The 57,671-nt window shown below is 33.9% G+C and carries 50 protein-coding genes and 4 pseudogenes (2 of these 54 running past the window's edge); 41 read left to right on the top strand and 13 right to left on the bottom strand.

Translation table 11 applies throughout. The annotated features are described in order from the left end of the window. The 5 genes from AAGD99_RS07510 to AAGD99_RS07530 all read right to left on the bottom strand — a co-directional run. Nucleotides 1-478: the 5' end (the start) of a YhcG family protein gene (locus AAGD99_RS07510; RefSeq protein ID WP_253308962.1), read on the bottom strand. Its footprint begins 626 nt before the window's first position; the window shows 478 of its 1,104 coding nt (coding positions 1-478); its start codon is at nt 476-478; its stop codon lies beyond the left edge, outside the window. After that, the gene (locus tag AAGD99_RS07515; protein ID WP_253308963.1) at nt 462-716 is read right to left on the bottom strand and encodes a PAAR domain-containing protein; all 255 of its coding nucleotides are present in this window, start codon (nt 714-716) and stop codon (nt 462-464) included. The genes AAGD99_RS07510 and AAGD99_RS07515 overlap by 17 nt, the downstream gene beginning before the upstream one ends. An 8-nt stretch (nt 717-724) precedes the next feature. Then, nucleotides 725-1,189, bottom strand: a complete 465-nt coding sequence (locus AAGD99_RS07520) for a phage baseplate assembly protein V (protein ID WP_341823013.1) — start codon at nt 1,187-1,189, stop codon at nt 725-727. Then, on the bottom strand, nt 1,176-1,649 hold the full coding sequence (locus AAGD99_RS07525) for a hypothetical protein (protein ID WP_341823226.1): 474 nt from the start codon (nt 1,647-1,649) through the stop codon (nt 1,176-1,178). Before AAGD99_RS07525 ends, AAGD99_RS07520 begins: the two co-directional genes overlap by 14 nt. Before the next feature lie 21 nt (nt 1,650-1,670). Further along, nucleotides 1,671-2,685 (bottom strand): IS630 family transposase gene (locus tag AAGD99_RS07530; protein ID WP_341822214.1). Its coding sequence is split into 2 segments (ribosomal slippage): nt 1,671-2,219 and nt 2,221-2,685, totalling 1,014 coding nucleotides; the frame shifts between segments, so codons are not numbered across the junction. Nucleotides 2,686-2,755: 70 nt separating this feature from the next. Here AAGD99_RS07530 and AAGD99_RS07535 point away from each other — a divergent pair. The 17 genes and pseudogenes from AAGD99_RS07535 to AAGD99_RS07615 form a co-directional block, all read left to right on the top strand. Beyond that, nucleotides 2,756-2,953 (top strand): hypothetical protein, encoded by a 198-nt coding sequence (locus AAGD99_RS07535; protein WP_341823034.1) that lies wholly within the window; start codon nt 2,756-2,758, stop codon nt 2,951-2,953. Further along, the gene (locus AAGD99_RS07540; protein ID WP_341823035.1) at nt 2,950-4,206 is read left to right on the top strand and encodes a hypothetical protein; all 1,257 of its coding nucleotides are present in this window, start codon (nt 2,950-2,952) and stop codon (nt 4,204-4,206) included. The genes AAGD99_RS07535 and AAGD99_RS07540 overlap by 4 nt, the downstream gene beginning before the upstream one ends. Nucleotides 4,207-4,336: 130 nt before the next feature. Next, on the top strand, nt 4,337-4,501 hold the full coding sequence (locus AAGD99_RS07545) for a hypothetical protein (RefSeq protein ID WP_196218410.1): 165 nt from the start codon (nt 4,337-4,339) through the stop codon (nt 4,499-4,501). 10 nt (nt 4,502-4,511) lie between these two features. Then, on the top strand, nt 4,512-5,072 hold the full coding sequence (locus AAGD99_RS07550) for a hypothetical protein (protein ID WP_019236467.1): 561 nt from the start codon (nt 4,512-4,514) through the stop codon (nt 5,070-5,072). After that, a complete protein-coding gene (locus AAGD99_RS07555) occupies nt 5,065-6,252 on the top strand; it encodes a phage tail sheath subtilisin-like domain-containing protein (RefSeq protein WP_341823036.1) in 1,188 nt (395 codons plus the stop codon). The genes AAGD99_RS07550 and AAGD99_RS07555 overlap by 8 nt, the downstream gene beginning before the upstream one ends. An 11-nt stretch (nt 6,253-6,263) precedes the next feature. Further along, nucleotides 6,264-6,770 carry a phage major tail tube protein gene (locus AAGD99_RS07560; protein WP_253303050.1) on the top strand — a complete coding sequence of 169 codons (507 nt, stop codon included), beginning with the start codon at nt 6,264-6,266 and terminating at the stop codon, nt 6,768-6,770. A 61-nt stretch (nt 6,771-6,831) separates the two neighbouring features. Next, the gene (locus tag AAGD99_RS07565) at nt 6,832-7,032 is read left to right on the top strand and encodes a hypothetical protein (protein WP_007303020.1); all 201 of its coding nucleotides are present in this window, start codon (nt 6,832-6,834) and stop codon (nt 7,030-7,032) included. Continuing rightward, entirely contained in the window at nt 7,016-7,297 is a 282-nt protein-coding gene (locus tag AAGD99_RS07570) for a type II toxin-antitoxin system RelE family toxin (RefSeq protein ID WP_010082215.1), read from the top strand. The genes AAGD99_RS07565 and AAGD99_RS07570 overlap by 17 nt, the downstream gene beginning before the upstream one ends. An 83-nt stretch (nt 7,298-7,380) precedes the next feature. Continuing rightward, the gene (locus AAGD99_RS07575; protein WP_010405430.1) at nt 7,381-7,638 is read left to right on the top strand and encodes a phage tail assembly protein; all 258 of its coding nucleotides are present in this window, start codon (nt 7,381-7,383) and stop codon (nt 7,636-7,638) included. A 109-nt stretch (nt 7,639-7,747) separates the two neighbouring features. Further along, nucleotides 7,748-10,021, top strand: a complete 2,274-nt coding sequence (locus AAGD99_RS07580) for a phage tail tape measure protein (protein WP_317050282.1) — start codon at nt 7,748-7,750, stop codon at nt 10,019-10,021. After that, nucleotides 10,021-10,368 (top strand): phage tail protein, encoded by a 348-nt coding sequence (locus AAGD99_RS07585; protein ID WP_022626303.1) that lies wholly within the window; start codon nt 10,021-10,023, stop codon nt 10,366-10,368. The genes AAGD99_RS07580 and AAGD99_RS07585 overlap by 1 nt, the downstream gene beginning before the upstream one ends. A gap of 144 nt (nt 10,369-10,512) precedes the next feature. Further along, a complete protein-coding gene (locus AAGD99_RS07590; RefSeq protein WP_341823038.1) occupies nt 10,513-10,692 on the top strand; it encodes a tail protein X in 180 nt (59 codons plus the stop codon). After that, the gene (locus tag AAGD99_RS07595; RefSeq protein ID WP_341823039.1) at nt 10,693-11,637 is read left to right on the top strand and encodes a phage tail protein; all 945 of its coding nucleotides are present in this window, start codon (nt 10,693-10,695) and stop codon (nt 11,635-11,637) included. Nucleotides 11,638-11,689: 52 nt separating this feature from the next. Next, a complete protein-coding gene (locus AAGD99_RS07600; protein ID WP_264686996.1) occupies nt 11,690-12,223 on the top strand; it encodes an ankyrin repeat domain-containing protein in 534 nt (177 codons plus the stop codon). A 67-nt stretch (nt 12,224-12,290) separates the two neighbouring features. After that, entirely contained in the window at nt 12,291-12,512 is a 222-nt protein-coding gene (locus AAGD99_RS07605) for a hypothetical protein (protein ID WP_015589022.1), read from the top strand. A gap of 8 nt (nt 12,513-12,520) precedes the next feature. Continuing rightward, on the top strand, nt 12,521-13,435 hold the full coding sequence (locus AAGD99_RS07610) for a patatin-like phospholipase family protein (protein WP_341823040.1): 915 nt from the start codon (nt 12,521-12,523) through the stop codon (nt 13,433-13,435). 136 nt (nt 13,436-13,571) lie between these two features. Next, nucleotides 13,572-14,274 (top strand): annotated as a pseudogene (locus AAGD99_RS07615) (transposase); the annotation flags it as partial. A gap of 228 nt (nt 14,275-14,502) precedes the next feature. On the opposite strand, the gene AAGD99_RS07620 reads toward AAGD99_RS07615, so the two are convergent. After that, nucleotides 14,503-15,525: an IS110 family transposase gene (locus AAGD99_RS07620; protein WP_341823012.1), complete on the bottom strand. Its 1,023-nt coding sequence runs from the start codon at nt 15,523-15,525 to the stop codon at nt 14,503-14,505. Nucleotides 15,526-15,748: 223 nt separating this feature from the next. On the opposite strand from AAGD99_RS07620, the pseudogene AAGD99_RS07625 reads away from it, so the two are divergent. After that, nucleotides 15,749-16,294, top strand: a pseudogene (locus AAGD99_RS07625) (transposase); the annotation flags it as partial. Between the two features lie 73 nt (nt 16,295-16,367). Here the strand turns inward: AAGD99_RS07625 and AAGD99_RS07630 are convergent. The 4 genes and pseudogenes from AAGD99_RS07630 to mutL all read right to left on the bottom strand — a co-directional run bounded on the left by AAGD99_RS07630 (nt 16,368) and on the right by mutL (nt 20,753). Beyond that, nucleotides 16,368-17,354: a helix-turn-helix domain-containing protein gene (locus tag AAGD99_RS07630; protein ID WP_264339508.1), complete on the bottom strand. Its 987-nt coding sequence runs from the start codon at nt 17,352-17,354 to the stop codon at nt 16,368-16,370. 144 nt (nt 17,355-17,498) lie between these two features. Beyond that, nucleotides 17,499-17,777, bottom strand: a pseudogene (locus AAGD99_RS07635) (DNA repair protein RadC); the annotation flags it as partial. 169 nt (nt 17,778-17,946) lie between these two features. Beyond that, entirely contained in the window at nt 17,947-18,885 is a 939-nt protein-coding gene (locus AAGD99_RS07640) for a helix-turn-helix domain-containing protein (RefSeq protein ID WP_341823041.1), read from the bottom strand. Between the two features lie 68 nt (nt 18,886-18,953). Beyond that, nucleotides 18,954-20,753: a DNA mismatch repair endonuclease MutL gene (gene mutL, locus AAGD99_RS07645; RefSeq protein ID WP_341823043.1), complete on the bottom strand. Its 1,800-nt coding sequence runs from the start codon at nt 20,751-20,753 to the stop codon at nt 18,954-18,956. Nucleotides 20,754-21,142: 389 nt separating this feature from the next. On the opposite strand from mutL, the gene AAGD99_RS07650 reads away from it, so the two are divergent. The 10 genes from AAGD99_RS07650 to AAGD99_RS07695 all read left to right on the top strand — a co-directional run bounded on the left by AAGD99_RS07650 (nt 21,143) and on the right by AAGD99_RS07695 (nt 35,756). Continuing rightward, nucleotides 21,143-23,743: an ankyrin repeat domain-containing protein gene (locus tag AAGD99_RS07650; protein ID WP_341823045.1), complete on the top strand. Its 2,601-nt coding sequence runs from the start codon at nt 21,143-21,145 to the stop codon at nt 23,741-23,743. Nucleotides 23,744-23,864: 121 nt separating this feature from the next. Next, on the top strand, nt 23,865-24,614 hold the full coding sequence (locus AAGD99_RS07655) for an NTP transferase domain-containing protein (protein ID WP_265027770.1): 750 nt from the start codon (nt 23,865-23,867) through the stop codon (nt 24,612-24,614). Between the two features lie 124 nt (nt 24,615-24,738). Then, nucleotides 24,739-25,692 carry an NAD-dependent epimerase/dehydratase family protein gene (locus AAGD99_RS07660; protein ID WP_211908264.1) on the top strand — a complete coding sequence of 318 codons (954 nt, stop codon included), beginning with the start codon at nt 24,739-24,741 and terminating at the stop codon, nt 25,690-25,692. Further along, on the top strand, nt 25,649-27,976 hold the full coding sequence (locus tag AAGD99_RS07665) for a glycosyltransferase (RefSeq protein WP_341823047.1): 2,328 nt from the start codon (nt 25,649-25,651) through the stop codon (nt 27,974-27,976). The genes AAGD99_RS07660 and AAGD99_RS07665 overlap by 44 nt, the downstream gene beginning before the upstream one ends. Continuing rightward, on the top strand, nt 27,937-29,613 hold the full coding sequence (locus AAGD99_RS07670; protein WP_341823049.1) for a WG repeat-containing protein: 1,677 nt from the start codon (nt 27,937-27,939) through the stop codon (nt 29,611-29,613). Before AAGD99_RS07665 ends, AAGD99_RS07670 begins: the two co-directional genes overlap by 40 nt. 4 nt (nt 29,614-29,617) lie before the next feature. After that, on the top strand, nt 29,618-30,607 hold the full coding sequence (locus AAGD99_RS07675) for a phytanoyl-CoA dioxygenase family protein (RefSeq protein WP_155969548.1): 990 nt from the start codon (nt 29,618-29,620) through the stop codon (nt 30,605-30,607). Then, a complete protein-coding gene (locus AAGD99_RS07680) occupies nt 30,608-32,383 on the top strand; it encodes an ABC transporter ATP-binding protein (protein ID WP_253303154.1) in 1,776 nt (591 codons plus the stop codon). 1 nt (nt 32,384) lies between these two features. After that, on the top strand, nt 32,385-33,434 hold the full coding sequence (locus AAGD99_RS07685) for a GntG family PLP-dependent aldolase (RefSeq protein WP_341823051.1): 1,050 nt from the start codon (nt 32,385-32,387) through the stop codon (nt 33,432-33,434). Next, on the top strand, nt 33,431-34,483 hold the full coding sequence (locus AAGD99_RS07690; protein ID WP_006280070.1) for a threonine aldolase family protein: 1,053 nt from the start codon (nt 33,431-33,433) through the stop codon (nt 34,481-34,483). The genes AAGD99_RS07685 and AAGD99_RS07690 overlap by 4 nt, the downstream gene beginning before the upstream one ends. Nucleotides 34,484-34,610: 127 nt before the next feature. Next, nucleotides 34,611-35,756 carry an MFS transporter gene (locus tag AAGD99_RS07695; RefSeq protein ID WP_010405355.1) on the top strand — a complete coding sequence of 382 codons (1,146 nt, stop codon included), beginning with the start codon at nt 34,611-34,613 and terminating at the stop codon, nt 35,754-35,756. A gap of 17 nt (nt 35,757-35,773) precedes the next feature. Here AAGD99_RS07695 and AAGD99_RS07700 read toward each other — a convergent pair whose 3' ends face one another. Together AAGD99_RS07700 and AAGD99_RS07705 are read right to left on the bottom strand one after the other, a co-directional pair. Continuing rightward, nucleotides 35,774-37,081, bottom strand: coding sequence for a UDP-glucose dehydrogenase family protein (locus AAGD99_RS07700; protein WP_182183391.1), 1,308 nt, complete (start codon nt 37,079-37,081; stop codon nt 35,774-35,776). 47 nt (nt 37,082-37,128) lie between these two features. After that, nucleotides 37,129-38,028: a DMT family transporter gene (locus tag AAGD99_RS07705; RefSeq protein ID WP_141457073.1), complete on the bottom strand. Its 900-nt coding sequence runs from the start codon at nt 38,026-38,028 to the stop codon at nt 37,129-37,131. Nucleotides 38,029-38,436: 408 nt separating this feature from the next. Here AAGD99_RS07705 and AAGD99_RS07710 point away from each other — a divergent pair, with 408 nt between their 5' ends. The 5 genes from AAGD99_RS07710 to AAGD99_RS07730 all read left to right on the top strand — a co-directional run bounded on the left by AAGD99_RS07710 (nt 38,437) and on the right by AAGD99_RS07730 (nt 45,383). Then, nucleotides 38,437-39,909, top strand: a complete 1,473-nt coding sequence (locus AAGD99_RS07710; RefSeq protein ID WP_182183394.1) for a hypothetical protein — start codon at nt 38,437-38,439, stop codon at nt 39,907-39,909. Between the two features lie 8 nt (nt 39,910-39,917). Next, a complete protein-coding gene (locus tag AAGD99_RS07715) occupies nt 39,918-42,008 on the top strand; it encodes a hypothetical protein (RefSeq protein ID WP_341823055.1) in 2,091 nt (696 codons plus the stop codon). Between the two features lie 1,290 nt (nt 42,009-43,298). Next, nucleotides 43,299-44,531: a hypothetical protein gene (locus AAGD99_RS07720; protein WP_341823057.1), complete on the top strand. Its 1,233-nt coding sequence runs from the start codon at nt 43,299-43,301 to the stop codon at nt 44,529-44,531. 157 nt (nt 44,532-44,688) lie between these two features. Further along, on the top strand, nt 44,689-44,913 hold the full coding sequence (locus AAGD99_RS07725; RefSeq protein WP_341823059.1) for a hypothetical protein: 225 nt from the start codon (nt 44,689-44,691) through the stop codon (nt 44,911-44,913). Nucleotides 44,914-45,074: 161 nt separating this feature from the next. Continuing rightward, complete coding sequence (locus AAGD99_RS07730) at nt 45,075-45,383, top strand: ankyrin repeat domain-containing protein (RefSeq protein ID WP_341823061.1); 309 nt, start codon at nt 45,075-45,077, stop codon at nt 45,381-45,383. Here AAGD99_RS07730 and AAGD99_RS07735 read toward each other — a convergent pair. Further along, a pseudogene (locus AAGD99_RS07735) lies at nt 45,370-46,033 on the bottom strand (IS630 family transposase); the annotation flags it as partial. The gene AAGD99_RS07730 and the pseudogene AAGD99_RS07735 sit on opposite strands and share 14 nt — an antisense overlap. Nucleotides 46,034-46,099: 66 nt before the next feature. Here AAGD99_RS07735 and AAGD99_RS07740 point away from each other — a divergent pair. The 8 genes from AAGD99_RS07740 to AAGD99_RS07775 form a co-directional block, all read left to right on the top strand. Beyond that, nucleotides 46,100-46,537: a helix-turn-helix domain-containing protein gene (locus AAGD99_RS07740; protein ID WP_341823062.1), complete on the top strand. Its 438-nt coding sequence runs from the start codon at nt 46,100-46,102 to the stop codon at nt 46,535-46,537. A 53-nt stretch (nt 46,538-46,590) separates the two neighbouring features. Then, nucleotides 46,591-47,605, top strand: a protein-coding gene (locus tag AAGD99_RS07745) for an IS630 family transposase (protein WP_341822214.1) whose coding sequence is annotated in 2 segments (ribosomal slippage) — nt 46,591-47,055 and nt 47,057-47,605 — 1,014 coding nt in all. Because the reading frame shifts where the segments join, the coding sequence is not laid out codon by codon here. Beyond that, nucleotides 47,602-48,381 carry a hypothetical protein gene (locus AAGD99_RS07750; RefSeq protein ID WP_341823063.1) on the top strand — a complete coding sequence of 260 codons (780 nt, stop codon included), beginning with the start codon at nt 47,602-47,604 and terminating at the stop codon, nt 48,379-48,381. Before AAGD99_RS07745 ends, AAGD99_RS07750 begins: the two co-directional genes overlap by 4 nt. A 203-nt stretch (nt 48,382-48,584) precedes the next feature. Beyond that, complete coding sequence (locus tag AAGD99_RS07755; RefSeq protein ID WP_341823064.1) at nt 48,585-50,720, top strand: ankyrin repeat domain-containing protein; 2,136 nt, start codon at nt 48,585-48,587, stop codon at nt 50,718-50,720. 102 nt (nt 50,721-50,822) lie between these two features. Continuing rightward, the gene (locus AAGD99_RS07760) at nt 50,823-52,076 is read left to right on the top strand and encodes an ankyrin repeat domain-containing protein (RefSeq protein ID WP_341823065.1); all 1,254 of its coding nucleotides are present in this window, start codon (nt 50,823-50,825) and stop codon (nt 52,074-52,076) included. Between the two features lie 536 nt (nt 52,077-52,612). Next, a complete protein-coding gene (locus AAGD99_RS07765) occupies nt 52,613-54,193 on the top strand; it encodes an ankyrin repeat domain-containing protein (protein WP_341823066.1) in 1,581 nt (526 codons plus the stop codon). Between the two features lie 61 nt (nt 54,194-54,254). Next, a complete protein-coding gene (locus AAGD99_RS07770; RefSeq protein ID WP_341823067.1) occupies nt 54,255-56,639 on the top strand; it encodes an ankyrin repeat domain-containing protein in 2,385 nt (794 codons plus the stop codon). Nucleotides 56,640-56,783: 144 nt separating this feature from the next. Further along, nucleotides 56,784-57,671, top strand: the start of a protein-coding gene (locus AAGD99_RS07775) for an ankyrin repeat domain-containing protein (protein WP_341823068.1). Its footprint extends 1,113 nt past the window's final position; the window shows 888 of its 2,001 coding nt (coding positions 1-888); the start codon lies at nt 56,784-56,786; its stop codon lies off the right edge, out of view.

The following is a 57,671-nucleotide window of genomic DNA, read 5'->3' on the forward strand; positions in this document are numbered from 1 at the left end:
CGATTCTACTACGTAGTGCTCTAACACTCCATCTTTCAATACGACACATTTCTATATAATAATTACGCTTCAGCTCATCAGAAATTGCAATAATTTCTACAAAATGTGACCAACTCAATTGTTGTGACAGTGTCGCGACAATTTCTTGATCGGGAAAGAATTTGGAAAATTGCACCATCCGAAACAATGAAGCTCTATCAAATCCACGTCCATATTTCATCTGAAGTTCTTTTGCAAGTTGGGAGATGATTTGCTTCCCATAATCTGCACGTTTGTGCTTTAGGATATCTTGATCAATTCTGGAGCCAATTTCCCAGTTTAACAATACTAGAGTAGAATTGAATTGAACAGAAAGATGATTCTTTGCTCTATCTATTAAATTACTAACGTCTCCTAATAGGCTAGTAGTTATATCCATGTTCATAATTTTACTTTTGGTAAGTATAGCACATGGTTTATTTTTATTCTGAAAAAACATTACTACTTCCACTTATTACTTTAAACCCACAAGATACTGAATCCCCAACTCTTCCTATACCATGACCATTTGCAAACACTGTTTTTGACCCTTGTGCCATTACCTTACCTTCTGTAAAACTATCTCCTTGCCGACAAACTGGTCTTCCGTTTACAAATATATCTCTGCTTCCACTTATACAAAAATGCGGCAACGCTTCCCCGCAGTGATCTCCTAGGCATATAACTGATTTATTCATTCCTTTTCCTAATTTAGATTTATTCTTTGTGCCTTAAGTTTTATTCCATCCTTTGTCATCTCTACGCTTGATCCTTCTACTTTCAACGTTATTTTATCTACTACATCAATCTCAAGATGATGATTCTCCTTGTCGTACGATAATTTTGTTCCATCTTGAAATTTTACACTACTTACTTCTTTTTTACTTTCCGGAGGAGGATACTTTTCCTGATATATTGCCGGTAACACCACCCCTAATGACAACTCTCCATATGGCGATAATACCATCACCTGCTCATCAATATCTGGGGAAAACCAACTTCTATCTTCTCCCGCTCTTGTTGTTATCCACGGTAACCAATCGGTCAAAAATTCTCCTACTTTTACCCGCACTCTTGCCTTTTCATAGTCTATCTCTTTAACTAGACCTATACGAATAATGTTCGCTAGCCTTCTATTTAGCTCTGCAATGGCAAAATTATGGTCTAACATGTACTTCACCTATCTCTATAATATGCGGCGTAACTCCGCCTGAAAATATTGACTTGCCTACATGGATTTCATGCACCCATTCAACCATCCACACTAGATATGCATCTAATTCTGGCCTAAAATCATCTCCTCCTGCTGATATAAATTCACCTGCTGAAACATTTTCCACGTCCCAAGTATTCTTATTCACTACTCTCGCAACTTCCGCTGCCAGTGACCTTACCACTACCTGAGAATCCTCAACTGTTCCATCAACTACTACTCTTGCCTCAAATCTTGCCCTCAACGCTAATTCCTCAGTCCCCGGATCTTTTCCTGGCTCTAAACTCACAAGCTCTACAAACACCGCTGGCGCTATTATTTCCCGACGTACCGCTCTATACATTTCGCACGTTTGTATTGCTGGGATTTCTTCCCTGAGCTTATTACAGATTGCCTGATGTAAATTTCCCCAGAACATTATTTCATATAATACCAAATCTCATAAATAAGTAGGCAAATAACTCACAGAACAAATGGTTTTGATCGAACTTTCCGTAATATTACGAATGAATGCACATACAGTATCCTCCAATAAACTAACAGAGTCATATATTCTATTTTTAATGAGATTGTCTTTCAAATATTGCCATAAACGCTCTACTGGATTTAACTCTGGTGAATATGGAGGTAAATAGATTAAGGTAATATTTTGTGGTATTTTTAAACCTTTGGATCTATGCCATCCTGCACAATCCACAACAAGAAATGCCTCCCTTGTTCCTAAATATTGTGACATCTGCTCAAGGAATATATTCATACAATCAGTATTGACGTTTGGTACGAATAAGCTAGAACTCTCTCCATTTCTAGGATTAACTGCACTATAGAGATAAAAGTTTTGCCTACCTAATTTTACCTTAACCTGTGTCCTAATGCCTTTTTTAAACCACCCGTGTCCAATCTTTGAATGTGTGCCAAACCGCGACTCATCGAAGAAAAATAGCTCTTTTTCGGGATACGTGACAATAGTTTCATTAAGATTTTTTTTTAAACTCTTCTTGTTTATTTTTATCCTGTTTATTGTGCACAGGCCTTGGAGTAATATACGAAAAACCTAACTTTTGCATCAGTCTATGTGCTGTAGACTTACTTACCTCAATAGAAAACATTTTCTCAATTATGATTTTTAATTTCTTAGCCGTTAGGTTGGCTCCTTCTTCTGCTATGACATTTTTAATTTCTTCTTGCTGCTTGTAGCTCAACTTCGGCTTTACTCCACGTCCTGGTTGTATTTTAAACGCATTGACTCCTCCTTCCTTAAATCTTGTAATCCACTTCATCAATGTAGTTCTAGTAATTCGGTATATTTGAGCAACTTTTGTTATTCCATATTCTTTTGCAGATATTATTGCCTGTAATCTTCTTCCTATCTCTCCTCTTATGCCGTGCTTCTTTAATTCCAGGTTACACTTATTATATAATTCTTCTCCTATTGCTTTACTTTTTCCTGCCATAACTCCCCACTAATTCTTAAATTATTCTATTTTAGAAATTTTTCTTTATTCATCTATTTATTTTTAGGAATTGGTATCAGATGATAAAACAAGTAGAGGATACTCTTTGCCTCATCCAGAAAACATTGCTGTGCAAGATGTTGTTCGTATCCGTACCACAATTAAGAAAATAGATGAAGATATTACCGAAAGAGAAGATGAGCATAATCAACTTAAGAGTAATTTTGAGCGGTTTAATTTTGAGACTTTTTTAAATTTTTGGAAATGAAAGAAGCAATATACCAAAGGATAAAGGATTTAGCAGCAAACAGCACACCTGATCAACTGGCATATCTTGCAAAATCGCTGGAATTGATAGCAGATAAAAAAGCTATTGCTGACATTGTGCAGATGACTGAGGTAAAAGAGATAATTGATGCACTACAAAAGAGGCTTAAGGATTTAGCAGCAAACAGTACACCAGATCAATTAGCATATCTTGCTAAAGCATTGGAATCAATAGTCGACAAAAGTGCAGTTTCTGAAATTGTACAGATGACTGATGGTAAGCTAAAAGAACTTCTTGATAGTGCAAAAAAACACTTAACTGATCTGGATAATAAAAAAGCTAGTTCTTTAGCAGTGATCTCTGAATCAGAGAAGCAGTTATTAAAGAGAATTGATGAAAAAGGAACAACAAATTTATCGCTACTTGATACGAGAAAGAATGCCAATATTGCAGCAATAAATAGCATTAGTAATAGTCATAAAGATGGTCTTAAAGGTTTAGTAGAAGATTTTCGTGCTGTTAATAATGTACCATCTGGCTCATCAATTATTGGGGAAATAGAAACTCGTGATAACCAATTAAAAACATCCCTGATAAATGAGGTAAAAACTCGGGATGAACAGTTAAAAGTGTCTCTTATAAATGAAATAAGAAAGCGCAACATGGTTGAACCAGGGTCATTACCTTTCTTATTTGGTGTACTTGGCAGAAAAAATAATTATTTTGGACACGGAACTTTTACGACAGAGCTTGGAAAGTGGAGTAGTGATATAACAAAAACTGACTATATGTTACAACTACTAGCAGGTAGCCATACGTACAATACAGATTACGTTAGTTTTTATCGGCCAAGACAACTAAGTTTTATAGAGGGAAGTAAAGGAACATTTATTTACGGAGAGTTATGCACAAAAAGTTTTTCGGGTAGTTATGATGAGATATACTATTACCCGTATGCTGCACTTGGAGTAGTATTTGTAAAAAATACAACCAATGTGAACATAAATAAGACAATGGAATTTGTTGGATCATCGTATTCGAGTACGGAGTATGGGGGAGCAGGATTATTTGTGGGAACTCCTGATAACACTAATTCTAATAAATCAAGTATTTCAAAAATAGTATGGAAAAATGTTTACCAATACACGAGTTCTGATAGCAAGTTAGCCGGATCTGGTAATGTGGAGATTCCAGCAGGAAAAACAGTTGCAATATTACTTTATACCAAACTTCGTTATTGGGAAGACAAATAGAATATACGATAAATTCACTTAAACCTCCAGTTATAGGCGGAAAGCACTCTTTTTCATTTGTCTCATTATTATTGAGAATTGGTATTACACATCATCTTATCTGTATTCCAGAACACAAGTTAGTCAAGGTATGCTTGCATCAAATTATGTACACAACTATGGTCAATTTATTCAGTGGGGGATTTATAACATACGTAGCAATTTTCTCACCACAGGGCTTGAGGTAGATGTGGAAAGGACGCTCAGGGGTTGGCAATGTCCAGGGTTAGAACGAACTGATCAAATATGGCAATGAGGAGGAATTTGTGACTATTTATATACGTTTTGAAAACCACAAGCAGATTGAAACAACAACACTTGAAAACAAGCCAACTGGAAATGATTGGTATGAAGCACCAAAGAATTTTGACTGGCAAAAAAGTTATTGTTTAACAGAAGGAGAGAAAATTGTTGAAAGGAATAAGGAAGATATTGAGCTGGAATTATTGGAAAATGCGAAACTTTCTGCACTTGATAGTGTGCGTTTTTATTTTAATAACTATACTAACGAATACGCTGGAAATTCTCACCAAAAAGCTAAATCGTATCAAATACAAGAAAAAGCCGCAAAAAGCATTCTAGCAGCACCAGAGTCTATAAGTAAAAAGGATACAGAAATTATAGAACCATTAGCAAAAGTCCGTGGTATTACAGTTATTGAAATGGCAAGAATAATTGAAGAAAAAGCAAAAAAAGCAGTAAAAGAAATAATTAAATGTGAAGAGTTGGAAGACATTACCAAGAAGAAAATTGCAGAAGCCAAAAGTAAAAATGAGCTAGAGAACTTACTAAACGATTTTAAACAAAAGATACAAAGAAATGGCTGAAGAATTTTTACACGGAGTAAATGTTATTGAGGTAACCTCAGGAGCAAAGACAGTACGTACAGCTAAATCATCAGTGATAGGTGTAATTGGTACTGCACCTGAAGCTGACGAGCAAAAGTTTCCGCTAAATAAACCAGTGTTAATTGCAGGAAGCTTAAAAGAAGCAGCAAGACTTGGAAAGAGTGGCAGTTTACCTTCTGCAACAAACGGAATATTTTCCCAGATTGGTGCAACAGTAGTAGTTATTCGAGTTAAAGAAAGTGAAAACAGCGATTCAAAGCTCAAAGAAAGTGAAACTATCCAAAATATAATTGGCGGTGTTGATAAAGAGACTGGAGAGTATCAAGGGATAGAGGCATTCCTCAGTAGTGAAAGCATAGTTCATATTGCTCCAAGAATATTAATTGCACCTCAGTTTACTCATCAGTTACCTGAAATAGATGGAGTAAATCCAGTAGTGAGTGCTTTAATTTCCATAGCAGAAAAATTAAGAGCAATTATTGTTGCAGATGGACCAAATACTAATGATGAAGAAGCAATAAAATGGAGAAAAAGTGTAGGCAGCTCAAGAGTGTACGTAGTTGACCCTTGGGTTAAGGTATTTATTGAAGGAAAAGAAGGAACCTTGCCAGCAAGCCCATTTGTAGCTGGTTTAATAGCAAAAGTAGATAGCGAACAAGGATTTTGGCACTCACCTTCAAATAAAGAGATAAATGGTATTGTTGGAACAAGCAGGCCTATTGATTTTACGCTCGGTAATACAAATTGTAGAGCAAACCATTTAAATGAAAATGAAGTAACAACGATAATTCATCAAAATGGCTATAGGCTTTGGGGAAATAGAACATGTTCAAACGATTCGAAATGGGCTTTTCTATCAGTAAGGCGCACTGCAGATTTAATTAACGATAGTTTACTTCGAGCTCATCTCTGGGCAGTTGATCGCAATATCACAAAAACTTATATAGATGATGTGATTGAGGGGGTGAATTCTTACCTTGCAAGTTTAAAAGCGCAAGGAGCAATTATCAGTGGAAAATGTTATGCAACACCCGAACTCAATACACCGGCAAATATTGCAAGCGGAAAAGTGTATTTTGATTTTGAGTTTACACCGCCATATCCAGCTGAGCAAATAATATTCAGATCCCATCTTGTAAATAATAGTGTAATAAGTTAGGAGAAAGCGAAGTGTTACCCAAAATACTGAGAAATTTTAACGTATTTGTAGATGGTCGTGGTTATGCAGGAAAAATAGATGAAATTACGCTACCAAAGCTTACCATAAAAACAGAAGAGTACCGTGCTGGTGGTATGGATATTCCAATAAATATTGACATGGGCATGGAAAAGCTTGAAGCAGATTTCACTTTTGCTGAATACGATACAGAGCTCTTTCGGCTATTTGGGTTGATAAATGGAAATTCGGTATCTTTGACGCTCAGAGGTGGAATGCAAGGTAGTGGAAGTAATGATATTGGAGCAGTAATAATCAATTTAAGAGGCATTTTTAAAGAATTTGATTTTGGTAACTGGAAACCTGCTGAGAAAGCAACGCTGAAATGTACTGTAGCTGCCCATTACTATAAACTTACTATAGGCGGTAATGAGCTGATAGAAATCGATGCTGAAAATATGATTAGAAAGATAAATGGTGTTGATCAAATGGCCTTGCTACAAACGATTCTAGGGATCTAATATGGTTGACAAAATTACATAAAAATGTTAAAATATAAGAAGTTGTAGGTATATAGTTAATATGGATTCTAAAGCTCATACAAATTCCATAGAGCAGCTAACTGGTTTACTTGTTAGTGTAGCACAATCTCAAGACAAGTCCGTTTTAAAGTTATTAACTGAATTAATGGAAGAAGAAATTGAAGATATGGAATTATCTAAGATTGCTGACGAACGCTATAAAGAAAAGAGGGTTAAACATCAAGATGCCTTCTGGGATTAAGCCTTACAATATAGACTATTCAGAATCTGTTATAAAGAAAGACATTCCGGCTCTTCCAGCAAAAGTAAAGTTAATGATTAAGAAGGCAATAATGGAGCGTCTAACAGTTGATCCAATTGGACTTGGAAAGCCATTAAAGCATAACTTAAGTGGACAACGTAGTCTACGGGTGAGTACCTATCGTATACTTTATTATATAGATGTACCAGAACATACAGTAGTTATTACTTCAATTGAACACAGAAAAGATTCTTATCAAAGCTAATCCTATTTATAGCACCATACAAAGAAATTAGTTATGTAAAAGCCGATATAGACTTTTATTTAATTAACTTTTTAAGGAGGAACATGCAAGCTATAACACTTAATAACCCAATAACAGTTGATGGAATTTCTGTCTCAGAACTTACTGTTAGACGTCCAAAAGTTAGAGACTATCTTGCAATTGAACGCTTAAATGGTAGTGACCTTAGTAAAGAAGTAACTTTGACTGCCAATTTGACATCAGTTGCAAAAGAAGCAATTGAAGAGTTAGATATTGCTGATTATGTGAAAATTCAAGAGGTATTAAAGGATTTTTTTTCACCGATTATCCAAAAAACTTGAGATTAGAAGTATTAATGTTCAGCTCTGTTGTAGGAGGCGGGGTTGAACAAATACTTGATATGGAGATTAATGAATTTATCTTATGGCATAAAGCAGCGAGGAAGGTACAATGTCAACATTATCTATAAAAATCGGAGCAGTTTTAGATGGCAGTTTCAGTACTGTAATAAAAGGAAGTAGCAGTCAACTTACTCATCTTGGTGAGAATATAAGAAAGCTTGACTCATCTTTAAAATCAGTATCAAAGTTTAAGCAGTTAGGTCATGATGTTTTGACTAGCAAGAGGTCATGGAAAGGCTTTGAAGATCAAGTAAAATCTTTAGCTAAACAAATGAAGGCAATAGAGAAACCGAGCAAAACTTTAAAAGCAGAATTTGACAAGGCCAAAACCTCTGCAATAAAAGCAAAAGAAGCATATTTGAAAAAGAGAGATGCTTTGCATTCATTTAATGAAGAAGTAAGAAAAAGTGGAAGAAATATTAAGTACTTAGTAAGTGACCAACATAAACTTGGCTCTTCTATTGAAGTATTAAAAGGTAAGTATGGTAAGCTTGGATCTGCAATACGTAGTCACCAAAGTTTTTTAGCAAGCAAAGCACATTTTAAGTCACAAATTATAGAGACTATTGGGCTAGGGCTAACGCTTGCAGCTCCAGTTAAAGTTGCAATTGACTTTGAAAGTGCTATGGCTGATGTTACAAAAGTGGTAGATTTTAAAAAAGGAACGGATGAAGCAACTAAATTTGCAAAGAAGTTAAAAGAGATGTCACGTACTATACCATTATCAGCCGCAGAACTGGCACAAATAGCTGCAAGTGGTGGTCAACTTGGTATCAAGAAAGAAGATCTTTTTATGTTTACAGAAACAGTGGCAAAAATGTCTACAGCATTTGATATGTCTGCAGAGCAAGCAGGTGATTCTATAGCTAAACTCTCTAACGTTTATGGAATTGATGTTAGTAAAATGGAATACGTTGGTAATGTAATCAATCACTTATCAGATAACACTGCTGCCAAAGCAAAAGATATGGTTGAAGCTCTAGCAATAGTTGGTGGTACTGCAAAACAATTTGGTCTTGACATCAAGGAAACAAGTAGTTTAGTAAATGCCTTCGTTAGTTTAGGTAAACAACCAGCAAAAGCTGCAACTGCTATAAATGCTCTACTTAGTAAACTTCAGACTGCTGAAGAACAAGGAGGGGATTTTAAAGCAGCATTAGAGCAAATGGGCATAACTGCAGAAGAAATAGTACAAAGAATAAGCGAAAACGGTGAAGAAGCATTACTCTACTTTTTTCAAGCTCTAAAGAAAATGGATAACCAGGAACGTTCTACAATCCTTATGAAACTTTTCGGTCAGGAATATCAAGATGATATTGCATTATTAGCTGGAAGTTTTAACAAATACGAAGATGCTATAAGGTTACTATCTGACACAGAAGAGTACAAGAGCTCGTTGCAGAAAGAATTTCAAAACCGTGTAGACACCACAGCCAGTAAATTACGACTTCTTCGCAACGCAATAGCTGAAGTTGGTATGAACCTGGGTTCAGTGATGCTGCCTACTTTAAAATCTATAGCTGAATTTTTACAAGAAAAAACTAGAAGCATAGCGTTATTTGCAGAAAAATATCCAACTTTAACCAAAGCAATCATGGGTACTGTAGCAGCCTTGATAAGTTTAAAAGTTGTAGCAGTGGGACTAGGATACGGATTTACATTGCTAGGAAGTACGATTTTTAGTCTGAAAGCAAACCTACTTGGAGTATTTTCATTTTTATCAGCTACAGTTTTTCCTGCAGTAGTAACAGGACTAAGAGCAGTAACACTCGCTATAATGAGTAACCCTATAGGACTTTTAATTACTGGACTTGTCACTGGCGCAGCACTTGTTATAACTAACTGGCAAAAGGTAAAAGACTTTTTCTCTAGCTTTTGGAAATCGATAATAAAACCCATAGAAGAAGCTTTTTCATGGATAGGTGAAAGTATATTTGGAAAAGTATTGGGAAATAGCCCACTGAAAGAGTTTGAAAAAAGAAAAACTGAAGTAAAAGCAGTGCACACTCCCCTAAAAAGTAATATTCTCAACAGTGGAAATCCTGTGCTAGGTAACAGTATAATTAAAGAATTTTCAAAGAGAAATAAAAATAGCTTCAGAGTCAAAAGCCTTATTGAGGAGACAGAGAGCGATAAGATATTTGCAAGGAGTAAGTTTGAAAATAAAGAACAAAATAAAACTCAGAACATCACTAATAATTACACTATCAGCATTAAAGCAGAACCTAACCAAGATGTTCGTAGTCTTGCAGATGAAGTAATAAAAAGGATAAGAGAAAAGTCACGTGATGTTTTATTTGATACGGTAGAGACATTTTATTGATGCTATCTCTTGGTCCGTATAAGTTTGCTCCCACAAGTTTAAAGTATAGCAGAGAAAATCGTTGGAGCACGATTGAGTGTATTGAAAATATGCCACTATTACAAAATATCGGTCAAGGTGTAGAAAATATAGATTTAGAAGGAATGATTTATCTGCATAATCTCAACGTGCTAAATCAATTAAAGAGTGTGAAAGAAACTGAAAAACCACATATTTTAGTAGATAGTTTAGGTAATATTTTAGGACAATTCGTAATTACTAGGTTAGAAGAAAAGCAGATGTATTTTTTACCTAATGGACTACCGAGAAAAATTGAATTTAGTTTGAGTTTAAAAAGCTATAGATGACTATATACTATGTGAGTAAAGAAAATGAGATGTTATACCAATTCTCAATAATAATGAGACAAATGAAAAAGAGTGCTTTCCGCCTATAACTGGAGGTTTAAGTGAATTTATCGTATATTCTATTTGTCTTCCCAATAACGAAGTTTGGTATTAGATCTGATTTGCTGGAAACATTACGGATTTACTGATGGAGTAGTGGAATTAGTACTAGCAGAGAACTTGGGTTTGGCAGAATACGGAAGCTTTTTGCCCGCAGGATTAAAGATAAAGCTTCCTACTATTAAGAAAATAGTACAAAAGTCAAAATTAAAGGTCTGGGAATAAATGCAGCCAGATTTTATAATAGATAAATGTGAATCAATTAAAGATAGAGTTATATCATTGCACCTTACAGATGAATCAGGAATAATAGATGATGTAGTTGAAGTGTGTGTTGATTACAGGGATGAAGGCATAGATATTCCGAATGAATTGAACATAGCACTAGGTTATAAGGAAATTGGAATCTTTCCAATGGGTATATATACAGTCAACGAAGTGACTATACAGGGTCCACCTAAGACTCTACTAATCAAAGCTCATGCAACAAATTTAAGAATATCTTTGAAGGCAAAAGTATCAAAAGAATGGCGCCAAATTACCATAGAAAACTTAGTAAAAGAAATAGCCCAAAAACATGGATATGGATACAAAGTCGCTGAGGAATTTAAGAATGTATTGATACCCCATATTAATCAGGCAGATGAAAGTGATATAAGTCTGTTAACAAAGATCGCAACAGAGCGTGAAGCAATGGCAAAATTAGCTGGTGGGTATATATTGTTTATTTCAAAGAATATGGCAAAATCAGCCACAGGAAAAGCTTTAGGAACAACGACTATTAGACCTCAAGATACAATTAACTGGAAAGTGCATTTTACCGTACGTGATAAGTATAATTCAGTAGTGGCAAAATGGCATAGCTATGAAAAGGGTGAAACTATTAAAGAAACAGTTGGTAGCGGCGAGCCAAGTTATATTATGTTAGAAATGTACTCAAATGCAGAATCAGCACTAAGTGCAGCAAATGCTAAGTTAAAACAACTAAAGCGAAATAATGCAGTATTGGATATCACTATACCTGGTAATCCAGAGTTATTTGCAGAAGCTAAACTTAATCTTATAGCTTTTAATCAAGCGGTAGATGGTGAATGGATAGTTAACAGAGCGGAGCATACTTTAAATAGCTCAGGTTACCTTACTATGTTGTCAGCATCTTTGAGTAAGTAATGTTAATAAAAAATGAGTAAATGATCTATTTAATATTAAAAAGATGTTGAATATGGATAAATTGGGTCAAGATACAAAAAACAAGCTGCATTTTTGGTGGCTTATAACAGTAATAGTATGTATTATTGCTACCTATTCCTACATGAAGGCAAGAGCTGCAGATAATTATAAAACGATGTTACGCATTGCTTCTCAAAATTGTAACTTAGAGACTGTAAAATTCTTAGTAGAAAATCTATTAGATATTAATGTGCAGATCCCTAAATTAACAGCACTACATTATGCTGCAGAAGAGGGATGTGCAGAGGTTGTAAAATTCCTAGTAGAAAAAGGAGTTGATATAAATGCTACGAAATATGAAAGATGGACACCTTTACATGCAGCTACATATGAAGGCAAATTGGAGATAATTAGATTTTTATTAGACAAAGGTTCAGACCCTACCATTAGAGACACAGATGGAAAAAATCCAAGAGATGTAGCTGTATTAAGGTCAAGGCACAATAAAGATAAACCTTACAAGGAAATCATAAAGCTACTTGCTAAAGCAGAAGATCAATACGAATCAACAAAAAGTAATCACTAAAGCTGTAAGTTTTCTATAATCTGCATATAAATTTCCAAAACTATCCATAACAAGTTAATATTTTCACATGAAAAAGCAAAAAATCCCAATAGCGGTAATAATAACAATAGTTCTACAGACTGTAGGATTCATATGGTGGTTGGCAAAACTTGACTTACGTGTACACATCCATGATAAATTTATAGAAAAAAACCAAGGACTAATCGAAATAGTCTATCGACTTGAAGAGAGAGTGAAAAACCTCACTGAAGAAGTCAACGAACTTGAAGCTATTCACAAACACAAATAAATTTTACAGTGACAAAGTACATTTTATCTGTAGATGGAGGTGGCATTAGAGGGATAATACCTGCCATTATTCTAGCAGAAATTGAATCTAGGACAAAAAAGCCAATTTCCCAGATTTTTGATTTAATGGCAGGAACCTCAACCGGTGGGATTATTGTTGCTGGACTTTGTAAAAGCAATAAACTTCAATACTCTGCCAATGATTTGGTTGAACTTTACCAAGAGTATGGAGCATATATCTTTCAATCATCATTTTGGAGAAAATCAATTGCTTCTTGGCTGAGTGGTTCTCAGTACTCATATAGAAATATGGAATTTATTCTCAACAAATACTTTGGTGAAAGTACTATGGCCGATGTTGCGAGTAATCTACTACTCACCAGTTATGACATTCACAATAGTTGTGAATTTTTCTTCAAAAGTTGGAAAGAAAAAAACATTAAGTTGAAAGATGCACTCAGAGCTACAACAGCTGCTCCAACGTACTTCACACCAAAACGTCTGAAAATTAGCCAAACAGAGAGAGTATTGATAGATGGTGGAGTGTTTGCAAATAATCCAGCGGCTTGTGCATATGCAAGTAGTAAGAGGTTATTTCCAAATGATGAGATTATACTGCTATCAATAGGCACTGGTGGAACAGATAGAAGTATAAAGTATGCTAACTCAAGGAAATTTGGCAAAATAGGGTGGATCAAGCCACTACTGAATGTGATGTTTGCCTCTGGATTGGATTGCGTTGATTATCAACTAGAACAAGTAATAGACGATAAATATATAAGAATACAATCGCAATTGAAAGTAGCATCGACTGAGATGGACAATATTACACTCAAAAATATCAAATCTCTTCAGCAAGAGGCAAATGCAATGATAGAGGACAACCAGAAATTAATAGATAAACTTTGCGATTTCATATCTTAATTTATACCAAGCAAAATTCAACTGAGCCAAAAAAGTTGGTTAGCAAATTCTGCTGGTTAAATCAGGGAATGTTCAAAAAAGTGTGTCAAACCGAGAAATAAAAATAAAATAGAAACAAAAAATAGAGGTTTGATATATGAGTTACAAAATAGAAAATGGAACGACTGGCCTAGTAGATTACAAAGAGCTGGAAGCAAATATACTGTCATCAATAAGAGAAGGTAAACCATTGATGGGGAGAGATGGAGCATTAACACCATTTGTAAAAAGGCTGCTGGAAGCAAGTCTAGAAGGTGAAATAGAGCATCATTTATCTAATGAAAGAGAAGAAAAGAATCGAAGAAACGGAAAGAATGGCAAAACTTTGAAGACGAGTGCAGGTTCATTTGAACTATTGACACCAAGAGATAGAGAGGGAAGTTTCGAACCACAGATAGTGAAAAAAAGGCAAACAAGCTTACATCCAGAACTTGAAACAAAGGTCTTGAACATGTTTGCAAGCGGTGTGGGATACAGGATCCTATGTGGAAGAAATCTATGACCATAAAATATCTGCAGCAGAGATATCTGGAATTACAGATAAATTACTGCCTATAATCAATGAATGGAGGAGTCGTCCCCTACAATCAGTATACCCGATAGTATTTATGGATGGGATGTTTTTTAAGGTCAAAGAGAATGGACATTGCATAAGTAAATGCATGTACAATATATTAGGAATAGACCAAAATGGCAGAAAAGAAGTACTGGGTTTTTACTTAGCAGAAAGTGAGGGAGCTAACTTCTGGCTAGGCGTATTAAATGACTTAAAAGAGAGAGGAGATACCGTCTTGTTAGTCAACAAAAAAATTATAAAAATTTCCCAAGTTGCATCATAAAATCAAAAAATACTTCCAATTGTGTAACAGTACACAGATTATAGTTAGTGGATATGTTGATAAGTAAATTAGTTTTATACGCACAAAACAGATGAAGTTTACTTATCAACATATCCACTAACCAACAACATTCAATAAATTTGTGTAAGATACCACTTTACATAAGATAGATAGGAAGCATTTTTGATTTTAAAGTACTAAACCTTCAGTCAACCTCTTAGCCCTGTAGTTTTTGATATGGTTAGGATCAAAAGCACTTTTGGATGTCAGAATACCGAAAATGATATGGAGTAGCTTACGCATTGCAGCACCAACGATGGCCATATTATGCTTACCCTTTTCCTTTAATCTTTGGCAAAAGCTCATAATGATAGGATTGTGATTCTTAGCTACTATGGCAGGAAAGAAAAGTGCCTTACGTAATGTTTGTGAACCGGATTTACTTAATCTGGGTTTGGCATATACAGAGGAACCTGACGTCATATTTCGTGGTATAACTCCTGTATATGCTGCCAATTGCCTGGCATCTCTAAAAACCTCTATATCAGAAACTTCAGCTAAAATAGCTATTGCTGATTCTTCTCCTATGCCTGGAATAGTCAATAGAAGTTGAAAATTTTCCAACAATTCTTTGTGTTGATTTAATAGTTCACGTACGGAGTTTTTTATTGTTTCTATTTTTTGAGCTATATTCATTGCAAGGTCTTCCCAAGCATTTGCAACTTCTTTAGGCAGTCTCTCTTTTTTTTCTAAGTGGTTATTTACTAATGTTAACTCATCTTTTAACGCAACTGAGCAACGATAAAGATGTTTTAATTTTTTCATTTCAGGAGAAGGTGGTGTCCAACTAGAAGGTTCCTGTCTTTGGCAATAATCAGCAATAACTTCTGCATCGGTCTGATCATTCTTTTGTCGTATCAGCTTACTCCTTGCATAAGATTTTATGCAATAAGGATTTACAACACTTACAAAATGTCCAGCATTGTGTAGAAATTCAGCCAGTGCTTCGCTATAACAACCAGTAGATTCCATGCAGGTTTTTACTTTTTCTACATTATGTTTGTGTAGAAAATTCAGTAGACTTTGAAACCCATGATCATCGTTCTTAAAGCTTCTTTTTCTAGTTTCACGCTTTCCTTTTTTGCTTATAAATGAGAGAAAAACATCAAAGCGATCTTTTGATATATCTATGCCCAAAAAGTTGTTGATCATATATAACCCCATACGTTACCATTAAAAATGAAAAGTAAGGTTAGTCTTGTGAATACAGAATTAGAACCATTCAGGTCTTTCTACGATACCGTCCAGCCTATACTTTTGAGAAGGGAATTCTTATCTCCTCTACAGATTTTATATCTAAGAAGAAGCACAGAGTTCCTCCCTTCTCCACCTAATGCTTAAGCTTAAAACATTAGATGCTTTTGACAAGATACAAGTAGAAGACATTTTGATAGCTTGTGTTGACGGTCTAAAAAGCTTCCCTACAGCTATAAATAGCGTATTTCCCAATGCTGAGGTACAGTTATGCATTGTGCACCAAATAAGAAATTCACTAAAATACGTATCCAGCAAAGATATAAAAGTTTTTATGAATGATTTGAAAAAAATATACCGTGCTACAAGTAGAGAAATCGCCGAAAATTATTTACTTGAACTGGAGGAAAAATGGGGTGAAAAATATCCTTTAGTCATAAAATCGTGGCAAAACAATTGGGAAAATTTGTCTAGTTATTTTAAGTATTCTGGCCCTGTTAGAAGGCTAATTTATACCACCAATCCAATTGAGGGGTTGCACAGACAAATCAGAAAATTTACTAAAACCAAAGGTTCATTTACCAGTACAAATGCCTTGTACAAATTGGTATATTGTGCTATAAAAAAGATAGAGCAAAAATGGGCTATGGCTTTGCCTAATTGGGCTCTAACTATATCTCAACTTGATATCTTTTTTCCTGATAGGTTAAAAATTGAGTTGAACTAAAAATTCGGTTTGACACACTTTTTTGAACATTCCCTTAAATCATTAACTAACTTTACTTATATCTTAAACACATTCAATTTTCACACTCACCCAACTCATCAGCAGTTAGGCCACTTGCTCGCACAATAATATCAATAGCAACACCTTCCTTAACTAGATCTTTTGCAATCTTGATTTTCTCTGCTTTTTTAACCTTTTCTTTACCAGTTTGCATTCCTTCAGATAAAGATCTGGCTACCGTATCCAGTAATTCTTGATCCTCAATTTTTTCGCATTTACCTATAAACCCAAAAACTGGCTCATTTTCATATTCTGTTAGTCCAAGAGCTTTAATGTTAACTGATAATGTCTTTGCTATCTTATATAATATTTCAATTGGAATGTCTGTATATCCTCGTTCATAGTCGTGTATTTCTTTAGGTGTTGAACCGATTTTATTTGCCAAGTCCTCCTGAGTGTATTCCCGTATTAATCTCTGCTCTTTTATCCTTTTCCCCACTTTGTAGAGTATAGAATCAGTACAAATTTCTTTCTCTATATCATCATATTCATAAGTAGATAAGCGAGTCACTTGGGAAATAATATCAACTGAAACTCCTTCTTTCACTAGATTCTTTGCTACTTCTATTTTCGCTTCTTCTTGGCTAATTTTCTCGCTAATATATACAAACCTTACTAATGGATACAGCTTCTTGCGTAATTCCTGATCCTTAATTTCTCTATGTATTTTTGTTAGATAGACTATTTCTTTATCCTCATCTTCATACCAACTGTTTTCTCTTAGTACTGTTGGTCCTGGAAGTAGATCTATAACATTGACTGACAATGCTCCTGCTATTATATACGATTCTTTGATTGTAATAGCCTTGCACCCTAGTTCAAAGTTATGTATTTCCTTATGTGTTAAACCAATTTTTCTTGCTAATTTTGCCTGAGTATACCCTTGTACTATCCTACAACCTTCTATTTTTTTCCCTAGCTCGTAGCTTACTGAGCCAATATGCTCTGAATTATCATAGATAAATCCTCTAAAAGCTGTTTTTCCTACAGAAGCAAACATATATTCTATCACAAAAAAATCCACTATTGGCTAAGTTTTTATGAAATCACAAAAATTTCTCAATCATATAATTTGATAAGCCTGTCGTTTGCAAGATAATATCAACAGAAATTCCTTCTTTCACTAAATTCCTTGCAACTTCAGTACTCTCTTTGCAGCTTCCTTTAGGCATAAAATTACTGCTACTGTAGAGTCAGTTATCCCTTCTATAGTTTTCAAGTCATCTATTTCCTGGCCTAAAACTCCTCCTATTCCAAAACTATCTATTAGCTTTCTAGCAATAATTCGAGCTTCTTCCCTGTCATGCACTGCACTTAGAAACGTTTCTATTACTTCACGATCAAGTAGTGCTTTACCGTTGCTTTCTAATGCTCTGAATTCTATTTCTTCTCTACGATCTTTACTGTTTTCCTTATTATTCATAAAAATTACCCTTCACTAATAACAAAATGTTTTTATATATTTACTGCTGTTTTTTGTCAGCATTGGCATAAGGCCATAGCTTTTGAGTGAAGTCAAATCAATTTTTCAATCTTTTTTACTTATTTTTTCATCAAAAAGTAAAGATATTAATAGATACTGATTTTTTATTTTAAATTTGTTGAATTTCGTCTAAAGAGATGCCCACTGTTTTTAAAATAATATTGATAGAAATTCCTTCCTTAACTAAATTCTTTGCAATTTTCATCTTTTCTACTCTCTTCACTTTCTCTTTGCAAACTTGTATGCTTTCAAACAGAGATTTTATTAGTACATGACGTAATTCTTGGCTTTTAATCTTTTTGTATTCTTCTATTAACCTTGATAGTTCCACTTCACTATTCTCATTTTCTCTTGTTTCTGGAAGCAGATCTGTAATATTAATTAATAGCATCTTTGCTATTTCATCTAACATTTCAAGTGAAACAGCAGCTCGTCCTTGTTCATATTCATATATTCTTTGATTTATTACGCCCACTTTGCTTGCTAAATCTTCTTGAGTGTATCCTCGTATCAATCTCCATTCTTTTATTCTTTGACCTACTTTATACGGAATAGAAATTTTTTCCTCATCATTATCATATTCATCAATAGATAAACTGGTCGTTTGAGAGATAACATGAGCAGAAACTCCTTCCTTAACTAAACCCTTTGCCACCTCTACTTTTACTGCCTTTCCACTTTCTTCCTCACTAATACGGATGAATTTAGTTAATAAATAAAACGTTTCACGTAATTCTTGGTCCTTAATCTCTTTATGTCTTCTTACTAGATTTAATATCTCTTCTTCCTCATACCTTTCCTCATTTGATACTTCTTGTCCGCAAGCTAGATCTCTAGCAGTTGTTGATAATGCTTCTGCTAATTCATATAACTTCTTAATTGAAATTCTGCGTGTTCCTTTTTCATATTGCAGTATTACCTGATATGTTGTATCGATTTTTTTTGCTAAATCTTTTTGAGTATATCCCTTTGCTAACCTACGATTTCTTACTTCCTGTCCTATTACTTTGTAATCTAAAAAATTAGAGCATTTATTCTCTTTTTTCACATTTTATACTCCATAACCAGAAGAGCTGTTACGTATACTTAATTGGGAACCTTTTTGACAAACTGAACTCATCTCCTTTCAAACAATTTTTCTATATCACTTAGTTTCATTTCTATATAAGTTGGTCTTTCATGACCAGAATATGGAGTTTTCTCAATTTGTCTTAGTATCTCATTCATCTCTTCCAATTTCATTTTTCTTCCTGCTCCATGGCAAGCGATTGTGGCTGATATTTTATTCACCTTATCCTCTATTGGCAACGTATCTTCCATTTCCATTAACTTATCTACTATATCAACTAGCATCTCTTTTATATCTATTGTTCCCAAGATTGCAGGTATTTCTTTTATCGTTACTTTATCTTCTGATTGTATTTCAATACCAAAACCCATTTCGAAAAGCTTATCTTTATACATTTCAACCATCTCCATTCCTGCTTGGTTTTTAATCTCGACTATTTCAGGAAGAAGAAGCTTTTGCCTTTTTATGCTTGATTTTTGTTTTAAGCACTCATAGATCAACCTCTCATGAGCTGCGTGCTGGTCTACTATAATTAATTTGCCTTTAGCCTCAGCAATAATGTAAGTATTGTAGACCTGACAGCGTGCATATCCCAGAGGATAATCCTCTATTAAATCAATTTGCTTCCTTTCTAAAACCATCGTTCCCTTTTGGGGTGGAGATTCTCCATATTTAAACGTTTCTGGTAAGCTTTGCCTTCTTTCATCTGGTGCATTGAATTCTTTCATTAGACGATTTTCTAAAAGACTTGGTCTCTTTTCATAAAACTCTTTTTGATCTTTTTTCTCTTGACTATCAACCTGCTCTTGGCTTTTACTATCATTAAAAATTAGCTCCTCTTCAATACCTTGATCACCCGCTGCAAATCTCGTTGATAGTGTTTTTATTATCCCTCTTCTCACTATTTCATATATTAGCCTTTTATTCTGAAATCTTACTTCCGATTTATTTGGATGCACATTTACATCTACTTGGTCATATGGTACTTCTAAATGCAACACTGCAAAAGGATACCTATTGTTTGGAATAAAATCGTGATACGCATATCTAATTGCACCAACAAGTAGATTGTCTTTTATTGGCCTTCCATTAACAAACGTATAAATCTGAGTTGAGTTGCCACGATTGACATTAGGTTTACAGATGTGTCCCTTAAGTTTGATGCCTTCTTCTTCCTCTTTAACTTCCAGTGAATTGCTTTGAAATTCTTCTTCTATTTCACATAATCTGTTGAACAGCGAAGTTTGCTTAACATATTTTAAGAGCTTTTTATTACCAGAAGTGAGAGTAAACCCAATACTATAATTAATCATCGCTAAGTTATTCACAATATCAACAATACTTTGTGTTTCTGCCCTTTCGGTTTTTAGAAACTTTAGTCTATTTGGTGTAGCAAAAAATAAGTCACGAACTTCAATATATGTACCTTGCAACAAAGAACAAGGGGTAATCTCTCTTATTTTTTCTCCTCCCTCATACCTTATAGACCATGCTTCCTTTGCTCCACTTGCCTTAGACGATAATTTCATTCTGCTTACTGCTGCAATTGAAGGTAAAGCTTCTCCCCTAAACCCAAGGTGCTTGATTTCTATTAACTCACTATCGCTTAATTTTGAAGTGGCATGCCTCATAAATGCTAGTTCTAAGTCGTCCTTTTCTATTCCATTTCCATCATCTGTCACAGTTATAAGGTTACGTCCACCACTTTCTATTTTGATCTCTATTTCTGTACTTCCAGCATCTATTGCATTTTCTACTAATTCCTTTACTACACTCGCTGGCCTTTCTATTACCTCTCCCGCTGCTATACGATTTATAGTTTTTGTGTCTAAAAGAATTATTGCCATATTTTCAACTCTCAGTCTGATCAGTTTAATATCAATTAAAATCAGATTGTCTATTAAATTCTATTCTAAGCCCTTTCATGAAGATCATTAGAATTATGTATAATTATTAATGCTTTTTAAGTGGATTTCCTATTGTTCTTTCTAAGTTCCTTGGTGCACGTAAAGAATGTTGGCTACTGAGAAGAATGAAGACATCATCATCAGCGAAAAAAAAGGGCAAAAACAGAGAAAATTGATGTAGCTACTTAAGGAAGGTGTCTCTCATGATCAAATAAAAAAGTTATAAGCACACAGATTGGATTACAGTATCTTTTTTAAGAAGAAGATTTATCTTGCTTAAAAACTTGTAGATGCTATATTTTACATAAATTCTTCAATGCGAGGCCTTTATGTTTACTAATAGAATATCTAATAATCTGGATCAGCTGCAATTTTTTGTAGAGTTTTTAAATGAAAACTATGAAACTCAGAAACATCTTAGTCTTACGCCGCTACATTTAGCAGCAGGAAATGGTCAGTTGGATTTAGTCAACACTTTATTAGGAGAGGGTTTAGATATTAACTCAGAGATTAAGTACGATGCCTTTACGCCACTGTATTTTTCAATTGCAAAAAATCGCTTAGAGATGGTTAACTTTCTTATTGCTCATGGAGCAGATGTAAACCATAAGACCATTCTAGGCTTTACACCTTTAAGTTTTGCATCCCAGCAAGGATATTTAGATATAGTCAACACCTTGATTGCAAATGGAGCAGATCTTAGTACTAAAACAGATAAACTTAATACACCTTTACACCTAGCAGCAGAGAATGGTCATCTAGATATAGTAAATGTTTTTATTGAAAAGGGATTAGATGTTAATGCTGTAAATAATGATCGAGCAAGACCTTTGCATTCTGCAGTACAAAATGGTAACCTCGAAGTAGTTAAAGCTCTTATTTCACAAGGGTCTAATATTAACGCTGGATCTTCAGGCATAGGTAATCATAAAGTTGATGCAAACATTACACCCTTACATCTGGGAACACAAACTGGTAAGTTAGATATAGTTAAAGTTCTGCTTGAAGCGGGAGCAAACGTTAATGCAAAAACAGATGATAAGATTACACCTCTACATTTAGCGTCTCAAAATGGCTTTTTAGAGTTAGTAGACATTTTACTAAAAGCAAAATCTAATGTTAATGCTAAGGATTATGAGAATCTTACACCTCTACATTTAGCAGCAGAACGTAATCACTTTGGAGTAGTTAAGTCTCTTCTTCTCGTAAGGGGAATTGATGTTAATACTAAGGACCACGATAATTCCACAGCTTTACATATAGGATCTCAGAATGGTCACTTAGAAGTAGTGAAGCTACTAATAGAGAAAAAAGCCAATGTTAATGCTAAAAAAAACGAAGGTTTTACACCTTTGCATCTAGCAATTCAGCAAAGTCATTTCGAGGTGAGTGATTTTTTAATTAAAAATGGAGCAAACATTAACACCGTGGATGATCAGAATTGGACTCCTTTACATAATGCAGCATATAATGGTTTTTCTTTAAAAATAGTAGAGAGCTTAATTGCAAAAGGAGCAAATATAAATGCAAAGATGGATGATGGTAGAAGAGCTCTACATTTGGCAGCAGAACATAATCACTTGGAAATAATGAATTTCTTGATTGCAAATGGAGCAGATATTAATGCTCTAGATAACAGAAGTTGGACTCCTCTACATTGTGCAGCATATGATGGTAGTTTAGAAGTTGCTAAATCTTTGCTTGATAAAGGAGCAGACATTAATGCTAAAACAGTTAAAAGTACTACACCTCTACACTTTGCAGTAGACCATGATCATTTAGAGGTGGTTGAATTGCTCTTAGAAAAGGAAGCAGATATTAATGCTTTAGATCACACAAATTGGACTCCTTTACATTTTGCAGCAGAAAAAGGTTATGATCAGATAGCAACCGTTCTATTGAAACATGGTGCTGATGTAAATGTAAAAGAAAATCAAAATAAAGGCACAGCCCTACATCTTGCAGCTCAATATGGTCATCCTAAGGTAGTTAAAACTCTTATTATAAATGGAGCGGATGTTAATGCAAAAATGGATAAAAATGCTACGCCTTTACACTTAGGGGCACAAATTGGTAATTTAGATATAGTTAGGTCTCTACTTATGAGCGGAGCATACTTTAATGCTAGAGCTGAAGGAGGTAGATATGTTTTACCATTACACTTTGCGGAAAGAAGAGGAAACCCAGAAGTTATAAAATTACTAAAATTGACTGAGAAGTTATTTAAGGCTATAGAAGATAATAATTATTTAGGAATTGAGAGTTCCATTAGAGATGGAGCAATCATTGATTCGAAAAACGTGGATGGAAGAACGCCATTACATTATGCTGTTAATAATGGGCACATAAAAGTTGTAAATATCTTGCTAGCAAATGGAGCTGATGCTACTAAAGTTACTAACAAAGGTAATACACCATTACACACTGCTGCTTCCAAAGGTCATAAAGAAATTATTGAAGCTTTGTTACAACGTGTAAGCCACAATAAATTGAGTGATTTTATTAATGCTAAAACAATAGTTAAAGGCACTACATCGTTGCATGTTGCTACTGAAAATAGCTTTTTCGAAGCTGTAAAATCTTTGTTGAAACATGGTGCAATTTATAACATCAAGAATAAAGAAGGTAAAGCACCACTTGATCTTTCTCGAGACCAAAATATTACTAACCTATTGAAATTAGTAGAAGAGCTGTTTGAGAATGCAAAAAATGGTAATGTTGAAATTATCAGTAAGCTGAAAGCAATAAAACCTGATGAGCGCGTAGCTGTAACAAATGCTCGTAATGATCAAGACAAGTCATTAGTCCAGGTTGCAGTAATCAATAAACACTCAAACCTTGCAAGTAGATTATTAGAAATATTAAAAAGTCCAGATCAGAGTTTACAAGATGTCAGCGTAGAAAATAGAGTAAAGAGTTTAAAGTTATAGCTCTCTTAAATGAAACTCTAATGAGGGTGCCAAGATCTAGAAAATATACAAAAATTACAGTGGGATTTACATCTTACTAATTATGAATTAACTTACTACCTAATCAATTCCTGAGTTATGTATGAGTAACATTTTGATAATATTAGCAGCAGGAAAGAGCAGTAGAATGAATTCTGAATATTCAAAAGCGTTGCACCAAGTGGGAAATCTTACTCTTTTAGAACATATAATTTCTAATGCAAAATTGCTGAGTCTAAAAAGCTTATCAATTGTTGTTAACAACTCCCTTCTAAAAGATTTAGAAAACTTTGATAGCCTAAAAAGTATAATCGATCAATACAATATAAAACTAATAATGCAAGAAGATATTACAGGCACTGGCACTGCAGTTAAAATTGCTCTAGAAAATCTGGAGGAGTTATCTGATCAAGACATAGTTTTAATACAGTATGGAGACACTCCCTTTATATCTAGTGATACAGTTATGAAAATGACTGATTGTTTAAAGTATAATAATTTAGTTCTTCTTGGATTCAATAGTCAAGATGAACAATATGGAAGATTAGTAATTGATAATTACGGAAATGTTCAAAAAATCCTAAAAAATGGAGATAAAATGCTTCTTGCAAACTCTGGAATAATGGTTTCATATGCTAAAGATCTCTTTACCTTAGTAAAAGAAATAAAATTTAATAATTCGACCAATGAATATTGTCTTAATGATATAGTGCCCATTGCAGCAACCAATAACTTGAGTGTAGGTTATGTAGTTTCTGATGAAAGAGAAGCAATGGGAGTAAATAATAAGGAGGATTTGATTAAAGCCGAACACTATTTTCAAGAAAGAAGGCAGCCAACTTTTCTTTCATAACTACATTTTTTTATTCATTAATTTAAGTTGACATTTGTTTTATACTGGTTTTATAATACCCTTTAATTCTTACTTGTAAGATAATTGGTATGACAAATTTTCCTAGTTGTAGTAGAGGGTATACATGGGGATATTAATAACAGGTGCTGCAGGTTTGATAGGGTCAACCTTGGTGAAAAAGTTAGAAAACCAAGGCCATGAAGTAATAAGCTGCGATATTAGGTTTCGCGATAATCCACTCAGTTTTTTTTCAGAAGATATAGTACCACTACTTGCTCAGTGTACAGGAATCATTCATCTGGCTGCAATTTCTAGAGTTATACATGGTGAACTTTATCCTACACTGTGTCAAAAAATTAATGTTGATGGTACAATGCGGTTTTTAGGGTTATGTAAGTCACTTCCAAATAAACCATGGTTTATATATGCAAGTAGTAGGGAAGTCTATGGAGAGCAGAAGGAACTGCCAGTTACAGAATCTGCTAGTATCGATCCAATAAATAATTATGCAAAAGGTAAAGCATTTATTGAGGAACAAATAACAAGTTCAAAAGATTTTAATGTAGCAATATTACGCTTTTCAAATGTATACGGTGGTTTACTAGATCATAACAGTAGAGTAATTCCTGCACTCTGTATTAATGCATTAAGAGGTGATCCAATTAAAATAGAAGGTAAAGAATGTGTTTTTGATTTTACCTATTTGGATGATGTTATAGAGGGTATATGCTTAACTGTTAAATATTTACAAAGCGAAAAATCTTCTCTTCCTGCTATTCATCTTACTACTAATAGCCCATGTACTTTAGAAAACTTAGCAAAAACAATATTAAAAGTCACGAAAAGTGATTCTAGAATTGATTTTTATCCTCCAAGAAATTTTGATGTAACTAAGTTTCATGGTGATTTTACTAGAGCTAAAGAGCTACTTGGTTGGTCTCCAAAACATTCATTAGAAGTAGGATTAAGTAAATTTATAAAAAGTCTACAAAACAATACACAAGAATATCCTAACAATATAGATATGGTAATATATGAAAATATTAAAAGTTATTCATGGTTACCCTCCTTATTATAGTGCTGGTTCAGAGGTTTATAGCCAAACTCTTGCTCATGAACTAGCAAATAACAATGAGGTACAAGTATTTACTAGGTATGAAAATAGCTTTTTACCTGATTTTTATTACACTACAGTCCTAGATAGTAGTGACTCTCGAATCTTACTGCATTTAATTAATATACCCACAGCTAAATATCGTTACAAATTTATCAATGAAGAAGTAGATATACAATTTAAAAGAGTAATAGATAACTTTCAGCCAGATCTTATACATTTTGGTCATCTTAATCATCTATCAATTACTTTACCAGAAATTGCTTTTAAAGAAAATATACCTACAATTTTTACGCTACATGACTTTTGGTTAATGTGTCCAAGAGGAAGGTTTATTCAACGCAATTCTGAAGATTTGTTACGGCTTTGTGATGGACAAAAGGATCAAAAATGTGCAACTCAATGTTACAAAGGATATTTTACAGGAGATGAAGAATTCCTGAATTTAGACATAAATTATTGGGAACAATGGGTTGCAACTAGAATGAAGCACACAAGGAAAATAATAGACTATATAGATTACTTTATTTCCCCATCGAAATTCTTGATGGATAAATTTACTCAGGATTTTTATGTTCCGATAAACAAAATTTCTTATCTTGATTATGGTTTTGATCTCAATCGTCTTAAGAATAGAAATAGAGCACAAGAAAAAGAGTTTATTTTCGGTTATATTGGTACTCATACTCCCGAAAAAGGTGTTAATCTATTATTGAAAGCTTTTTCTCACTTATCATCTAAAGCAAAACTTAGAATTTGGGGAGCAGCAAGAGAAGAAACTAAAGCTTTAAAAGCGATTGCCGATCAGTTTTCACCTGTTATTAAAGAAAGAATAGAGTGGATGGGAAGTTATGATAATAAGAATATAGTTACTGACGTATTTAATAAAGTTGATGCAATAGTCGTTCCTTCAATTTGGGGTGAAAATTCACCATTAGTAATACATGAAGCACAGCAACTTAGAATACCAGTTATAACAGCCGATTATGGTGGTATGGCAGAATATGTAAGAGATGGACTATTATTTAAGCACAGAGATGCAAGTAGTTTGTCAGAAAAAATGCAAGTCCTATCTACAAATCAGGAATTATACAATAAACTTACCCAAAAAGGCTATCCTTATACTGAAAATGGGAATATACCTTCTATGAGTGAGCATATTGAGAAACTTAACAAGATTTACCGTAATGCTATTGAAAAGAAAGGCAAATCAGTAGCTGTGAAACCCGGTCCTTGGAGAATTACTTTTGATACTAATCCAGATTACTGCAATTTTGCTTGTATAATGTGCGAATGTTTTTCACCATACAGCAAAGTTAAAGAAGAAAAGAAAGCTAAAGGAATAAAACCTAAGATACTGTCGATAGAAACTATCAGAAAAGTAATTAAGGAAGCAGCTGGAACACCTTTAAGGGAAATCATTCCTTCTACTATGGGTGAGCCTTTAATGTATAAAAGCTTTGATGAAATAATCAATTTGTGCCATGAGTTCGGTCTTAAGCTTAACCTCACAACCAATGGTTCTTTTCCCATTAAAGGAGCTAGAAAATGGGCTGAACTATTGGTACCAATTTTATCTGATGTTAAGATTTCCTGGAATGGGGCAACTAAAGAAACTCATGAAAGAATCATGAAAGGTTCAAAATGGGAAGTAGTGACAGAAAATTTAAAAACTTTCCTTGAAGTTAGAGATAAATACTTTAGCGATACAGGTGAAAGGTGTACCGTTACTTTACAATTAACATTTTTGGAAAGTAATTTACATGAACTCTATGACATAGTTAAGATGGCCATAAAAAACGGCATAGATAGAGTTAAAGGACATCATCTTTGGGCACATTTTGAGGAAATTAAGGATCTATCTATGAGAAGAGATGAGTTAGCAATTAGTAGATGGAACACGGAGGTGAGAAGGTTATACGAACTTAGAGATAATATTCTATTGCCAAATGGTAAAAAGATAAAATTAGAAAATTTCACAATCCTTTCTCAAGAAGGTATTAAGGATTTGGCTCCAGGTGGTCAATGCCCATTTTTAGGTAAAGAAGCATGGATAAACAATGAAGGAAAGTTTAGTCCTTGCTGTGCTCCAGATGAACTCCGTAAGACATTAGGAAATTTTGGTAATGTTAATGAGGTTAAACTCGAGGAAATATGGCAGAGTAGTGAGTACCTAAGCTTACAAAAGAATTATTTAAATTACAAATTATGCAAAACATGCAACATGAGAAAACCTTTAATCAATTAATCAAAGATAATCTTAAATCTATTAAAATTTCACCGTGTGAGAGTTTTCACGAATTACTAGGAAATCCTTTGTATGAAAATAGGTTTATAAAGGTTGGTAAATTTCATGAGCCCGGTCTTGCACCGGTTTATGATCAGACAGGTGCTTATCATATCAATGTGAGAGGAGAAGCAGTTTATCATCATAGATTTCTAAAAACTTTTGGATTCTACTTCAATAGAGCAGCCGTAGAAGATGATACAGGGTGTTACCATATTGATTCATCTGGATGTAGAGTATACAAACAGTCGTATCAATGGATTGGAAATTATCAGGAAGATGCTTGTGTAGTTAGAAGACATGATAAATGTTTTCATATTAATTTAAATGGCAACAGGATTTATCAGGAGGAATATGATTATGTTGGAGATTTTAAGGATGGTATCGCTGTAGTCTATAAGGATGGCAAAGCTACACATATTAATCATCATGGAAAGTTAGTACATAATAAATGGTATAAAAAACTTAATGTTTTTCATAAAGGGTATTCTATTGCAGAAGATCAACATGGTTGGTTTCATATAGATATTAATGGTGATCCTGTTTACCAGCAGAGATTTAAAATGGTAGAAGCATTCTATAATGGCATGGCAAAGGTTGAAACTTTTGAAGGTGTGTTAGGACAAATCAATATTACCGGAAATGTAAAGTTTAGTATTTTTGATTTAGGTAAAGAATCTCAAGTGCATAGGATTTCTGCAGAACTTTCAGCCTTTTGGAAAACTTACCTAACAAGCGTTGCTATTGAACTTGATTTGTTAAATATTTTACCTGCAACTATGCCAGTTTTATCTAAAAAGTTAAACATTATCGTACCAAATCTAGAAAGGCTGTTAAGGGCGTTGTGGGAAATAGGGTTTATTGATTACGATAAGGACAAGGACTTATGGCAACTATCATCAAAAGGTAAGTGTTTTAAGGAAATACCATTTTTGCCAAAAGCAGCAACGATGTGGGCAAGAGTTGCCGCTGAAAAGAATTGGTTAAAGATTGCCGATATACTAAAACAGAAGTCCATCTCTTCATTTGAATCTTTTAAGGAAAGAGAAGCATCAGAAGATAAGAAAATAGCGTTTTACCAAGTATTGCTAGGATATTCTAGGTTTGATACTAAAGAGTTTAATTCTAGGATTAATATAGATGGTGCTAAGAATATATTGCTATTTGGTGTACACTCTTTATTTCTTGCTTATTCTGATATACACAATAAAGGTTCTATAGGCCTATATAACGAACATAAAGTACCAAGACAGTTAGTAGAAAATTTAAAAGTCAAACTTATAACTCAGGAAGAACTATCAGTTACAAATTATGAATTAGGTGTCTTTTGCCGCTTTCTGCAGCATTATGATGATGATAAAGTATTATCTTATTTAAAATTGGTCAAAGGAATATCTCGTATTTTATTGATAGAAACTATTTTAGATTACCGCTCTCCAACTGGAGGCTCTGTAGATATTAATGTAATGGTTGAAACAGGAGGTAAACTAAGAACATTAAGCGATTGGGAAAAAATATTAAAACAAGTAAAAGGATTCAAAATTTTTGCTGTTGTGCCTTTAACAGATTACTTATCAGTCATTGATGTCAGGTATTAATCATATGGAAATACTACAAAAAAATGGTTTTTTTATTATCAAAAATCTGGTTCCTTTAAAGCTAATAACTCAGTCTTTAAGTGATATAACAAATAAGATATCAGAGCTATCCCAAGAACTAAGTGTTTCAACTTCTGACTACTTAAACTGTACCGGCAGATGGGGCACGTCATCTCAAGTAACTAGAATTATCTCTCAAGCATTAGATGAAATTATTAAAAATTACCTTGAAAAGTCACTTCAGTGTCAGATACTGCAGAAAAAATCAAATGTTATATGTAAAACTGCTGATTTAATAGATGCAGTTCCCTTCCACCAAGACATCTCCTATAGTTTCAATGATCCTTACCACTTTTCTGTTTGGTTAGCTTTGAATAATGTAAGTGAAACTTCAGGTGCACTGCAAATTATAGAAAACAGTCATAAATGGGAAATACAGCCTTTAGTTGATTTTTGGTACCCATATTTTTTTGATCAGTACTCAAATAATCGGGAAAATTACAAAATCAAGTCATTACCTATTTCAGCAGGAGATGCAATAGTTTTTGATTCACGGTTATGGCATGGTAGTGATAAGAATACAGATGCTAAAGATAGATTTGCTTATGTAACAAGGTGGATTATAAAAGATCAAGATCTTCCCTATGTGCCAAAACCTCAGCCTTCAGTTTTTGGTATACTCAATTGTGGTGAGTTAACAGAATCTGTACTGAGAGAATGCTTGTCATTGTTTGGCTACCAGGAAAGTGTAAAAGCAAAAAACATGGAAGAACTTATCAAGAGCTGGTTAGCCTTTATTACAGACACAACTACAAATATTTCTGAGATCGACACTACTGAGGCTAAGCGAGATTTATATAAGCTACTTATTCTGAATCGAGCATCAGCACTACATGATGCTGGAGACATCTCAGGAAAAATATACAAAAATTTATGGTTTTCACTACTTGTATTTCTCAATAAAAAAGTCAACGTAGTGGAGCTAGCATTATAAATGAACAGAAGTAGAGTTGATAGCTTCAAATGTGTATTGATGTTCATCTTGAATATAGTATCTAAATTCAAACTTAATGTACTTATAATGTCTTTAGTTGCCCTGGTGGTAGCTGTTGATTTGTCTTTTAGAAAGTATTTAGTAAAAAATATTCTAGATACAGCTGTAAAATATCAGGAAGGTAATGTAATTGAGAATCTTTTATTACCTGTAAGCGCTTATCTTGGTATGGCATTACTTATCACTACTGCTTTTAGATTCTATGGCTATTTTGTTGACATTCGAATGTTTACCTTAATGCGTCAAAAGATAGCTGATATATCTTTTTGTAGACTACTCCAACAAGACCATTCCTATTATCAGAACAATTTATCTGGAAGCTTAGTACATAAGGTCAGTAGCTTAATGGATAGTGTGATAGAGTTAATAAGATTGCTTATAGATTGTTTTTTCGGTTACAGCATAGCATTAGTCTTAGCTATTTATACCTTATCATTAGTAAACATAAAATTTGCAATCGCTACATTCACTTGGGTAAGCATTTTTATTTTAGTATCGATTTTCAGCTTTCGTGTACTTACTGAACTAGCTGATAATTACTCTAAACAAAATTCACAAGTAATAGCTAGTATAGCAGATAGTATTTTAAATGTTATATCAGTAAGGCTATTTTCTCAGCAAGCACATGAGAGACACAAATTTTTTCAAATATGCAAGAAAAGAACTATTGCAGAGAGAAAATTACAATGGGCATACTTTTGTCTTTGGTTTATATATGGCTATTCATTTGATATACTCCAAGCAGTAAACTTGTACTTTTTAATTTATGACTATCAATTGAACAAGATCGCAATAGGAGATATAGCTCTTGTACTTGGAATTAATATATCGATTATAGAGTTTCTTAACCATCTAACTAGGAATCTTACGCAATTTTCTACTCATTTCGGCAAAGTTTCAGATGCATTGCCAATCTTAACTACCGTACCAGAAATTCAAGATAAGAAAAATGCTAAAGAATTAAATTTATTAAGTGGAAAAATAACGTTTAATAATGTTTCTTTTTCTTATGAAGGTCAGGAGTCATTATTTCAAGATTTCTCAGTTACCATTAATCCTTGCGAAAAAGTAGGTCTAGTTGGTTGTTCTGGAGGTGGTAAATCTACTTTTATAAACTTAATCCTAAGGCTATTTGATGTTAAAAAAGGTAATATACAGATTGATAATCAAATAGTATCAGAAGTTACACAGAGTTCTTTGAGGCAACAAATATCTGTAATACCTCAAGACCCATTGTTATTTCATGATACTATTTTAGCAAACATCATATATGGTAGACTTCAATCTACTATCGAAGAAATAATGAGAGCTGCAAAGCTGGCTGGTATTCACGATTTCATTATGACTCTACCAGATCAATATGGAACTACAGTCGGAGAAAAAGGCATCAAGCTATCTGGAGGAGAAAGACAAAGAATAATAATAGCCAGGGCATTTTTAAAAAACGCTCCAATATTATTTCTCGATGAACCAACTAGTCAGTTAGATTCTATAACAGAAAAAACAATTCAAATGAGTTTATTCAAATTGATGAAAAATAAAACTACGATTACTATAGCACACCGTATTTCTACACTTTTACACATGGACCGAATTCTAGTATTTAACAAAGGAAAAATTGTCCAAGATGGTAAACACGCTGAATTAGTTTCTAAGCAAGGTCTTTACAAGGAACTTTGGAATGCTCAAATTGGTTGTTTGAATGGCAAAAAATAAGATGGAAAAAATTATTGATCTGAGAAGTGACACTACAACTCTGCAGAGCTCCAACGTTATACATGCAATAAGTAATGCAACTGTTGGAGATTTTGCTTATGGTGAAGACAAAAGCTGTAATGACTTATCAGAATATTGCAAACAATTATTCAAAGTAGAAGAAGCATTATTTGCAACCAGCGGTATGCTTGCAAATAGATTAGCCATTGCCAGTCAAACAAGTCCTGGTGATGAACTAATAACTCATTATAATTACCACGTTAATTTTTTCGATAGCGCAGGCAATGCAAAAGTAAATAATATCGTATTTAATTGTATTAGAAATAATAGAGGAATCTTAGATGTTGATGAAGTAGAATATGCTATTAATTCTAAGCCAAGGTATAAAATTTTTGCTCAGGTGAGTCTTGTTTCTATAGAAAATAGTATAAATGGGTTTAATGGTAAAATTTATCCTTTTGAAAAACAAGTCGAGTTATATCACTTTTTAAAAGCTCACAATGTAAATCTTCATTTAGACGGTGCAAGAATATTTAATGCTCATGTCGAAACAAATATTGCTTTAGCAGATTATGCTAAATATGTGGATACAATGAGCTTTTCTTTTACCAAAGGACTTGGAGCTCCTTTTGGTTCAATGCTTATGGGTAAAAGAGAGATAATTGAAAGGGCTAAAAAGCTACAGGTTTGGCTAGGTAGTGGTTATCATCAGATAGGGTATTGTGCTAATGCAGCAAAGTATGTACTACAGAACAATATTTCTAGGCTTAAAGAAGACAATAAACTCGCCAAACTGTTTGCAGACAAGATTAAGGAAATTCCACACATAAAACTGGTACTACCTTATCCAGAAACTAATATAGTAAGCTTTAGTATAAAAGCACTAAATGTAACTAATGAGGTTTTCTTGAGTAAGTGCCAAGCTTATGGTTTATTGCTTTTTCCTTGGCTCGAGTCTCATATAAGAGCAGTTACCCATCTTGGCACAAAGGAAACAGACATCATGAAAGCTGCTGAAATTATAAAGGAGGTTGTGTTAAATTTAATATGAGAGTAAAAATAGATTTCTTTAGCGATTCAAACACTGACCCTTCAGCTAAAATGAGGGAAGCGATGGCTAAAGCAAAAGTTGGAAACGAAGCTGCATGTGAAGATCCAACTGTGAACGAATTAGTGGCAACCGCATGTAAAATATTAGGTAAACCTGCAGGAATCTTTTTGATTTCAGGAACGATGTCCAATGTAATTGCTTATAAAGTACACATTCAAAGACCTGGTGATTACTTGCTGCTTGATGAAACTTCACATCCACTCATAGTACAATCTGGCTTGATCGCAGCCCAGGCACATGCTACTCCTTTGCCCATCAAAGGTACAAGAGGAATATTTACTGGAGAACAAATTGTTGAGTTTATTACTCGTCCTAGTTTAAGAAATATTCCGAGAGTTGGGCTTGTTTCTATCGAACAAACGACAAATTTTGGTGGTGGAGCTGTGTGGCCTTTAGAATATATTCAAGAGATCTCAAGTCTCTGCAAAGAGAATGACGTATTCACTCATTTAGATGGAGCAAGACTGTTCAACGCTTGTGCTCATACTAAAATATCTCCAAAGGAGTATGCAAGTTATTTTGATTCGGTATTCATTGATTTTAGTAAAGGATTAGGTGCTCCAATGGGCGCAATATTGCTTGGAAGTGAAGATTTTATTGAAAAAGCTTGGTACTATAAGTTTCAAATTGGCGGAGGTATGCACCAAGCTGGCATTATTTCAGCTGCATGTTTATATGCTCTACGTAATAATGTAAATTCTTTAGAAGAAGATCATAAAAAAATGCAGCACCTTATAGAAGGCCTAGACTCCATAGATCAAGTTATAATTGATATCGACCTGTATAAAACTAATATAGCGTATTTTTCATTACGTACTAATTGTATATCTACTCAAGAATTAATAAACGTACTAATGACAAATTATGGAATTAGAATGGCTAACATCAAAGGTAAAATCAGAGCTATAACACATAGAGATATAAGCTATGAAGATATTAATACTACTGTATCTGCTATAAGAAAGATACTAAGTAATTTTCTGCACTAATTGTTTGCAAACTTCTTGTCAAACAATATTATACCAATATAGTATTATGCTAGCATCTGCATAGAGCTATTTGGGAATAGGTGTGAACTTTGTCTTCTTTCAATATTTACTATTCTTCTGTGGATATATGCTGCTTTATTTATCAAGACAAAGTATACCAATTGCTCTACCACTGTTAATAGATACTGACCATGTAAAATTAAGCTATTTTTTTGCCTGCTTTTCTTTTTTTTATGGAGTATCAAAATTTGTTAATGGAATAATCATGGACTCCAAAAATAATCCATTATTTATGTTTGGGCTATGCAATATTGCAACTGGATTATTAACCATTGGTATAACTTTATCATATAATAATCTAACTTTATTACTGTTAACATTAATATTATTAGCTTGGACACAAGGGTTAGGTTGGCCAGCTATTACCAAGTTTATGGTTACAAACTCTAGCATCTCTTCAATTGCATCATCATGGGGAGTTATGAGCGCATCTCAGCAACTTGGTTCTTGTATTACTTTAATTGTATTACCAAGTATAATTAAAATATATGATGCAAAAAGTGCATTTTTGTACTCTGGTTTCTTATGCTTACTTTTTGGAATTTATATAATATTAAAGGCATATTACAAAGAAAGTGCCAACTTTACTACCTATTATAAGGTGCAGAAATCTCAAATAGGTATCAAGGTAACAAGTTCCATATGGTTTCTATGTTGTGCTACTTTTTGTGCTTATATTATAAAAATGGGAATCTTCTTTTGGTTTCCTATAATTTTAAAGAATAAATTACAAATTTCTCTTGTACAATCCTCACTAATAACAGGCGTATATGATTTAGGTGGAATCCTTGGAACTTTAATAACAGGAAGAATTAGTGATATGTACTTCTTTCAAAATAGAAGCTTGCTGGCATCACTTTATATGTTGGGTATAGCACTCACTTTTATTGCAATGAACTTTGGTCAAAACATAATTCTTATGAACCTTGGTGCAATCTTATCAGGATTCTTTATATTTGGAGTGCAAGTACTGACAGGTGTTATAGCTGTAGAAATTGCTCCACAAAATAATGTATGTGCAATTGTAAGCTTAACAGGATTATTTGGGTATATTGCAAGTTCAATATTTTCATGCGTGCTCTTAGGAGTACTTGTTAAGCACTGTGGTAACAGTATTATGTTTTCATTTTTTTCCATTTGCTCTGTTGTTGCACTCGTTTGCTTTTCCATACTATCAAGCAAAGATCTAAAAAAACTAAGTAAAGCGGTGTAAAAAAAATTTCTCAACAGTTAAACTTTGTAGATAGATTTTTTACCCAAGGAATAAACATGGTAACCATATCTTAGTAATAGCTCGCTATCTAATAAATTACGGAAATCAAAAACATTAGGTGCAGCCATAATACTCTTTAAACTTGCAAAATCTTGATTTTTAAATTCTTTCCACTCCGTTAACAATAACAAGGCTTCCGCGTCCCTTGCAGCCCCTATAGCATTGTCCGCGTATTCTATATCCTTTAGAACTTGCCTAGCATTATCCATCCCCATTGGGTCATATGCAGTAATTTTAGCCTTGTTATTCACTAACAATTGTGCAATATCTATAGCTGGGCTATTTCTTACATCATCAGTACCAGACTTAAAAGTTAGCCCCCATATTGCTATTTTTTTATTTTGGACTCCATTTAATACATATTCTACCTTTTTAGCAATGTTTGTTATATGATTATAGTTAGATTCCTTAACTGAATTTAAAATTTGTAGCTTGACATTGTGATCTTCAGCAAGCCTTATTAAAGCTGACAAATCTTTAGGAAAACATGATCCTCCAAATCCTGGACCAGCTTTGAGAAATTCCTTACCTATTCTATGGTCCATTCCCATACTGTTAGCTAAAAGGTCAATGTCTGCTCCTAATAGCTCACATAAACCTGCCATCTCATTGATAAAAGCAACCTTTGTTGCTAGAAAAGCATTAGAAGCATATTTAATCATTTCAGCAGTAACTGTATCAGTGACTATTAACGGAATATTCTTATCTATAAATGATCTATATATAACTTCTAGTTTTGCTCTAGCTAGCTTAGTTTTTACTCCTATTATTATCCTATCTGGGTATAAAAAATCTGATACTGCAGAGCCTTGCTTGAGAAACTCTGGATTAACCCCCAAATCAAAGTTATAGCCCTTATTAGATAAATAATTATATATATTTTCTGCAGTACCAGGAGGAACAGTTGACTTTATCACTATTAAGCAATCTTGATTAACTCTCTCAGAAACTTCACTTACTGCATTATATACATTCTGTAAATTTGCATTTCCTAGGGAGTCTGATGGAGTATCTACAGTTATAAATACTACTTCTGTATTGGGATTTATTTGAAAATACGAATCGAAAAATCTTATCCTTTGTGACTTTATATTATTCTCTAAATAATCTGCTAATCCAGGTTCATATAGAGGAATTTTCCCTGATTTCAAAAGTTCAATCTTCTCAGTATTTATGTCAATGCAATCAACTTTATGGCCCTGCTCAGATAACATTGTACCAGATACTAATCCTACATACCCTACTCCTATAATAGTTATGTGCATTTTATTATCACCTTAAAAATATAGCTTAGCATCTAAAATAAATACCATTAACAATTATAAACTTTTGTTGTTACATTATTTTTCTTAATTGCCTTACCTTCCGAATAAGCTATAAATAAGGTTGATGGTATTAATATCAAAGTACCATATAAAGCACTTTTATCAGGTAATTCATTAAATATAACGTATGTTACTATTGCAGAAATTATTAGCTCTATGTATCTATACGGTGCAAGTGCAGTAGCATCAGTAAGAGCAAAAGCTTTTAACATGAAGAACAGAATTAGGTTTGAACTTATTCCTAAAATCAGCAGTAATACTAACTCCAACAAGGAAGGCATATGCCAATAAAATAACAAAGGTGGAGTAGAAAAAATAGTTGTCGTTAGAGCTGAATAAAATAACATACTTATTACTGACTCTTTTATTACAAGTTTCTTATTAAGTATATCCAATATAGCAAAGATCAATGCAGATACAATAAAAATAAGAATTTTAGGATTAAAATCCTCACTATAAGCTTTAGTAGTAATAGCAATACCAATAAAACCAATGACAGCTACTACCCATCTTTGCCAAATTATATTTTCTTCCAGAAAAGGAATTGCAAGAAGTATAACAAATAATGGTATAGAAAAACTTATAATCGTTGCAGTTACTATGGGGAAAACAGTCAACCCGTAAGTCCATAAGGTCATTCCACAAAACAACAACCCACCCCTGGTTATTTGAGTAGATATTTGACTTGTTTTAAAAGTTTCTATTCCATAGTAAAACATAAAAGGTACAAGGGTAATAGTGGTAAACAGAAAGCGGAAAAAAATTATTTCAAAACTCTGAAGATGTAAACTTAGATATTTTGATATAGTATCATTAGCTACACTACTAAGTAAGCTAAGTATAAACCAGATAACCCCAAACAAATAAGCTCTCAATCTGTAATCCATAAAGCTTCTGATTTAATAGATACGATGTACTCATATAATTTTACTACAAAACTAATAATATAAAAGTTTTCTGATGTACGTCCCCAGAATGTGATCGTAAGGGTTCATTATAAATAATTCGGGAAATTTCGTCTCTTTAGACATATTAAGAGCTATGTAACGAACGTTTATATTTGTGAGTAATAGTAAGGCTCAAGGTAAGGAAAATGCTAGTGAGGTAAAGTAGAATAACGTTAATTTGATAATTTAAGCTCATTCCCTCTTGCTACATCTCTCTTTAATATCTCCTCTTTTGCAGCAGGTCTATAATTACTGCTTAAATTTAGGTGCACACTAATTTTTCGATTTATATATTATTCTAATGCTTGTATAATACCTTCATTGAATATTTGATTTTGAGGTAATTAGATGCCAAAAAGTAAAACTAAACGTGGAACGGAAGATTTGAAGGGTAATGCAGGCCCAAGCAAAAGATCTCGTCTCAGTTCTGATCCTAAAAAAAATAAAGAGATTATCTCTAGCAAAGTAATAAGTAAGCTGAAGGATGTTGTTAAAGGTGATAGAACTTCAGCTATTGAGGAATGGGTCAAGGCTCACCCTGTAACAGTAGAGGGTCTAACCGTTGAGCAATCGGACCTCTTATGTAATGCGTTTCGTGATGAATCTTGTTGGTCAGGTGCGACACTAGATGTTGCTAAATTGGTAGGAGAATTAGCTAAATCAGGTGTGTTGAATCCATTTGCTATATATAAAATAGCATGTATTGAGTGTGTAGAGAGTGAAATTAAGCAATTATTTGACAAGGCGTTAGAGTCTTTTAGATCTGACTTATCTCATAAAGGTGCATGTGAGGAAGATAGGAATTTAGCTTGCAGTGATAAGCTTGCAAGAGTTGAATTGTTAAGTTCCATGGGAAGACGTGATCCTGTTTTCAATTTCTGGATTGATCAAGAATCAGGTAACCTTAGAGAAAATATAGAAGCAGAAGATGGATTTAATAAGGCTGTAGATTTCAAGTGGAGTAAGGGAGTGGAACACTTCTATAATCGTCTGTGTTCTGAAGAAAAATTAGTGAAAGAAGAGAGAGAAAAATTGCTAGTTTCTGCTATTGCAAAATTATCTCCATTGCAATCTAGCTATAAACTTGCTTCTACCTTAAATTCCCTTCTAGGTAAAGTCATAAGCGCAAAAGTAGATCATAAGTCACTACTTGGGCTACCGAATAAGAAAGATAGGGGTGTGATCTATCGTCCTCTTAGTTACTTAGTAGAGCACGGTTTTCTTTGCACAACTAAGTATGTTATCCAGTACTTGAGCGAGGGATGTTCAAGATCTGAAGTAGAGAAAATGCTTTCACCTAGAGGATATGCACATCTTCTCTCATCGCTTTCATTTGTTGTAGTTTCTAAAGATTATGACTTGGATAACAGGAATGAAGCAAGGTCAGCTATTAGCAGTCTTTGGGAATCTAGTGTATTTAACCAAAATAAAATAAATGTTGTCGATCCTTTTAAAGATAGGATTGCTTTTGTTGCAATGGAAAATGCAATTTCAAATTTGATTGTAGATCAGGAGAACAGCAAGGATACTCAAAGTGCTGGCGATGGTGAAAAAGTTGATTTGGTCTTGAGTATTTTAAAGTTTGCTAAAGATTGTTGTTCAGACAAAAGCTTTAAATCATTAAAAGAGAGGATAGCAAATAGTTTAGATAAAACAAGGAATTCTAAGATGATAGATGCAACTAGCTCCTGCAATTTAATAGAAGAGTTGTGTAAGTCAGCGAGAAATTTGAATTTATTCTCTGCTAGCACTGAAGGTCCTCAATCTACGTTAGTGGGTACTAATGTTAGTATTTCGCCTGCTGCAGTTGTTAACAAATAGGAGTATTTATGCATGGTAGTAATGAAGATCGTGAATTAGTTAGGGCTTTATTAAGTGGAGGTTGTGATGAGTTTAGTAGACAATTTGTAGGTTTTTTAAACAACTGTCCATCTTTTTTGCATTCGGCTAATAAGCCTGGCTTTTTTCCTACATTCTTTTTTGGTATGTTTTCTACTGCACATGATGCAGGTATATTAGTTGAAGATGAAAGAGTCTATTTTCGTTTTGACAATTATGGAAATCTAAAAGTTGCTGTTCTCACTAATAAAGAAAATAGAAGAATAGTCAGGTGTTATACTGTTGCTGATAATGAGAACAGCCCTGGGTCAAGGTTTAGTGCAGAAGAGAAGCAGCAGGTAGAAGAGAATCTTCCACAAGAATTACAGGAAGATGAGGATCTGGATTGGGAAGAGTATAAAATATTTCGGTTTGGAGAAGAATGTAGGTTTATTCATGAAATAGATAGATTTCCTCAACGTGATGAACCTGGAGCTCCAATTTTTCATGAAATTAACCCAATCAGAGAACAAGGTGAATTGTTAGACCTGATGAGTGAGTTGGCAAATGATGATACAGGAGAAGTGCGTACTAATGTTAAAAGAATTTTGGAATATGTTATTGATATCCATGATGAACATGAAGATAGCTTAGTGTTTCGTGCAGAGTCTGATTACCACGGTTTTCTGTGTGGGTTTTTAGTAAATTTTAGATACCGAGCTGTGGCTGATTTCTACCCAGAGCTACTTATAGGAAAAGGTTATGCAGATGTTGTTTTGCTTGTTCGTGGTGTTGATCAGACAAATGATTCGGTTCCAATTATAATTGAGTTGAAGGTTGGTGATGAGGAAGGATTAGAGCAAGCTAAAGATTATGCTAAAAGTTGTTCTGTTTCGTCTTTGCCTATTCATACCTCATCACCAAGTGCTGTTTGTGTAGCGTTAAATTTTCAATTACGTGGAGGTGCTGGTCTCCGAACTTCTGTGCAGGCCTTTTCAGAAGGTGGTCTTTCCTTAATACCGGGTTTACTACATCCTCATGGAAATGGAGTTAGGGGAAATGTAAAACGTTTTTTACAACCCATAGCATCAGAGTTCACTCAATCGCCTCATTGTAACACTTTTTCCTGTACGTCATCGTTTGTTTTTGGAAATGTTTTATCTACAAGGAGGGACTTAGAAACAAATGATGGGCGGGAGGTAAGGGTTACCAAGTATCTATTTAACCACTCTCAGGGAGAGAAAATGAAACGTACAGGTGGTAGGGGAGATGCAGCAGATGTTGTAAGCCATGCGTTAACTTTAGCTCTATTTTTATCAAATATTGGTTTTGTTGTGCTTCACATTTTTCGTCGTTTAAAGTGGCAGACTTTACCAGACAAGGCATTGAACCTGTCGTTACTGCCTCAAGCCACAGATGATGCTAAGGTGCGTCAAGTACTTTGTGAAGTAGATGTCCAGGGTCATCTGGAAGTGGCTTCTGCAAAGAAATTCGAATCACTACGTGCTTACTCACGTTCTCATAGTGAAGGTTATTTCGAGGGAAGGTTTTCAGAACAAATGGGTAATGTTAGGAATTTACATCAACTTGCAGATCAGTTGATGAGTGCTGAGCCTAATTTTGGTAATGATGGTAATGTTAATGGTGAGTACAGGGCTAGGTATGAAGTTTTATTTAATGAGATTTCTCGTCTGTTGTCTCCGTTATTAAATGGAAACCGTCTACTCGTGAACAATGAAGCTAAATTTCAGGCTTTGTTGCGTGGGATATTTCAAAGTTGCGATAATCCTGCCAAGGTAATTATTGAGTTCCAGCTACAGAGAGGAAGGAAAATAGACCTAGTATTATCAAAATCTGCGGAAAATGATGATACTCATCCAATTGGAATAGAGTTGAAGTATGCTAACACCGCAGAACAAGTTGAACGAAAAAGGGTGGAGGCAAATCGACAGTTAAGTGAATACGAATTTTGTGGAGGATGCAAGCGTATTACTGGGGGAGATGCGATGGTTTTGTTATACGCTATATTAAATGCTGTAGGACAAGAGCAGGATCTGATATTGATTGGTGGGCTTCGTAGAGCATCTGGGTTTTCTAGATGACTTGTAACTAATAAAAGTACCAAAGATAAGGTTGTTTATGGGTAAAATTATGCATTAAGCTAGAGTACGTTTGAGTAAGGTTGGAGAAAAAGCAAGGTCTTTGAGCAAGAAAATTTGATTTATGTTTTCTTAAGTTAAAGTTAACCTGATGAAGTTTGTATAATTTATTGTTGGAGTTTTTTTGTTCTATTTTTACTGTAAGTTCAATCTGCTCTATCTTTGGTCTTTTTTTCTTAGTTTTGCGGCAAGTCTAATATTTTTACTACTTAATGGAATAACTTGCAGAAAGTGGAGATATAATGCTAAGGCAGAGGAGCTCAGACAGTTATCTTAAACAATAAAGAAATACTAAAGGCAAAAGATACGCTTGCGTAGTTCGAAAGCTTTCTATAGGATAAGCCTCACCTGATTTACAAATAGAATTGTTATGTTAGATGTTTGCTATTTATTCTTAAGCTCATTTTAACAGCATTTTGCTTTTTTTAGTATGTAGGGGTTTTCTAGGAATTATTCTACTGAATTCTATGATATTATTTTTTGTAACATTGTTATACATATCATGACAATAAGGGTATTTATGACTCAAAACTTGTTTTTGACCTGCAGGCTCAATGACAAAATTCAGTAAAAAACTCAGGGTATTTTTTGGCGGATTACATAAAATTATAGCGGCTGCATGTCTTTTAAATTTTTTCTACATTCAGCCAAACCGCGCTTATTTTAAGCGTTAGCACATTATTACAGCGCCACTTACAGTAATATAGAGTCAAAACTCGCACCACGGGGCTTCTTTTGCCTTTTTTTTCGTTTAGTAAATTTCTTAATGTTTGTAGCTAAAAGAGCCCAAGAGAGGTGTCATCCCGCTGCTTGTTAGCGGGATCTATGTTAAGAGATACCGCGAATGAATCGCGGTATGACGTAGGACTGCTGTCATCCCAGTGCCCAGACACTGGGATCCAGTTTTCCATATAATCTCATCGAAAATGTTGTAACCACTTTCTATGCTAGTTTGCTTGCTTACAAGCAAACTTTTCTGGATCCCAGTGTCTGGGCACTTTAGACAATGTGGCAAAAAATATCATAGAATTCAATAGGATAATTCCTAGAGAATTACTCATCTACAAAAAGCCAAATCGTGTTAATGCTGTTTAGATGTAAAAGATAAGCTAAATCTTTACAGGGAATTTAAAACAGTAGAATACCTTTGATTGAAAGAAAGCACCAACTTTATGGGGTGAGCAACTGCAACTACTACCACTAAATCAATAAATCTTAATAGGGGAAAACATTATGAAAACGTCAAAATTGACATTAGTATGTGACATATATGAATTAACAAATAAAGATGAAAAGAATATACAAAAACTAGCAAGAAAAATAGAAGAAGGGGAAGGTGTTGCCGAAAAGTTTAGAAATAGAATATTCAAAAAGTCCAGCTATAACGCAAGCACGATTCTTTTAGCGAAAATAACTTACGAGTATCAGGGTAGAGAGGAGACATTGTCACTACTACATTATGCTATAAGTCATAAAAATAATCAAGCTGTAAAAGATCTTTTAGAAGAAGCCAAAAAACAAAAACTATTAAAGGAAGTTCTGAATGAAGAAATGACCACAAAACATTCAGATGGTCGGGAAGAAACTCATACAATACTTACAGATGCTATATCACGTAGAGACAATGACATTATGAGAGCAGTGTTAAAAATCTCTGAGGAAAATGGTATCTTGAAAGAGATTGTCAAAAAAAGAATAACGATAAAACATTCAAATGACAAGGAAACAACTTACACTCCATTCACCTATGCTGAAGCACGTAAAAATAGTGAGGCTGTAGAAGAAATCTTAAAATTCTCCGGAGAACTTGTTAATAAGAGAGTAACCCAGCAGTCCACTGTTGTAACAGCCAAAACTACTACAGCTAGAAGTGAAAAAGTGCTTCAAGATACTATCGGTAATATCGAGACACCGGCTGACGCATATGAAAATAGTAATAAAAGTAGTCTTGAAGAATCTATAGAACATGAATATCTTGAGCCATGCGAAAATAGTAATGAAAGTAATACAATAGCTATAGAGCACATCGCTGCTTCAATAGAAAAGCTTGATAATACTGGAATATGCGAAAACAGTACCACCAATATTTTAACAGAAATTGCCGCACAACCAACTCTAAGTACTGCTGATAGTACAGATAAAGCCAATACCTTGTCTTCTACTGAAATGAAATCATGTTTTGATAATCGATCTGGAAAAGAAAACACTGTAAACGAAAAAGAAGAATCATCAACAAAAGTAATGCAACAAAGACGAGCAATCATGGCTGGTATTGTTGGCACAGCATTATTGGTGGGTAGTGTTGTATTTTATGTCTTGGAAGTCCATGTTACAGTAGCAATAGCTGTGGGAATAGTTGGACTAGCATGTATAGGTTTTGCGTTGTACGATGCTTTAAAGCCGAATACAAAGTTCGAGAGAGTAGAAAATACAGAACAACTGGATCTTTCTAGCCCAAGTTTGTGAAGCTACCGAAGCCAATATATTTACCATTATTAATAACAAATAAATATTTAAAAATTTCTTGACTTCCGCTAAAATAGATGGCTTCATGCCAATACTACTAAGAAAACAGTAGTAAACATTAAAAAAAATTGAAGCGTTAATTAGTGAGGATTTTTACATGAGTAATAATAACAATAACCGAGAATCAGTGTTAGCACGACTACTATCAAAGACCCCTGAGCAGCTAAAACTATATTGTAAACTACTTGATAATGAGAAAAAGCAAGATCTTTATCAAAAGGTGCTGAAGGAAATGCGTAAAAACCAGGAAATCAATCAGTTGAAGAAGCTGAACGAAGTAGCTGCTGTTATAGAAGAGGCCATTGAAGAGGGAAGAAAGTGAGGTTGTTAATTAATATATATAAGATATTAGCATAATTATGAATGCCCTCATGAGAGAGAATGAGCAGTGCATATAGGAATTTATACGGGTTTTGCAGTTAATAAAAAAATAATGTTTGTGTCTGTAGAATGTAATAGTTTTATTAATTTAGTGGGGTTGGTATGTGTAATATCATAGAAAAGTATTTAGTAGATAAGAAAGATGTTAATGTTAAGAATGATGAAGGGAATACGCCTTTGCATTTAGCTGTGGAAGAAGGTAATCTTGAAGCAGTTAAACATCCTATAGAAAAAGGTGCTGATATTAATGCTGTTAATAGGTATGGATATACTCCTTTGTATATTGCTGCTTATAAAGGTAGCACAGATATAGCTGTATGTCTTGTAGAGAAAGGTGCTAATATTAACGATAACATTCTACGTGTAGCAAGTAACTTAGATATAGTAATACCAAATCTCATAAATAAGTAGGCAAATAACTCACAGAACAAATGGTTTTGATCGAACTTTCCGTAATATTACGAATGAATGCACATACAGTATCCTCCAATAAACTAACAGAGTCATATATTCTATTTTTAATGAGATTGTCTTTCAAATATTGCCATAAACGCTCTACTGGATTTAACTCTGGTGAATATGGAGGTAAATAGATTAAGGTAATATTTTGTGGTATTTTTAAACCTTTGGATCTATGCCATCCTGCACAATCCACAACAAGAAATGCCTCCCTTGTTCCTAAATATTGTGACATCTGCTCAAGGAATATATTCATACAATCAGTATTGACGTTTGGTACGAATAAGCTAGAACTCTCTCCATTTCTAGGATTAACTGCACTATAGAGATAAAAGTTTTGCCTACCTAATTTTACCTTAACCTGTGTCCTAATGCCTTTTTTAAACCACCCGTGTCCAATCTTTGAATGTGTGCCAAACCGCGACTCATCGAAGAAAAATAGCTCTTTTTCGGGATACGTGACAATAGTTTCATTAAGATTTTTTTTTAAACTCTTCTTGTTTATTTTTATCCTGTTTATTGTGCACAGGCCTTGGAGTAATATACGAAAAACCTAACTTTTGCATCAGTCTATGTGCTGTAGACTTACTTATACCAATTCCTAAAAATAAATAGACGAATAAAGAAAAATTTCTAAAATAGAATAATTTAAGAATTAGTGGGGAGTTATGGCAGGAAAAAGTAAAGCAATAGGAGAAGAATTATATAATAAGTGTAACCTGGAATTAAAGAAGCACGGCATAAGAGGAGAGATAGGAAGAAGATTACAGGCAATAATATCTGCAAAAGAATATGGAATAACAAAAGTTGCTCAAATATACCGAATTACTAGAACTACATTGATGAAGTGGATTACAAGATTTAAGGAAGGAGGAGTCAATGCGTTTAAAATACAACCAGGACGTGGAGTAAAGCCGAAGTTGAGCTACAAGCAGCAAGAAGAAATTAAAAATGTCATAGCAGAAGAAGGAGCCAACCTAACGGCTAAGAAATTAAAAATCATAATTGAGAAAATGTTTTCTATTGAGGTAAGTAAGTCTACAGCACATAGACTGATGCAAAAGTTAGGTTTTTCGTATATTATACCAATTCCTAAAAATAAATAGACGAATAAAGAAAAATTTCTAAAATAGAATAATTTAAGAATTAGTGGGGAGTTATGGCAGGAAAAAGTAAAGCAATAGGAGAAGAATTATATAATAAGTGTAACCTGGAATTAAAGAAGCACGGCATAAGAGGAGAGATAGGAAGAAGATTACAGGCAATAATATCTGCAAAAGAATATGGAATAACAAAAGTTGCTCAAATATACCGAATTACTAGAACTACATTGATGAAGTGGATTACAAGATTTAAGGAAGGAGGAGTCAATGCGTTTAAAATACAACCAGGACGTGGAGTAAAGCCGAAGTTGAGCTACAAGCAGCAAGAAGAAATTAAAAATGTCATAGCAGAAGAAGGAGCCAACCTAACGGCTAAGAAATTAAAAATCATAATTGAGAAAATGTTTTCTATTGAGGTAAGTAAGTCTACAGCACATAGACTGATGCAAAAGTTAGGTTTTTCGTATATTACTCCAAGGCCTGTGCACAATAAACAGGATAAAAATAAACAAGAAGAGTTTAAAAAAAAATCTTAATGAAACTATTGTCACGTATCCCGAAAAAGAGCTATTTTTCTTCGATGAGTCGCGGTTTGGCACACATTCAAAGATTGGACACGGGTGGTTTAAAAAAGGCATTAGGACACAGGTTAAGGTAAAATTAGGTAGGCAAAACTTTTATCTCTATAGTGCAGTTAATCCTAGAAATGGAGAGAGTTCTAGCTTATTCGTACCAAACGTCAATACTGATTGTATGAATATATTCCTTGAGCAGATGTCACAATATTTAGGAACAAGGGAGGCATTTCTTGTTGTGGATTGTGCAGGATGGCATAGATCCAAAGGTTTAAAAATACCACAAAATATTACCTTAATCTATTTACCTCCATATTCACCAGAGTTAAATCCAGTAGAGCGTTTATGGCAATATTTGAAAGACAATCTCATTAAAAATAGAATATATGACTCTGTTAGTTTATTGGAGGATACTGTATGTGCATTCATTCGTAATATTACGGAAAGTTCGATCAAAACCATTTGTTCTGTGAGTTATTTGCCTACTTATTTATGAGATTTGGTATTAGAGGTGATTCTTTAATAATAATAGGTACTAAAATAAATATAAGTGAATTGGTAAGCTTTTTACAAAATAGAACAAATATTACTAAACTTAGTTTACAAAAGGTAAAAATCGATGATAAAAGCGCAAAGGAATCAGCTCATTTGATGAATAAAATTGGTGTTGAATGTGCAAGAGTTTTATCTAAGCTTCCAGATCTTGCTCCTTCTTATGTGGTAAGGAATAAAATTGGTGCTGAAGATCTGGAAAAATTAGCTAAGCTTACAAATCTTACTTCTCTTCATTTGATAGGAAATGAAATTAATTATAAAGGTGCAAAAGCTTTAGCTAACGGCAATCTTACAAAGCTTACTTCGCTTAATTTAAGGGGTAGCAAAATTGGTGCTGAAGGTGCAAAAGCTTTAAGTGAAGCATTAAAAGATGGTAAGCTTCCAAATCTTACTTCTCTTGATTTGGGATGGAATGAAATTGGTGCTGAAGGTGTAAAAGCTTTAAGTGAAGCATTAAGAGATGGTAAGCTTCCAAATCTTACTTCTCTTGATTTGGGATGGAATGAAATTGGTGCTGAAGGTGTAAAAGCTTTAAGTGAAGCATTAAGAGATGGTAAGCTTCCAAATCTTACTTCTCTTGATTTGGAATGGAATGAAAAAATTAGTAAAGAGAAGCAAAAGGATTCTAATGTGGGTAAATGGGCTATTGTTAAGAGTACACTTTCTGGTATATCTACTGCTAAGCATTCTACAACGTTGCAGGCTTCATCCAAATGATTAAGTATACACAACAAGCTCTTCTTTATAGTAATCCAGCATAACGCAGAATTGGCCTACTTTTGCCACATATGGCATATGGACTGCTGATCTTCTATGAAAGCTCAAACATTGCAAAATAATAAAAATATTATGTTGCAATTAGCTTGACTCATGTTATATATTATATACAATATATTATTTATCTATACTAGGAGGGGAGTATGGTTAAGATTAAAGAGCTTGTAGGACATATTGTAGAACCTATCAGCGAGCAAAATAAACAAATTAATGGGCAAGAGCAAGAAAGTATTAATCAAGAGTATTTTGAAACAGATGAACCATTTGATGATGGATATGAGCTCATTAAAGAAGAATATCTGTTACAAGTTTCATGTAATGATCGGTTAGAAACCTTAAGGACTCTAGGATATTCAAAGAGTGAAATAGATGAAATATGTAATCAGGGTGATTCTTGGTGGACTCAAACAGTCATTTCGCCATTTGAAAGTTATAATATGGTGCCACCATCTTTGATGGATAGTCGAGATTCATTACGTAAACAAGTGTGTGTTTGGTTTGTTCAAGAGTACGATCTTACGGACAGTCAAAAGAAGTTAAACATAGAACTACTAAGTATTTTAAAATACCTAGACTGGTATGAAGATAATATTTTTGATTATGATAATGGTAGTGCTAATGTACTTGAAGGATTTTTAAAAAGTAATGAAAATAATCCAAATCTAAAAGTCATTCTTGATCTTAAAAGGGGAGAATCTGGGGTAACGGTATTGCATGCGGTTTCAGGAGCTCGTACAAGGGAAGCGATTCGTGATCGGGTAGATCGAACTATAGATTTACTTTTGAAAGCAGGAGCAGATCCTAACGCAAAGAATACTGAAGGAGAAACACCTTTGCACTATGCTGCTGCTATTGGTAATAGTAAAGGTGTAAGCTCACTACTTCGGGGAGGTGCTAATCCAAGTATATGTGATAGACAAGGAAAAACTCCACAACAGGTTGCAGTCGGAGGTGGTTTCTACAATATGGTAGAGCTCCTTTTAACTGAAAAACAAAAGGAACTTAGTAAAGAGTTATATAGCGTGCTTGCCATGCTATTAAATGATGTGATATTCAATAACGCACAATTAAGTGAAGGTTTGCGTGTGAATTCAAATGACTCAAAATACTTTACTGACAACCTGAGAAAGTTTTTAAATAAATACAAGAATGACCCAGACCTAAAAGTGGCTTTGAGTATTGGAAAAGTAGACAGTTTAAAAGCAGTAGAATGTGTAAAATATGTTTATTGGCATAATCAAACTGTCGGTGTAGAAGCAATGAACTTACTTTTGGAAGCAGGGTTACCATGTCATCGTGTAAATCCTTGCACACAAGAGCAATGTTCTAGTTCTTTCTTGAAAAACTTAACACCAGACCAAGAGAGGAAGTTAAATAAATTTTTGAATAGAGTATCTGAAGCTCAAGATATGGACGAACTAGAAAAAGTTGTAGATGAGGCCATCAGGTCTGGAGTGCGACTAGGTTTTAACAAAGACTTTTCTCCACAGGACCTTGGTCTACGTGATTGGTATAATTTTGCAGATTATGTGATAAAAAGAATTGGCGAGTTAAAAAAGAATCCTAAAACTGCAAGTAATATAATATGTAAATTGATTTCAAAGGGAGCAATTTTGTATAATAGAAACAGTATGGATATAATTAACGAACTGGAATTAGAATTTAAAGATCATAGAACTAATATGGGGGAAATTTATGCAAGTTATATGAATAATGCTCATAAATTTATTAAAGCTGCAAAAAGAGCGACCAATGGTAGGCTAAATGATGTAAGAATAGATAACACTACTTTTTACTTAGAATATTCAGAAGATAGCACAATAAATGTTGCGATGGTCACAAATGAAGCAAAAAATTTGGTACTAAACCAGAGAAACATACAATCTAGAAAAGATATAATAAAGATCGGCAAAAGTGAGGCGAAAATTATAACGGAAAAAGGTATAAGAAATTACACAGACCTTGCAGATGGTAGTGATATAGTGTTAACTTTCCCTACCAGTCAGGGAGAATTAGAAGTTAGATTATATCCTGATAAGCAAAATGAAGGTCGAATAAGGGTAGAAGTAAATAATCAAGATCTGCTAGAGCAATTAAAAAATTGTGGAGAAAAACTAGGTGAGAATTGTTTACTTGGTGGGTATTCAGTTTATAATGCTATTGAACATGGGTATTTTGAAAGGTCTGAAAAACCTAGTCAATCCCCTAGTACATCTAAAACTTTGGCAGAGAAAGTACAAGAATCGAGGAGAAATCAACATGAGAGCATCAGCTTATAATAAATTTTATGTGCAAAAAATGGAGCAAAAGATATTGGTATGGTATTTTTGTTATCTCGAAAGATTTTATTTTAGTAGTAGTATAATATTTTAGGAGGGTTTATGCATAATGCCGTAGAACAAAATAACCTTAGCGAGGTTAAAGAGCTTGTTAGAAATGGGGCAGATATTAATGTTAGGGATATTAATGGCAATAAGCCTATACATCTTGCTGCTCAGCTTGGTCGTAACAATATTATAGAGTTTCTCCTAAGCAAAGGAGTAAGCGTTGATGAGGTTAACAATAATGATACAACACCACTACACTGTGCTGCTAGGTTTGGTCAGTTAGGTACTATAAAGTTTCTTATAAGTAAAGGAGCTAACATTAATTTTAAGGATAGAATTGGTGGCAAAAAACCTATACATAGTGCTATCATTGGAGGTCATAAAAATGTTGTGGAGTTCTTATTAAGCAAGGGAGAGAGTGTTAATGATGCTGATGAAATTGGTAGGACCACATTACACTATGCTGCATCCGAGAATAAATTAGAAGTGGCAAAATTTCTAATTGATAAAGGTGCTAATATTTATGCTAATGATACTTGTGGTCAAAAGCCTATACATCTTGCTGCTTACGCAGGGCACATAAATATTATAGATTTGTTCTTAAGTAAGGGAGTAAGCATTGAAAATACCGATAAAAATGGTTTAACCCCACTACACTATGCTGCCCAGTTCGGTCACTTAAGGCTTGCGGAATTTCTAATTAATAAAGGGGCTAATATTCATGCTAAAACCATTAAGGGTCAAAAGCCTATACACCTTGCTGCTCACGGAGGGTACAAAACTGCTAATGCTGCTAATATTATAAAGTGCTTCTTAAGTAGAGGAGTAAATGTTAATGATACTAATACAAATGGTTTGACTCCGCTACATTATGCTGCCAAACATGCTAAATTGGAGGCTGTAAAACTGCTAATTGATGAAGGGGCTGATATTCATGCTAAAACTGTTGGTGGTCAAAAGCCTATACATCTTGCCGCTCGCGGAGGAGGACGCACAACCCCTAATGTTATAGAGCTATTCTTGAACAAAGGAATAAGCATTAATGAAATTGATGCAAATGGTTTAACTCCGCTACACTATACTGCTGGTGTTGATGGGTATTTTAAAGAAATCACTGCAAAGTTTCTAATTAATAGAGGTGCCAATACTCAAGTTAAAGATAATAATGGCAAAACACCTTTAGATCTTGCTAGAGAAACTGGACGTATGGGAGTTGCAAGTATGTTAAGTACTACAAAAGTGACGGATGTATCATTACACCAGCACTCTGCATCAAGTAAATTTCTCAGTAGAGGTAGATTATTTTGAGAAGGATAACGGGAGAAAAGCTTTATCTATTTAAAGTAGAAAATTATCATAAGTTTTATATTAATTTTAAATTAATTAGTATTAAAAATTTAAGTAATCTAGCTATTTTCAACAACCAAAACCAGCTAGCGTGAGAAGAAGTTTTTCTGGAATGCGTTGGTCTACCATGTGATCTATACGAACTTTTTAATATAATAATTTCACTATATCTTAAAATCAGCTATATTGGCTTACTTTTGCTAAATTTACATATGAAGTAATCTGCTTAAGCTTATAGAAATAATTCCACACCTTTATTTTTACAATCCTATTTTACGCAACGTGTTCTCACAAATATACGATCCTTTTTGAAGGAGTAAATAATTGAAATCCTTATGACACTAAGTTGAAGTATTTTTCTATCAAATTCGAAATAAAAGATATTTTTCTATACCTATGTACAACAAATTTGCAGTTTCGAGAAACATATAAAACTCTTGCTGATCATATCAAGTATGTAATAATCAAAGCATAGGTTTTTAAAGTGAGGTAAAATTATGTGTTCTAATCAGTTGAAAGAACAAGATTTTTATGCAACATGCACCATACCAATTTATCAAGTTGGTGTGAGTGTGAGAACTACGCTGTCATATTTAGCTACTCTCAGTAGTTACTTAAAAATAGATGAACATCATGTACAAGAAAGTAATAGTAATACTGAGTTACATTGTGCTGCTTTTCATGGTAACTTAGAAGTAGTTCAAGCTCTGTTAGAAAAAGGAGCTAGTGTTGAAGAACGAAATAGCGAAGGCTGTACTGCTCTTCATTGTGCTACTGAAGGTGGTTGCTTAGCAGTAGTTAAGTACTTTATAAATGAAAAAAGAATCAATGTTAACCAAAAGAACGATGATAATGATACTCCTTTACATATAGCTGCTGAAGATGGCCACTTAGAGGTAGTTCGATTTCTGTTAGAAAAAGGAGCTAGTGTTGAGGAACCAGGTAACGAAGGGCGTACTGCTTTGCATTATGCTGCTAGAGAAGGTCACTTAAGAATAGTTCAATTTCTGTTAGAAAAAGGGGCTGATGTTGATGCACGAGACAACCAAGGTTCCACTGCTTTGCATTATGCTGCTGAAGGTGGTTGCTTAGCAGTAGTTAAGTACTTTATAGACGAAAAAGGAATCGACGTTAATCAAGAGAACGATGATAATGAAACTCCTTTGCATATTGCTGTTAGAGAGGACCGCTTAGAAGTAGTTCGATTTCTATTAGAAAAAGGAGCCGTTTCTGAGGCAAAAGAAAATGATGACTTAACTGCTTTGCATTATACTGCCGCAAATGGTCACTCAGAAGTAGTTCAAGCTCTATTGGATAAAATGGATAATACTGACATACTAAAGAAGAGTTTCAAATATGTCTTGCATATTGCTGCTCGAGAGGGTTACTTAGAAATAGTACAAGCTCTACTAGACAAAGGTGCTGATATTGAGGTACAAAACAAGGATGGCGATACTGCTTTGAATGAAGCTGCTGGACGTGGTCATTTGGAAATAGTTCAATGTCTGTTAGAAAAGGGTGCTAGTTTTGAAGCACGAAATAACGAAGGCTGTACTGCTTTGCATATTGCTGCTGAGATAGGTCACTTAAAAGTAGTTCAAGTTCTATCAGACAAAGGGGCTAATGTTGAAGCAAAAAGCAAAAATGGCAGTACTGCGTTGCATGAAGCTGCTAGAATGGGTCGCTCAGACATAGTTCAATATCTTGTAGAGGAAAAAAAGGCTACTATTGACGTAAAGGACGTTGATTGTAATACTCCTTTGGATTTAGCTGATAGAGGCAGCCACAAAAATATAGTTGAGTATCTTAATTTTCAAGAAAAGAAGCATTCTGAAACTTCACAAGCAATAAAGATTGGTTTCTCTGTAGGTGTAATAGCCATGTTGACAGTAACCATTGGATGTATTGTTACTCATGTAAGTTTATCAATATTAGTTATTGTTGCATTGATAGTTGGAGCCATTGCTGGTGGCATTACATATGCAGTATTAAAGCCTAGTACTAAGCTCAATCAATATGAAGTAGAGAGACAAAGTTTACCAGAAACCGATAACACCTTAAGAGTGAATGTTGCATAGATCTTGTTTTTATGTCAGGTATATAATAATAATACATAAGATTTTAAACTGAGGTAGAGTTATGAGCTTTGATAAGTTGGAAGAAATACTAGCTTCTATTGATACTAATGTTGGTTCAAATGAAAGTAATGTGGTTGGAAAAATAGAAGAGAAGTTAAAACAAGTAGGTACATCTGGCCTGTTACAGCTTGCTGTTTTGAAAAACAATAAACGAATAGTAGAGACTCTTATACAAAAAGGGGCTGATGTTAATGCAGTGGATATATATAATCATGATCCATTATATTATGCCATCTCGCAAGGAAACACAAGAATGGTAGAGGTCCTGATAAAAAGCGGCGCAAATGTTAAGAAGAAATATAATGATGGAAGTACTCCCTTGCATCATGCTATTTTGAATCACAAAACAAAAATAGTGGAACACCTAATAAACAATGGGGCCGATGTTAATGCATTAGATAAAAAAGGAAAAACTCCATTATACTTGGCTGGCCGAGATACAAAAATGATCTCGATTCTTATGAAAAATGGAGCATGTCCTTTACTGGAAAACAGAAATGTTGAATTTTTGAAGTATTTTATTACAGTCATTAAAGATGGTCGTATAGAGTATTCGGAAGAGGGAGAGGCAAAACAGAAAGAAGAGCAAGTGGATGATGAGTATGAGTTACTTAAACACTCATTGCTGCTTAGTGATAACGGCCCTTTGACCTCTATTATAAAAATGGAAGAATTCAATAATTTAATATCTGACAGCGCATCTGACTTAAAAGATGGCCAAGAAAACTTGAATAAAGCATTGTTAAATCTTCTAAAAGACTTTCCATTTTGTAACATTACAAGATTTGAGAATTTTTTACAAGATAACAAAAGTAATGATGATCTAAAGGTTGTTCTCAATCTTCAAAGAGGAAAGTCTAAGCTGACAATACTGCATGTAATACAAAGTATGGAGCATTTGGCAGTAGAAAAAGGTATGACCTGTGGAGCATTTATAACTTTACTTTTAAAAGCTGGAGCTGATCCTAATATAGTTGACAGTGAAGGGCAAACACCTTTGCACTATGCTGCTTATTATAATACTTTAAATATACCTTTGCTTCTGAACAAAGGAGCACGTAATCAACCTGACAAACAAGGAAAAACTCCTTTAGATATTGTAATTATTAACAAAAAACCTTTTGAAGTGAATATTTTAGAACAAATCTTTTTAACTCAGGAGCAAATCAGGGCAAAAAGTCATTTAGAAGATATTTGCAGTCATAGCCTTGACACTAATCAACTGAGAAAGTTTTTAAATCAGCACAAAGAAAATAAAGGTCTTAAAGAGATTTTGAATCTTCGTGATTGTGAAGGAAAGTCTCAAGTTTTTCAAAAGATTAGAGAGGCTTGTTATGGTGATAAAATTCGTTTTAAAGAAGCAGAAAGATTGCTATTAGAAGCAGGAGCGATTGATTACAAAGGATGGAAGGACAAAGAATATTTGCCTAAAACCTCTGCTTTATGGGACATTTTAATATTCAATCAACAAGAGGAATTGAAAACTTTTTCAGATATGGCCAATGCAACCAAAAGCATGAACGAATTAGAGCAAGTTGTAAAAAGAGCTATCGAAGCAGGAGTAAGGTTAAATTTTGCTATACCAGGAAATTTGTATGATAAGGAATATGAGAGTAAATATGGCTTTGCAGATTGTGTAATAAGAAAAATTAGTGAATTAAAAAAGAACTCCAAAGTTGCAAGTGATGTAGAGGTTGCTAGTCGTATAGCATGTCACTTAGTATCAAAAGGAGTAGTATTACATACTATAAGCAGTATGCTTGTCATTGATGAACTGAAAGAGTTTAAAAGCCACAAAGCTAATATGAAACAAGCCTTCATAGATTATAATGATCATGCTAAAAAATTAATAGAGATTGCCAAAAATGCAACAGATGGTAGGATAAAAGATGCAAAAATAGATAATTCTACTCTCTATTTGGAATATTCAGAAGACAGCATAATATGTATTGCAAAGATAACGGATAAAGCAAGAGATCTAGTACTAAATCAAGGAGAAATAGGATATAGAAGAGATATAATAAAGATCGGTAAAAGTGCAGTAGAGATTATAACAGAAGATGGTGTAAGGGATTACACAGACCTTGCAGATGGTAGTGATATAGTACTAACTTTTCATACCAGTTTGGGGGAATTAGAAGTAAGATTATATCCTGATAAGCAAGATCTAATAAAGGTAGAAGTAAAAGATCAAGAAAAATGGAAAAAATTAAAGAATTTTGAAGAAGAAATAGGAGAAAATTGTTTACTTGGTGGATATTCAGTACATGATGCGATTGAACAAGGATATTTTGAAAAACAGGAAACACTATACCAACCTTCTGAAAAAATTACCTTACCTAAGGTAAACAAAGTGAAGCTAGCTCAGACCTGCAGTTGTAGGTAACTTTTTGACCTGCTCGAAAGATCTTATATTACTTACCATAAAAGCTTAACAAAAGCTTAATCATATGAGTAGTAAAAAGATTATGGTTATTGACTTAATGTTACATATCGCATATAATGTACTATGTATCTTAGAGGGGTAAATATGGGTGAGTCTACTGGGATAGTAAAATCTATCATCAATCAACTAAAACCAAAATCCAAACCAGAACTATCTGATATTGAATATGAGTCCATTATAGAACATCTATCATCTAAAGAGCATTTATTAAATGAATTGATGAATGATATGTGGTACTCAGGGGATTTACCATCAGTTAGAAATTATAATGAACCATCATCTTTAATGGATAGCAAACTTGGACTAAGCGAGCAGATTTGTGTTTGGTCTGCTCTTGAGCATAATCTTACTCCAAGTCAAAAAAAGTTAGATAGAAAGTTACTCAATGCCCTAAAATGTTTAGCTTCTAACTGTGGTTCATTTGATAATACTGAACCTCTTGAAGAATTTTTACATGATAATAAAAACAATAAAGATTTAAAAGTAATTCTTAACCTAAGAAGAGGAGAATCTGAATCAACAGTATTGCATGCAATTGCAGGAGCAAATATTGGTGAATTTCGTCGTACAGGAGATCAGGCTATAGATTTACTTTTAGGTGCAGGTGCAGATCCTGATATACAAGATAACAAAGGAAAAACACCACTATACCTTGCTGCTGCCATAGGTCATTACGATAATGCAAACTCTCTTCTTTTGAAAGGAGCTAAACCTAATATAACAAGTAGAAAGGGTAAAACTCCACAACGAATAGCAACTAATAACCTCTGCTATGATATTGAAGAATTATTTTTAACTGATAAACAGAAAAAGATGAATAAGGAATTGTATGACTTACTTGTACTCGATTCAGACTGCACTAAAAATTTAAAGGAGTTTTTAAGTAAGCATAAAAGAGATTCAGACTTAAAAGTGGTGCTAAATATTCGGCAAGGAATGGGTGAATCAAAAGTATTTTCATATGTTAACCGT

Origin of the sequence: Wolbachia endosymbiont (group A) of Clivina fossor (genome assembly GCF_964026865.1) — a bacterium.
Lineage (GTDB): Bacteria > Pseudomonadota > Alphaproteobacteria > Rickettsiales > Anaplasmataceae > Wolbachia.

Excerpts from the sequence above, each read along its gene's own strand:
- AAGD99_RS07515 (WP_253308963.1), bottom strand. The coding sequence starts at position 716 with ATGAATAAATCAGTTATATGCCTAGGAGATCACTGCGGGGAAGCGTTG.
- AAGD99_RS07520 (WP_341823013.1), bottom strand. The coding sequence starts at position 1,189 with ATGTTAGACCATAATTTTGCCATTGCAGAGCTAAATAGAAGGCTAGCG.
- AAGD99_RS07525 (WP_341823226.1), bottom strand. The coding sequence starts at position 1,649 with ATGTTCTGGGGAAATTTACATCAGGCAATCTGTAATAAGCTCAGGGAA.
- AAGD99_RS07540 (WP_341823035.1), top strand. The coding sequence starts at position 2,950 with ATGAAAGAAGCAATATACCAAAGGATAAAGGATTTAGCAGCAAACAGC.
- AAGD99_RS07545 (WP_196218410.1), top strand. The coding sequence starts at position 4,337 with ATGCTTGCATCAAATTATGTACACAACTATGGTCAATTTATTCAGTGG.
- AAGD99_RS07555 (WP_341823036.1), top strand. The coding sequence starts at position 5,065 with ATGGCTGAAGAATTTTTACACGGAGTAAATGTTATTGAGGTAACCTCA.
- AAGD99_RS07565 (WP_007303020.1), top strand. The coding sequence starts at position 6,832 with ATGGATTCTAAAGCTCATACAAATTCCATAGAGCAGCTAACTGGTTTA.
- AAGD99_RS07570 (WP_010082215.1), top strand. The coding sequence starts at position 7,016 with ATGCCTTCTGGGATTAAGCCTTACAATATAGACTATTCAGAATCTGTT.
- AAGD99_RS07575 (WP_010405430.1), top strand. The coding sequence starts at position 7,381 with ATGCAAGCTATAACACTTAATAACCCAATAACAGTTGATGGAATTTCT.
- AAGD99_RS07580 (WP_317050282.1), top strand. The coding sequence starts at position 7,748 with ATGTCAACATTATCTATAAAAATCGGAGCAGTTTTAGATGGCAGTTTC.
- AAGD99_RS07585 (WP_022626303.1), top strand. The coding sequence starts at position 10,021 with ATGCTATCTCTTGGTCCGTATAAGTTTGCTCCCACAAGTTTAAAGTAT.
- AAGD99_RS07595 (WP_341823039.1), top strand. The coding sequence starts at position 10,693 with ATGCAGCCAGATTTTATAATAGATAAATGTGAATCAATTAAAGATAGA.
- AAGD99_RS07600 (WP_264686996.1), top strand. The coding sequence starts at position 11,690 with ATGGATAAATTGGGTCAAGATACAAAAAACAAGCTGCATTTTTGGTGG.
- AAGD99_RS07605 (WP_015589022.1), top strand. The coding sequence starts at position 12,291 with ATGAAAAAGCAAAAAATCCCAATAGCGGTAATAATAACAATAGTTCTA.
- AAGD99_RS07620 (WP_341823012.1), bottom strand. The coding sequence starts at position 15,525 with ATGATCAACAACTTTTTGGGCATAGATATATCAAAAGATCGCTTTGAT.
- AAGD99_RS07630 (WP_264339508.1), bottom strand. The coding sequence starts at position 17,354 with ATGTTTGCTTCTGTAGGAAAAACAGCTTTTAGAGGATTTATCTATGAT.
- mutL (WP_341823043.1), bottom strand. The coding sequence starts at position 20,753 with ATGGCAATAATTCTTTTAGACACAAAAACTATAAATCGTATAGCAGCG.
- AAGD99_RS07650 (WP_341823045.1), top strand. The coding sequence starts at position 21,143 with ATGTTTACTAATAGAATATCTAATAATCTGGATCAGCTGCAATTTTTT.
- AAGD99_RS07655 (WP_265027770.1), top strand. The coding sequence starts at position 23,865 with ATGAGTAACATTTTGATAATATTAGCAGCAGGAAAGAGCAGTAGAATG.
- AAGD99_RS07660 (WP_211908264.1), top strand. The coding sequence starts at position 24,739 with ATGGGGATATTAATAACAGGTGCTGCAGGTTTGATAGGGTCAACCTTG.
- AAGD99_RS07665 (WP_341823047.1), top strand. The coding sequence starts at position 25,649 with ATGAAAATATTAAAAGTTATTCATGGTTACCCTCCTTATTATAGTGCT.
- AAGD99_RS07670 (WP_341823049.1), top strand. The coding sequence starts at position 27,937 with ATGCAAAACATGCAACATGAGAAAACCTTTAATCAATTAATCAAAGAT.
- AAGD99_RS07675 (WP_155969548.1), top strand. The coding sequence starts at position 29,618 with ATGGAAATACTACAAAAAAATGGTTTTTTTATTATCAAAAATCTGGTT.
- AAGD99_RS07680 (WP_253303154.1), top strand. The coding sequence starts at position 30,608 with ATGAACAGAAGTAGAGTTGATAGCTTCAAATGTGTATTGATGTTCATC.
- AAGD99_RS07685 (WP_341823051.1), top strand. The coding sequence starts at position 32,385 with ATGGAAAAAATTATTGATCTGAGAAGTGACACTACAACTCTGCAGAGC.
- AAGD99_RS07690 (WP_006280070.1), top strand. The coding sequence starts at position 33,431 with ATGAGAGTAAAAATAGATTTCTTTAGCGATTCAAACACTGACCCTTCA.
- AAGD99_RS07695 (WP_010405355.1), top strand. The coding sequence starts at position 34,611 with ATGCTGCTTTATTTATCAAGACAAAGTATACCAATTGCTCTACCACTG.
- AAGD99_RS07700 (WP_182183391.1), bottom strand. The coding sequence starts at position 37,081 with ATGCACATAACTATTATAGGAGTAGGGTATGTAGGATTAGTATCTGGT.
- AAGD99_RS07705 (WP_141457073.1), bottom strand. The coding sequence starts at position 38,028 with ATGGATTACAGATTGAGAGCTTATTTGTTTGGGGTTATCTGGTTTATA.
- AAGD99_RS07710 (WP_182183394.1), top strand. The coding sequence starts at position 38,437 with ATGCCAAAAAGTAAAACTAAACGTGGAACGGAAGATTTGAAGGGTAAT.
- AAGD99_RS07715 (WP_341823055.1), top strand. The coding sequence starts at position 39,918 with ATGCATGGTAGTAATGAAGATCGTGAATTAGTTAGGGCTTTATTAAGT.
- AAGD99_RS07720 (WP_341823057.1), top strand. The coding sequence starts at position 43,299 with ATGAAAACGTCAAAATTGACATTAGTATGTGACATATATGAATTAACA.
- AAGD99_RS07725 (WP_341823059.1), top strand. The coding sequence starts at position 44,689 with ATGAGTAATAATAACAATAACCGAGAATCAGTGTTAGCACGACTACTA.
- AAGD99_RS07730 (WP_341823061.1), top strand. The coding sequence starts at position 45,075 with ATGTGTAATATCATAGAAAAGTATTTAGTAGATAAGAAAGATGTTAAT.
- AAGD99_RS07740 (WP_341823062.1), top strand. The coding sequence starts at position 46,100 with ATGGCAGGAAAAAGTAAAGCAATAGGAGAAGAATTATATAATAAGTGT.
- AAGD99_RS07750 (WP_341823063.1), top strand. The coding sequence starts at position 47,602 with ATGAGATTTGGTATTAGAGGTGATTCTTTAATAATAATAGGTACTAAA.
- AAGD99_RS07755 (WP_341823064.1), top strand. The coding sequence starts at position 48,585 with ATGGTTAAGATTAAAGAGCTTGTAGGACATATTGTAGAACCTATCAGC.
- AAGD99_RS07760 (WP_341823065.1), top strand. The coding sequence starts at position 50,823 with ATGCATAATGCCGTAGAACAAAATAACCTTAGCGAGGTTAAAGAGCTT.
- AAGD99_RS07765 (WP_341823066.1), top strand. The coding sequence starts at position 52,613 with ATGTGTTCTAATCAGTTGAAAGAACAAGATTTTTATGCAACATGCACC.
- AAGD99_RS07770 (WP_341823067.1), top strand. The coding sequence starts at position 54,255 with ATGAGCTTTGATAAGTTGGAAGAAATACTAGCTTCTATTGATACTAAT.